The organism is Bradyrhizobium sp. Kon58, assembly GCF_055807455.1.
Genome location: NZ_JBVVOT010000008.1, coordinates 220,001 through 274,326, shown reverse-complemented (window position 1 = coordinate 274,326; position 54,326 = coordinate 220,001). Strand labels below are relative to the sequence as shown.

Here is a 54,326-nt window from a genome sequence, read left to right as displayed (position 1 = left end):
GAACATCATGCCGAAATTGGAATTCTCGCCGTTCATGAACGTCTGCTCGTTGAGCTTCTGCGCGGTCGCGGTGCCGTCGCTCGGCCGCTCAAGTTTCATCTGGCAGCCGGCGGGTGCGCCGACCAGCTTGACCGGATTATCCTTGGCCATCTGGAAGTCGATGAAGAAGGAGCGGTCGAACACTTCGAGCACCAATTGCTTGGGCTTGACCGGGTTCTTCAGGGGCAGCGTGAAGTGCAGGGTCAGGACCGTATCCTTGTAGTCGAGAAAGTAGTCGACCGGCTCCTGGAATCGCTCCTTCTTGCCGTCGGCTCGCGCGAAGGTGAAGTAGGCGTATTCCTTCAGCGACTCGACATTGGTCTGCGCCAGCGGCCCCAGCTCCTCGCGCGTATAGGCGCCCTTGGCCTTGCTCTCGAGCCCCTGCACCGCATAGGCCGAGAACATGTCGTCAAAGATCCAGGCGTGGCGCACGCCGGTGATGGTGCCGTCCTCGGCGTAGAGCAGCTCGCTGGTCGCGGTGATCCAGACATGTGGATGCGCCCGCGCCGCGCCTGATGCGAGCGACATGGCGATAGCAAGCAGCAGCCCGAACAGGGCGCGCATGCCCATCAGGCCGCCTTCGGAGCGTCGAGCAGGCCGCGGCGGCGCAGCAGCGCGTCGGGCTCCGGCGGCCGGCCGCGGAAGGCCTCATAGGCGGCTTCCGGATCAAGCGATCCGCCGCTCGAGTAGATGTCGTCGTGCAGGCGCTTGGCGACGGCGGGATCGAAGATGTCGCCGGCTTCCTCGAACGCGCCGAAGGCGTCGGCGTCCATCACCTCCGACCACATGTAGCTGTAATAGCCGGCCGCATAATGATCGCCGGTGAAGATGTGACCGAATTGCGTCGGACGGTGACGCAGCGAGATCTCCTCGGGCATGCCGATCTTTTCCAGCTCGCGTCTCTCGAAGGCGCGGACATCCTGCGCGGCGGAGGCCGGCTGGGTGTGGAATTCGAGATCGATCAGCGCCGAGGAGACGAACTCGACGGTGGCAAAACCCTGGTTGAATTTTCGCGCGGCCAAGAACCGTTGCAGCAGATCGTCCGGCAGCGGCTCGCCGGTCTGGTAATGGCGTGCGAACTGCTGCAGCACCTCGGGCCGCTCCTGCCAGTGCTCGTAGAGCTGCGAGGGCAATTCGACGAAGTCGGTGAACACGGAGGTGCCCGACAGCGACGGATAGGTCACGTTGGAGAGCATGCCGTGCAGGCCGTGGCCGAACTCGTGGAACAGGGTGCGGGCGTCGTCGGGCGACAGCAGCGAGGGTTCCCCATCCGCGCCCTTGGAGAAGTTGCAGATGTTGAGGATCAGCGGCGCGACCTCGCCGTCGAGCTTCTGCTGGTCGCGCAACGAGGTCATCCAGGCGCCGGAGCGCTTCGAGGGCCGGGCGAAGTAGTCGCCATAGAACAGCGCCCTGTGCTTGCCGTCCCGCCCCTTCATCTCCCAAACCCGGACGTCCGGATGCCAGACCGGCACATCCTTGCGCTCGGCGAAGGTGACGCCGAACAGGCGCGTGGCGCAGTCGAAGGCGGCCGCGATCATGTGGTCGAGCGCGAGATACGGCTTGATCGCGGCGTCGTCGAAATTGGCGCGCTGAAGGCGCAGCTTTTCGGCATAGAAGCGCCAGTCCCAGGGGGCGAGCTTGAAATTGCCGCCCTCCTCGGTGATCAGCGCCTGCATGTCGTCGCGGTCGGCGAGGGCCCGCGCCCGCGCCGGCTTCCAGACCCGCTCCAGAAGGCCGCGCACCGCTTCGGGCGTCTTGGCCATGGAATCCTCGAGCCGGTAGGCCGCGAAGGTCGGGTAGCCCAGGAGATTGGCGCTCTCCTCACGCAGCTTCAGGACCTCGACGATGGTCGCGTTGTTGTCGTTGGAATTGCCGTTGTCGCCCCGCGCGGTGAAGGCCTTGTAGACCTTCTCGCGCAGGTCACGCCGGGCCGAGCTCTTCAGGAACTGTTCGACCGAGGAGCGCGACAGGGTGACGATGGCCTTGCCAGCCATGCCGCGTTCTTCTGCCGCAGCCTTGGCGCTGGCGACAAAACTCTCCGGCAGGCCCTGGCGGTCGGCTTCGCCGAGCTCCATGAACCATTCCTGCTCGTCGCCGAGCAGATGATGACTGAAGCTGGTCCCGAGCTGGGCGAGTCTCTCGTTGATCTCCGCCATCCGCGTCTTGGCCTCTTCGGAGAGGCCGGCGCCGGAGCGGTGGAAGCGGGTGTAGGTGCGCTCGAGCAGGCGGAGCTGTTCCGGTGTCAGACCGAGATTGGCGCGGTTCTCGTGCAGCTGGGCGATGCGGCCAAACAGCACGGCGTTCATCATGATCGGATTCCAGTGCCGCGCCATCCGCAAGGAAACCTCCTTGTCGATCTCCAGAATGGCCGGGTTGGAATGCGCCGAGACGAGGTCGTAGAAGACCGACGCGACCTTGCTGAGCAGCTTGCCCGAGCGCTCCAGCGCCGTGATGGTGTTGGCGAAGTCGGCCGCGGTCGGGTCGTTGGTGATCGCTGCGATCTCGGCGGAGTGGTCGGCGAAGGCCTGCTCGAACGCCGGGAGGAAGTGCTCCGGCTTGATCTCGTCGAAGGGCGGGGTCGCAAACGGCGTCACCCACGCCTTCAGCAGCGGGTTGGTCTCGGAGTCCGTAGTTTGGCGGGGTTCTGACATTACAAGTCCCGATTTGTGGCTCGATTGTTGCGGCCAGCTATAGCACGCGATGGGGCTTTTTTGGGCCATTTGCCCTTGCTCCCGGCTGCCTTTTCGGGGAGATTGCGGCCCTCCAAGCCTAGGACCCCTGAGCTCATGAACGCGACCTCCTCGTCTTCCCGTCGGATCGTCTGGCCAAGCGTCATCACCGTCATCAGCGCCGCCATCCTGATCGGCGCCGAGGTGTTTGGCGCGGCGTTTGCCGGCGGCTGGGCGCTCGCGATCCTGTTCGGGCTGGGCGAGCAGGGCACGCACATCCTTCAGGCCGCGCTGTTTGCGCTCGGCGTGCTCGTGATGACTGCCTTCATCCGCGCCGCTCAGCGCGTCGAGCCGTTCACGAAGCGCGGCTGAAGCGCGTAGGCGTGCGAGAGACACGCGCGCAGAAAACTTAACGCGCGTTCATCTTCCGCGTCGCTCGCGCAACACTGCGCAAGCAGATGTTAGGCAATTCTGTTCGCAGTCTAAAAAATCTCTTGCGAAGCAGAGTCAAAACACTTATGTGCGGATTGCCCAATTTCGCACGTGCCTGTGGTCGTGTGTCAGTCGGTAGGTATCCGGACAAGAGGCCGGACAGCCGCCAAGGGGTGAAGAAGCCGAGGGGCTCTTCGGAAGTGTGGAAGTCGGAAGGCTGATAGCCGGAAGACGAAAGCAAACCCGGAGCGTCCAGCATCTCTCTCAAAGAGATGCCTTGTCGAAGGTGACTTTGCTCTTTGCAACCGTGACTGGCAGCCGGAGGCGAACCGGCGCACCCCGCTCTCAACGGGGGACGCGACTTAAAGCAACGACGGATCGGGCTTTTTTGGTCTCTACCGGCAGTCCAACGCCGGCGCGGGCTACTGAAAAGGCTTGTCCTTCATTGCCAGGTGTGCGGGCGGGAACATTCCCAACCAATCCACGGCAGCACAGTCTGATGTGAGTCTTTGGCTCGTCGCGCCTCCATCGCGCGATCTGGCCGGAGCGCTCTTATCCGACGTCATTTTTTGAACGGATCCCCGTCGCTGGGCCGTTTGGGAGAGTGCTATGACTGACCGTATCCAGGAATTCCTGCGCAACCGCCGCAGCGAGGGCCTCGACACCGAACCGTGCCTCGTCGTCGACCTCGAAGTCGTGCGCGACAATTACCAGACCTTTGCCAAGGCGCTGCCCGACAGCCGCGTGTTCTATGCCGTCAAGGCGAACCCGGCGCCGGAAGTGCTGGCTTTGCTCGCCTCCATGGGCTCCTGCTTCGACACCGCGACGGTCGCCGAGATCGAGATGGCCCTGGCCGCCGGTGCGACGCCCGACCGCATCTCCTTCGGCAACACGATCAAGAAGGAGCGCGACATCGCGCGCGCCTTCGCGCTCGGCATTCGGCTGTTCGCGGTCGATTGCGCCGCGGAGGTCGAGAAGGTCGCCCGTGCCGCGCCCGGCGCAAAGGTGTTCTGCCGCATCCTCTATGACTGCGCCGGCGCCGAATGGCCGCTGTCGCGCAAGTTCGGCTGCGATCCGGAGATGGCCGTCGACGTGCTCGACGTTGCCAAGCGTCTGGGCCTGGAGCCGTGCGGCATCTCCTTCCATGTCGGCTCGCAGCAGCGCAAGGTGAAGGCGTGGGACCGTGCGCTGGCGATGGCCTCGCAGGTGTTCCGCGACTGCGCCGAGCGCGGCATCAACCTGACCATGGTCAACATGGGCGGCGGTTTCCCGACCAAGTACCTGAAGGACGTGCCGCCGGTCGTCACCTACGGCCGATCGATCTTCCGCGCGCTGCGCAAGCACTTCGGCAACCAGATTCCGGAGACCATCATCGAGCCGGGCCGCGGCATGGTGGGCAACGCCGGCATCATCGAGTCCGAGGTCGTGCTCATCTCGAAGAAGAGCGACGAGGACGAGGTGCGCTGGGTCTATCTGGACATCGGCAAGTTCGGCGGTCTCGCCGAGACCATGGACGAGTCGATCCGTTACGCCATCCGCACCCCGCATGACGGCGCGGACATGACGCCGTGCGTGCTCGCGGGCCCGACCTGCGACAGCGCCGACGTGCTGTACGAGAAGAACCCGTATCCGCTTCCGGTGACGCTTGAGATCGGCGACAAGCTGCTGATCGAAGGCACGGGGGCCTATACGTCGACCTACTCGGCGGTGGCTTTCAACGGCATCCCGCCGCTGAAGACCTATCACATCTGATCCGCCTCTCGTCTGAGGCCTGACGAACCCGGGAGCCGGCTTGCCGGCTCCCTCCCTGACATTTCGATTTCTGACGACGCCTTGGACCGGCGTGCTTTGCGCACGTCCGTTTCAAGCGGGGACTGACGCGCCATGACTGCTCTTCGGAAGACACAGGTTGACCCCACCTCGAAAGCCGCTCCGTTCGCGATCCGTGCGGAGCGTGCGGCCGACGTTGCGATGCGTGAAGCGCTGCTCGATGCGTCCTTTGGCGATAACCGCCATGGCCGCACCTGTCAGCGCCTTCGTGACGGACGCGCACCCGCTGCCGGCCTTGCGCTGGCCGCGATGCGCGAGGGGAAGCTCGTGGGAACCGTGCGGCTGTGGCACGTCAGCGCCGGAGGCAGGCCCGCTCTGGTCCTCGGACCGCTGGCGGTGGACCCTGCCTGCCGCGAGCTCGGGATCGGCGCCGCGCTGATGCAACAAGCGCTGGCTGCCGCCCGGGCGCGCGGGCATTCCGCCGTGATCCTGCTCGGCGATGCCCCTTATTACGCCCGCTTCGGCTTCTCGCCTGAGAAGACCGGCGAGCTGTCGCTGCCCGGCCCGTTCGAGCGCGACCGCCTGCTGGCGATCGAATTCCATGCCGGTGCGCTGGATGGCGCCGAGGGGATGATCGTCCCGACTGGCGCGGTCCTACCCAAACGGAGGGTAGTTCGCGGCCTCGAGGCGCGCGCGGCGTAAGGGATTGCCATGACGGCGATACCAAAGCCGCGCCGAGCGGAGATGCTCGCGCGTGCCCTTTGCTTTAGGGTTGCGCGGGCCTGAGAAACGCCCTTTAACCCGCCAAACGCCCCCTTCAGTCGAGGCCCACGACCATGTCCCGCCGCCTGATTTCCACCGGCTCCCCGTTCGAGAAGACCGCCGGCTACAGCCGCGCCGTGATCGACGGCGAGTTCGCCTTCGTCGCGGGGACCACCGGTTACGACTACGCCACGATGACAATGCCGGCCGATGTCACGAGCCAGTCACGCAACTGCTTCAAGACCATCGAAGCTGCCCTGAAGGAGGGCGGCTTCGAGATGGCCGACATCGCCCGCGTGACCTACTACCTCACCGACATCAAGGATGCGGACGCGCATTTCGCGGTCTGCGGCGAAGTCCTCGGCGAGATCCGCCCGGCCGCCACGCTTCTCGTCGTCTCGGCGCTCTACAAGCCCGAGATGAAGGTTGAGATCGAAGCCACTGCCAAGCGCCGCAGCGCCTGAGCCATCCCTCACCATTTTCGCCAGCACGTTCCGGAGAAACCATCCCATGAGCCCCGCCTCGCAGATCTACGCGAAGATCACCGGTCCCATCGTCATGGTCGGCTTCGGCTCCATCGGCAAAGGCACTCTGCCGCTGATCGAGCGGCATCTCGATTACGACAAGTCGCGCGTCACCGTGATCGATCCGAAGGACGAGGGGCGCAAGGCGCATTGCGAGAAGCAGAATGTGCGCTTCATCCAGAAGGGCGTGACCAAGGACAATTATCGGGAGTTGCTGACCCCGCTGCTCACTGAGGGCGGCGGCCAGGGCTTTTGCGTCAATCTCTCGGTCGACACCGGCTCCACCGACATCATGGAGCTCTGCAACGAGCTCGGCGCTCTCTATATCGACACCGTCAACGAACCCTGGCTCGGCTTCTATTTCGATTCGTCGAAGGGCCCGGAGGCGCGCTCCAACTACGCCCTTCGCGAAGCGACGCTGGCCGCCAAGATGGCGCGCCCCGCAGGCTCGACGACGGCCGTCTCCTGCTGTGGCGCCAATCCCGGCATGGTCTCGTTTTTCGTCAAGCAAGCGCTGCTCAACGTCGCCGCCGATCTGAAGCTCAATGCCCCCAAGCCGAAGACCAAAGCCGAATGGGCGGACTTGATGCGGCAGGCCGGCATCAAGGGCATCCACATCGCTGAACGCGACACGCAGCGCTCCAAGAAGCCGAAAGAGCCAGATGTCTTCGTCAACACCTGGTCGGTGGAAGGTTTCCTATCGGAAGGCGTGCAGCCGTCAGAGCTCGGCTGGGGCACCCATGAAAAATGGATGCCCGAGAATGCGCGGACTCATGAAGCCGGCTGCGGCGCTGCCATCTATCTGATGCAGCCCGGCGCCAACACGCGCGTGCGCACCTGGTGCCCGACCCGCGGCGCGCAGTATGGCTTCCTCGTCACCCACAACGAGTCGATCTCGATCGCGGACTATTTCACCGTGCGCGACGCATCGGGCACGGCGGTGTACCGTCCGACCTGCCACTATGCTTATCATCCGGCGGACGATGCCGTGCTGTCACTGCATGAAATGTTCGGCCGCGCCGCGAAGATGCAGGAAAAGCACCACATCCTCGACGAGAACGAAATCGTCGACGGCATCGACGAGCTCGGCGTGCTGCTGTTCGGCCATGACAACAATGCCTATTGGTACGGCTCGCAGCTCTCCATCGAAGAGACCCGCAAGCTCGCGCCCTATCAGAACGCCACCGGTCTGCAAGTGACCTCCGCCGTGCTCGGCGGCATGGTGTGGGCGCTGGAAAACCCGAAGGAAGGCATCGTCGAAGCCGACGAGATGGATTTCGATCGTCTGCTGGAAATCCAGCTGCCGTATCTCGGCCCGGTGAAGGGTTTCTACACCGACTGGACGCCGCTGACGGATCGTCCGGGACTGTTTCCGGAAGATATCGACACCAGCGATCCCTGGCAGTTCCGGAATGTTCTGGTGCGGTGATTGTGCCGTCATGCCAGGACTTGTCCCGGGCATACACGCAATTTCTTTCTCGCGACTCCAAGAACGTGGATGGCCGGGACAAGCCCGGCCATGACGCCACAACTGGCAGCTAGCTACTTCCTCTCGATCGGCGGCGCGATCTTCTCGGCTGGCGCCGGCGGCAATGCGGGTTTGGCCGCGCCCGCAGCGCCTTGCGTCTGCGGGTCGGGCCGCGCGGGCTCTGGGGCCGGCGTGGTCGGCCGGTCGCCGCCGGGCTTGGCTTCTGCAGGCTTGTTCTGATCGTCGGACGGGGTCCCCTGAAGGGGTTGCGTTGCCTGGGCCGTCTGCATCCGGGTCTCGGCGCGGATTTGCGCCAGCGACATGCCTGACACCACGACGCCTGCCGCGAACAGCGAGCAGGCAACCATCAGGTCGAGTTTCAGTCTGCGCTTGTCATATTGGCCGGGCATGTCGATCACCGCCTTTGTCCGTGGGATCAACGAAATCGTCGGTCCGCGGTTCCCTGCCCGCAATGGCGGGAACTCGACGGCTGCGCGCCCAATCGCCGCGCTCAGTCCGTGGTGCTGACTTCCCAGGTGGCGTGGCGGACGCCGGGCAGGTGCTGGAGATCGGTCGCCACTGCATTCAGCTCGTTTGGATCGACGGCGCTCGCGACCAGCTTTGCCACGATCTCGATCAGATCATCCCCGGTTTCGACCATTTCGATATCGGCCACCAGATATTTTGCGCTCTCGAGCTTCTCGACCAGCCGGTCACGCATGTCGGGCAAGGCGTCCGATGCGACCGCGAGCTTGAAATAATAGGTCGCCTCGGAGGTCTTCTCGTTCAGCGGAATCCGGTTGATGGCGTTGACCAGCGGCCGCAGCATGGTGTTGCCGGCAATCACGAACACCGTCAGCGCCGCCGCTTGCGCGATCATGTCAGCGCCGGCGCAGGAGCCGACCGCGGCCGAAGCCCACAGCGTCGCCGCGGTATTGAGCCCGCGCACGTCCATGCCCTGCTTCATGATGACGCCGGCGCCGAGGAAGCCGATGCCCGAGACGACGTAGGAGATCACCCGCACCGCGCCGTCGGCGCCGGTCAGGTGCATGGCGAGATCGACGAAGGCGGCGGCGCCGACCGCGACCAGCACGTTGGTACGCAGGCCCGCGGTGCGCTGCCGGTACTGCCGCTCAGCCCCGATCAGCGTGCCCAGCACGAAGGCCGTGAACAGGCTGACCAGCGTGTCCGCGAAATCAGCGATCTGGAAGGTCGTCAGAAACCGCATGGCCCCCTATACGGTCGGAACGATGACAGATTAAAGCTCGAGCAGGCCGCCGTCGCCATTTTCGTCGGCGAACGCCAGCAGCGTCCCCTTGGCGTTCCAGGCGAGCGCGGCCACCGGCGGGGTGCCGTTGCGGCGGACGAGGATCTCGGCGCCGTCCTCCAGACGCACCATCAGCACGGTGCCGTCGCTGTAGCCGGCGGCGAAGATGTCGTTCTTGGGATGGCAGGCAACGACCGACACGCGCGCCTGCAGCGGCGCGAGCATCGCAGGCTCCTTGCCCATCGGTCCGTCCTTGCTGGCGAACGGCCATATGATGACGGTGTCGGCGCCCGACGTCGCGAGCCCCTTGCCGCCCGCGCTCCACGACATCGAGCGGACGCGGCCGGGATAGCCGGTCATGCGCATGTGCCTGTTGTCGGCAAGCCGCCAGCCGTGCAGCGCCGATTCGTGCATCGTGGTGACCAGGAATTTGTTGTCCGGGCTGAAGGTGACGCCGAGATGCGAGCCGGCCCAGGGCAGGAATTCGGCCGATCCCGCCATGTTGGGAAACCACAGCGTCGCGCCGTTGTAATGGGCGATCGCGAGACGCTGGCCCTTCGGCGCAAACGCAAGGCCGCCGACGGTCGAGGGCACCTCGAGCGACTTCTCCTCGCTCTTGCCGCTCTTGAAGAAGGCGGTCTTGCCGGCCGACCATGCATAGGCACCGTCCGGATGCAGCGCCACCGCATCGATCCAGCGCCGCTTCGGGTCGGTCGCAAGCAGCGTCACCTCGCCCTTGGCGTCGAGCGATACGACTTTTCCATCGTCGCCGCCCATCACGAGGCGCTTGCCATCGGAGGCGGCCGAGAGAATGCCGCCGCTGTGCGCGGCGACCTTGCTGATCTCACCCTGGCCATCCACGAACGCAACGTTCTCCTCGCCGCCGACGAAGGCGGCGCGGGGCCCAAGGAAATGCACGGAGGTCACGACCATCCCGAGCGCAAGCGGTTTGACGCGCTCGGTGACGGAGACGATCGAGGCGGAATCGGCGGGCGGCGTAAACTCTTTCATCACGAGACGATGCAGCTCTCAAAACCCTGGCGAATGAGGTCTTGCGGCAATTCACGGCCGATGAAGACGAGACGACTTTCGCGCGGCTCGCCCTCCTTCCACTTCCGCTGGTGGTTGCCCTCCAGCATCATGTGCACGCCCTGGAAGACGTAGCGGTCGTCGTCGTCGTGGAAGGCGAGGATGCCCTTGGAGCGGAGGATCTTGCCGCCCTCCACCTGCACCAGGTTCTGGAGCCAGGGCATGAACACGTTCGGATCAAGCGGCTTGTCGGTCTTGAGCGACAGCGATTGCATGTCCTCGTCGTGATAGTGCTTCAGGCCGTGGCCGTGATCATGATCGTGATGATGGTCGTGACCGTGGTGATGATGATCGTGGTCGTGGTCATGATCCTCGGCATTCAGGAAGTCCGGCTCGATGTCGAGGATGCGGTCGAGGTCGAAGGCGCCGCGGTCGAGCACGTCGGCCAAAGCCACCGAGCATCGCTCGGTGCGGTGCAGCTTCGCATAGGGATTGATGGCGCGGATGCGGGCCTCGACCTCGGCAAGCTCGCCCTTGGTGACGAGATCGGTCTTGTTCAGCACGATGACGTCGGCAAAGGCGATCTGGTTCTTGGCCTCGGGCGCGTCCTTCAGACGATCGGACAGCCATTTGGCATCCGCAACCGTGACGACCGCATCGAGGCGCGCGTTCTTCTGCACGTCCTCGTCGACGAAGAAGGTCTGTGCCACCGGTGCCGGATCGGCAAGGCCGGTGGTCTCGACGATGATGGCGTCGAACTTGCCCTTGCGCTTCATCAGGCCTTCCATGATGCGCACGAGGTCGCCGCGCACGGTGCAGCAGATGCAGCCGTTGTTCATCTCGAACACTTCCTCATCGGCGCCGATGATCAGGTCGTTGTCGATGCCGATCTCGCCGAATTCGTTGACGATGACGGCGTATTTCTTGCCGTGGTTTTCCGACAGGATGCGGTTCAACAGCGTGGTCTTGCCGGCACCGAGATAGCCGGTCAGGACGGTCACGGGAATTTTTGGGGCGGTCGCTTCAGACATAACAACTCCGGACTTCGGGCTTTTCGCGCGACGCGAGGCGGGGTGGCCCCTGCCCTAGTGGTCAAGCGCGCTGGTCAGGGCCTTTATATTGTGCCTGACCATATCAATGTAAGTGGGTGCAGGCCCCTTTTCGCCGGTCAAACCGTCCGAAATCAGGGTCCCGCCGACTTTTGAGCCGGTCTCCGCCGCGATCCGCCGGATCAGCCGGTCGTCGCTGATATTTTCCAGGAACACGGCCGGGATTTTCTGGGCCTTGATCTGGCCGATGATGGTGGCGATGTCCCGCGCGCTGGGCTCGGTTTCCGTGGAGACGCCGAGCGGCGCGATGAACTGGACGCCATATTCGGCGGCGAAATAGCCGAAGGCATCATGGGTCGAGATCACCTTGCGCCGCTCTTGCGGGATTTTGGCCATGGCGTCGCGGACCTCGCGGTCGAGCGTTTCGAGCTTTTCCAGATAGGCCTTGGCCTGGGCCCGGAAGAACTCCGCATCGTCTGGGTCGGCCGCGGCCAGCGCATCGGCGATGTCGGTGACGTAGATTTTGGCGTTGGGGACGGACTGCCAGCCATGCGGGTCGGCGGCCGAGCCGAGCTTGAGCGGCGCGATGCCGGCGCTCGCGGTGACCACCTGCGCCTTGCTGCCCGAGGACTGCACGAGGCGCGGCAGCCAGCCCTCGAGACCAAGCCCGTTGACGATGACGAGCTTTGCGTCCGCGATCCGCTTCGCATCGCTTGGCGCGGGCGTGTAGACATGGACGTCACTGTCGGCACCGACCAGCGTCGTCAGATTGACCCGGTCGCCGCCGACATTGCGGACGAAATCGGCCAGGATCGAGAAGCTCGCGACGACCTTCAGTTGCTCCGCGGCGTGCAGCGGCGAGGCGATCAGCACAAGCACACAAAGCAGGATGCGCCGCATCGCTGTCACGCTTCCAGATGCCGGCCGGGAAACAGTTGCCTGACGACACCGCCGACCCGACCGAACAGGACGGAGACGGTGTAGAGCGCGCTCGCCACCAGAATGATCGCAGGGCCCGAGGGCACACGGGTCTGGAACGACAGCACGAGGCCTGCATAGCCGGAGACGGCGGCAGCGACGACCGCGATGCAGATCATGACGGTGAGATCGCGCGACCAGAACCGCGCGATGCCGGCCGGCAGGATCATCAGGCCGACCGCGAGCAGCGTGCCGAGCGCCTGAAAGCCGTTGACGAGGTTGATCACGACCAGCGCGAGGAAAGCGAGATGCGCAGGCCCGCCAGCCCGGCTCACGGTGCGCAAGAACAAGGGGTCGACACTCTCGATCACCAGCGGACGATAGATCACCGCGAGCACCAGCAGCGTCACGGTGGCGTTGAAGGCGACGACCAGCAGCGTCTGGTCGTCCATCGCGAGAATATTGCCGAACAGCACGTGCAGCAGGTCGATATTGGTGCCCTTGATCGAGACGATGGTCACGCCCAGCGCCAGCGATGCCAGATAGAAGGTCGCGAGCGAGGCGTCCTCCTTCAACCCGGTCGAGCGCGCGACGAGGCCTGCGAGGATCGCGACGGCAAAACCTGCGATCAGGCCTCCGGCCGTCATCGCGAACAGATTGAGACCTGAGAGCAGAAAACCGACAGCGGCGCCGGGAAGGATTGCATGTGCCATGGCGTCGCCGACCAGGCTCATCCGCCGCAACATCAGGAACACGCCGATCGGCGCCCCCGCGAGCGACAGCGCGATGACGGCCGCGAGTGCACGTCGCATGAACTCGAATTCGGTGAACGGGCCGATCAGCGCGTCATAGAGCATCGGATATCAAGCCGCCCGTGAGCGGGCATCATCGGCCGAGCAGGCGGCGGCGCTGTCGTCGAAGGCTTCGCACATCCGCATTGCGACCATCAGATTTTCCGGCGTCAGCACCTGCGCCGTCGGCCCCCACGCCACGGGACCGCGCGCCAGCACCAGCGTCTCGCTGAAATGGGTGCGCACCATCTCCATGTCGTGCAGTGCGGCGAGCACGGTGCGGCCCTCGCCATGCCAGTGCTTCACCAGTGACAGCAGATCGGCCGTGGTCTTGCTGTCGATGGCGTTGAAGGGCTCGTCCAGCACGATCAGCCGCGCGTCCTGGAGCAGTACGCGGGCGAACAGCACGCGCTGCATCTGGCCGCCCGAGAGTGTGCCGATCGGGCGGTTTTCGAAGCCGTTGAGGCCGACGGAAGCGATCGCGCGGAGGATCTTTTCGCGCGCCGCCTTGCCGATGCCGCCGAACAGGCCGGTCCCGCGCCACAGTCCGGTGGCAACGAAGTCCAGCACCGAGATCGGGAAGCTGCGGTCGATCTCCGCACTCTGCGGCAGATAGGCGATATCGCGGCTGTCGAGCCCGCCGAGATGGATGCTGCCGTCGAGCGGCCTGAGGATGCCGACGATGCCCCGCAGCAGCGTCGACTTGCCGGCGCCGTTCGGGCCGATCACGGCCAGCAACGCACCCGGCGCGACCTCACCATTGAGATGGTGCACTGCCGGATGACGGTCATAGCCGAGCGTGACGTTGTGAAAATGCAGCGCCGCCATGGTCACCTCATCGCCAGAAAGACCACGCCCCAAAGCACGGCGCAGACCGCGAGCGCGGCCGCGAGGCGGGCGGCCATCGTCATGCGCAGGATCGACCAGTGCGCCGCCTGAGCCGGATGCGGAGAGGCCGCATCGTGGACGTGTGCGTGGGTGTGATCGTGTCCGTGCGAATGCCCGTGATCATGGGAATGGCCATGAGCATGGTCGTGTTGATGGGCTGGGGACGCGGCGGGAACCATGCCGAAACGTTATATTATAACATTACCCCTGTCCACGCCGGGCTCAGGGCTTGCCGATCACCATGGCGATGGCGGCGGCGACGAACGGGAACGGCACCGAAACCGCACAGCGGAACCAGACGAAACGGGCCGGCATGAACGGAATCTCCCACAAAATCACCCGCTGGAAGGCAAACAGCGCCCAGGCGACGACATAGGCCACCACCTGCGGCACCCCACCGCCCGATTTCAGCGCCACCGTACCGATGGAGAACCCGATCACCGGGCCGCCGGGGGTCGCGGCCCCGGCGACCACGGCAGTCGCGACCCCAAGCCAGCCGCTATCCGGGCCGAGCCAGCCGCTGATCACCTCCTGCGGGATGATGGCAGCGATGTAGCCGGAGCCGATCACCCCCAGCGCGATCCGCGGCACGATGTTGATGAAGTCCATCGAGCCTTCGCGCAGCGAGGCCTTGAACACCGGTGGGCCGCGGCGAAAGGCGATCAGGCCAACGCCGAACACCGAGCCCCACAACAGGATGTCGATCAGAAGCGCGGCGCTCAATTCTCGTCGTCCTTGATGGCCGGCTTCGGATAAAGCCGGACGTAGACGAAGCGGCCGAGCGCGCCTGCGAGCACCGGCAACGGCAGCGAGATGACGATGCGCCACAGCGTGAAGTCGGTGCCCATGATCGGGATCTCCCAGGCCACGGCCCGGCCATAGCCGATCAAGGTCCAGCTCACGACCATGGCGATGGTGGCACCGAAATCGGCGCCGACCGCGAGCAGCGCACTCGCCACGGGATAGGCGGTGAAGGGACCGCCGGGCAGGATCGCGCCGAATGCGGTGCCGATCAGAAGGCCTTTCAGGCCCGATTTCGGCCCGAGCGCACGCGAGACTTTTTCGTGCGGCAGGATCTCGGAGATGAACGCGCCGAGCAGGCAACACGCGCGGCAGGATGCCGCCGAACAGCGAGAGATCGTGAGTCAGTATGTCGAGAACACCGTCGGTGCCGTCACGCCGCCAGACCAGACCCGCGCTCACCGCCACCAGCGCTGCGATGATGATGGTCGACCAGCCGATCGGCTTGCGCACGCGACCCGGCCGCGGCTCGGAGTCCGCGTCCTCGGCGGGCGCCGGGTCTTTCGGGGAAGGTTCTGACAACGGGCGCGTTCGGCTCGAGGGTGATGCCCGTCCTGATTAAGGGCGCCGCGGATGCGATGCAAACAGTACGATGACGGGAGCGATGCGCACCTCGCGCAGGGCCATGCGAGGTGAAGTGCGAATTCCGCACAGCAAAAAGGCGGCCGCGCCTGCGACCGCCTTTCGCTATTCCGATGAGGCTTAACTCAGGCCTTGTCGAACAGGGACTCGACGTATTCCCAGTTCACGAGGTTCTCGACAAACGCCTTCAGATAGTCGGGACGGCGGTTGCGATAGTCGATGTAGTAGGAGTGCTCCCAGACGTCGCAGCCGAGGATCGGGGTGGCGCCGTGCACCAGCGGATTCTCGCCGTTCGGGGTCTTGGCAATCTCGAGCTTGCCGTTCTTGACCTGGAGCCAGCACCAGCCGGAGCCGAACTGGCCGACGCCGGCCGCCTGGAAGTCCGTCTTGAACTTCTCGAAGCCGCCGAGGTCCTCGTTGATCTTCTTCTCGATCTTGCCCGGCAGCTTGGTGCCGCCGCCATTGGGCTTCATCCAGCTCCAGAAATGGATGTGGTTGTAGTGCTGGCCGGCATTGTTGAACACCGCGGGGTTCTTGCCGAACGAGCCCTTGACGATCTCCTCAAGGGACTTGCCTTCCCATTCGGTGCCCTTGAGCGCGTTGTTGCCGTTGGTGACATAGGCCTGATGATGCTTGTCGTGGTGGAATTCGAGCGTTTCCTTCGACATGAATTGTCCGAGGGCGTCATAGGCGTAGGGGAGTGGGGGCAGCGTAAAGGTCATGGGTGTTGTCCGCGACTGATGGGGGAACGAGACTTAACGGTCACCCCTTATAGAAGGTTCCGTGGCCGTTAAATACCGCGAATTTTTCCAAAAGGGCGTGGTGCGGCGGCTTGGCCGGATTGCATAAAATCGTCGCAAGGATGTCGGCGTTTCAACCAGGCCGTAAAATATCATTGCCTTTGAGGTGCTTATGGCAGAACGAAACGCACCGAGGCCGCGGAGATGCGAAAGAGAGAGCGATGAGCATCGAGATCGACATTTTGAACGGCGACGCCTCGTGGCGGATGGCGGAGCCGCTGCATCGGGCGGTCTTCGGACCTGATATCGTCGGGAAGCAGCCCTGGGCTCACGTCAAATGGGCCAATGCCGACTTGCGCGTGCTGATCGAGACGCCCGAGGATGGTCTCGTCTGCCACGTCGGCATCTACTTCCGCACCGTCACCTGGAACGGGCAGAAGGTTCACATCGGCGGCATCGGCGGCGTCTGCACGCGGGAGGACCGGCGCGGCCGCGGCTATGCGACGATGGCAATCGATGCCGCGGTGCATACCATGCGCGCCAACGAGGCGGTCCGCTTCGCGCTGCTGTTCTGCGAGCCGCACAACTTTGCGTTCTACGAGGCCCGCAGCTGGCTCCCCTTCAAGGGCGAGGTCTATTGCGAGCAGCCGGAGGGGCGGATCCGCTTCACCCACATGGCGCCCTATGTCTGCAACATCGTCAGCGCGCCGACGCTGGGCACTATCGACCTCTGCGGCCTGCCCTGGTGAGCCCTGCGTGAGGCGCGGCTGGTGCCGGGGCCGCACGCCATATAATATGTCGATCATCATCCAATATTCCGCGCGGTGACACATGACGATCGACGCCTCCCTGGACGCCGTGCCGCCGCCTGCCCCGGTCGCCTCCCCCATCGCCAGCTTGCTGACGGCACCGATCCTGCCGACACTGCTGCGGCTTGCGATCCCCAACATGATCGCGATGGTCGGCAGCACGCTGGTTGCGATCGCCGAGACCTCCTATATCGGCCGGCTCGGCACCATCCCGCTGGCAGCGATCGCGCTGGTGTTTCCGTTCGCCATGCTGACGCAGATGATGAGCGCGGGCGCGATGGGCGGCGGCGTCTCGTCTGCGATCAGCCGCGCGCTGGGCGCAGGCGACCGGACCCGAGCGGCGACGCTGGCGCTGCATGCCGCCATCATCGGCCTCTGCGGCGGGCTTTTTTTCACGGTGACGATGCTCGTCTTCGGCCGCTCGTTCTTCGCGCTGCTTGGCGGGCGCGAGCGTGTGCTCGAGGAAGCCAGCGGCTATTCGCAAATGCTGTTCTCCGGCGCGGTCGCGATCTGGCTCGTCAACACGCTGGCCTCGGTGATCCGCGGCACCGGCGACATGCGTCTGCCCTCGATGGCGCTGATCGGCACGAGCGTGCTCCAGATCGCGCTCGGCGGCACGCTCGGGCTCGGCCTGTTCGGTGTGCCGCAATTCGGCATGCCCGGTGTCGCCGCCGGTCAGTTGATCGCGTTCACCTGTGCCGCGATCTTCTTCCTCTGGTATCTCTGGTCCGGCCGCAGCCGGCTGCCGCTGGATTTCCGCGCCTTCCATTTCGATCGCGCGTTGTTCTTCGACATCCTCAAGGTCGGCGCGGTGGCCTGCCTGTCGCCGCTCCAGACGGTACTCACCATTTTGATCTTCACCAAGATCCTGGCGACCTTCGGCACCGAGATGCTGGCCGGTTATGGCATCGGCTCGCGGCTGGAATTCTTGCTGATCCCGATCACCTTCGCCTTCGGCATCGCCTCGGTGCCGATGGTCGGCATGGCGATGGGCGCCGGACAGGTGAAGCGCGCGCGGCGCGTGGCCTGGACCGCGGCCGCGGCCTCGGGAATCACGGTGGGCCTGATCGGCGTCGTCATCGCGCTCGATCCGTCACTGTGGGTTTCGCTCTTCACCAGGGATCCCGGCGTTGCCGCCGCCGCCCACAGCTATTTCCATTGGGCCGGCCCGACCTTCGTGTTCTTCGGCATGGGCGTGTCGCTGTATTTTTCCTCGCAAGGCGCGGCGCGTGTCGGCGGTCCCGTGCTCGCCTCCACCGCGCGGCTTCTGATCGTCGCGATCGGTGGCGGCGGCCTCATGATGGCGCAGGCTCCGGCCTGGACCCTGTTCGCGCTGGTTGGCGGCGCCATGGCGGTGTTCGGGCTATCGACCGCGGCCTCGGTCGCCTTGGTGCGCTGGGGCAAATGAGCACAGGTCAATGCACGCAGGCAAATAAACGCGGGAATGTGATTCCATCCAGCGTTGCACTATCCTGCTAGGCTGCTATGGAGGCGCTCCACTTCGGGGCTCTCTCCATGACTTCCAGATTCGCTGCTCTCATCGTCCTTCTGGCTGCGCTCCTTGGCGCGACTGCCGCCCATGCGCAGAGCGCCGACGGGACCTGGCTGACCCAGGCCGGCGATGCCCGCGTCAAGATCAGCAAATGCGGCGGCGGCATCTGCGGCAACGTCGTCTGGCTGCGTGAACCCCACGACACCGCGACCGGCCAGCCCGCCACCGACAGCAAAAATCCCAATCCCGCCCTCGCCAGGCGCCCGATGATCGGCTTGCCGTTGTTCAGCGGCATGCAGCCTTCCGGGCCGAACAAATGGTCGGGCCAGATCTACAATGCCGACGACGGCAGCACCTACGCGAGCAGCGTTACGGTGACATCAGCGGATTCGCTGCGGGTCGAAGGCTGCGTCGGCGCGCTCTGCGGCGGCGAAACGTGGACCCGGGCGGGGCGCTAGCGCTTCACGCCATCATCGTCTTCAGCGCCGTCGCCGCCGAGGCGTAGCCGCCCCGCGCGCCGTCGATGAAATGAACGTGGTCGCTGCGCAGCGCCGACGGGGTGAAGCAGGTCATCATCGCGGCGTCCTGCTGGTGGAGGCCATAACGCACGATGCCGTCGCGCGCGGCAGTCGCGAGGCGATCGCTGAGGGCACGCTCGAGCTCCGGCGTACAGTCGAGGATCATGCGCAGGCCGTCGTCGTATTTTCGGAAGTCGGAGTTCTCCACGACCTGCTGCTTATAAAGCTTCGGCACGAAGCCGCCGACCTTGAGATCGAAGCGCATGATCAGATAGACGAAAAGCGTATAGGCCAGCACGCTGGCGCGGCGTGCGAGCAACGGACCTCCGCGCTTGGTGCGCGCCTCATAGTCCAGCCCCTGCGGCGGCCATGTCAGCGGCGGACCTTGCGGCGGCACGGGCCGACCGGCATCCGGACTGCGCTCGACGAGATGGATGATGTCCTCGATCACCTTGCGGAATGCCGAGGGATCGGCGCCATGGGTCGGCATCACCAGCACGGACAGGATCAGGCCGCGCGCCGCCGGAATGACCTCGAAGCGGCAGGACAGGCCGGAGAGATCGGGCTGCGTGCCCGCGGGCGCTTCGGTGATCGCAAACTCGCCGCGCTTCATCGCGGCGTCGGCCCAGGCGAGCCCGCCGCCAGAAAACATCGCATAAGACAAATTGGCCGACGGACCGAAGCGCGCGACGCGCACGTCGAGGCCCTGCGCGCGGATGGCGCTCACCGGCACCAGCGCGACGCGCATCCCCAAATCGAGATCTTCCCGCACCCATATCGCGGTCGCAGCCAAAGCCTCGCGGGCCGGCTCGAGATCGCGGGGCGCGACCGCAAAACTCGCGCCGTCACCGCCGAACACGAAGGGGAATTCGCGTCCCTCCAATGCGTTCGTCACGGCCGCGATCACGGCGGCACCGGCCATGTTCACCGCCTTGTAGCGCTGCGCCGCGATGGCCTTAGTCGAATCCACGATGTCGGCAACGCCGATGCTCCAATCGTCCGGCAGCGGCGAATACAAAGCTGGGTCCATCAGGCTGGTGAAGCCGCGAAAGACCGGAATGCCGCTATAGAACGCTGATGTCATCGGATGATGCCGGATGGTTGGGATGCACGTCCAAAGAGACATACGTGGAAGAATCGATTCGGGTTCGCCGGGAGCGCGCTCTTGCAACCATTGGCCGAAATGGACCCGGACAACAAGACGAGGGCGCGCTGCAATGCCACAGAAGGTCATTGATCGGCATCAAACAGCGGGCCGCAAATGGCGTCTAGTCTCGATGATCTCACATGGTTGCGCGGGAACATCGACGTGTCCGACTTCGACAGGAAGGACTCCACCGCTCCGGTAAGCCGGCGCACTGGCCGTGATCCGATCAGCGCGGTGAAGATGCCGGAAAGCCTGACCGCGGCCGTCGATAGCTGGGCCGAAACCCATCACCTCTCGCGCTCCGATGCCATTCGTACGCTGGTCGAGCTGGGCCTGAAGGTCGCGCCCCCGACACTCCTGCCAGGGCACCCGCTCGCTTCGGATGCCACCAGGATCGAAGAGCTTGCGGTGCATGAACTCGAGGGGCTGCTCGATCCCGCCCTGTCTGAAGACGAACGCGAGCGCCGGATCCGCCGCCTGACCGACGGCCCGCCGGAGTTCTCGCACGAACGGATTGATCTGCCGAAGCACCGGACCTGAATGTCTAGTGCAGCTTCTCGCCCTCGCGCTTGCGCAGCGCAGATGAAGGTACGTCGTGGCAGCCGACCAGACGCACGAGTTTCTGCGGATACATTTCGTAACCGTGATCACCGGAATTTTGATGAGACATCGGTTGGCAGTGAACGGACTGGCTGTGAACGTCGCTTTGCTGTGCGCAAGATGGCTTTGCCGACGCCTTGATCTGGCTCGAAGCGGTCATGGACTGCTCCCTATCGATTAGGGCAGATCGATTGACGTAACCCAATCGATTGCGGGGCATCTTACGACCAAATCCGGATGATGTCATTGCGCCGGATCAATGCAATTGTGGCGATGGAGTTCCGCTTACGCCGTGTTGCCCGCGTCGACCGTGAACACGGTACCCGTCACATTGCGACCGCCCTCGCCCAGCAGATATTCCACCATGCGAGCGACGTCGTCGGTCTCCGGCAGGCGGCGCAGCGCGCTGCGGCCGGCGATGCGCTTGCGGCTGTCGTCGGAGAGATTGTGCGTCAGCTCGGTGTCGATGAAACCGGGCGCAATCGCGTTCACGGTGATGCCGAGCTTGCCGACCTCGCGCGCGAACGAACGGGTGAAGCCTGTGGCGGCGGCCTTGGTCGCACCGTAAACCGAGAGGCCGTTATAGCCGGTAGTCGCGATGATCGAGGAGATGTTGATGATGCGGCCGGCACCGTCGGCCATCATCTGGCGTGCGACATATTTGGTGAGAATGATCGGCGACAGCACGTTGAGCTGTACCAGCGCCTCGATCTCGGAATTGTGCATGGTCGCGAGCAGGCCTTCGGTGCCGAGGCCGGCATTGTTGACGAGGCCGTAGATCGGGCCGAATTCATCGCGCACGAGTTTGGCATAGGCCGGGATCGCGTCGATCACGGCGAGGTCACAGGCGCGGAAATGCAGGCGCCCCTCCGACCCGGCAATCGCCGCCGTGAGCTCGTCGCTCTCGCGCCGCGCCGCCGCGATCACGTTGTAGCCGGCATCGACAAGCCGCCTGCCGATCGCAAGGCCGATGCCGCGGCTACCACCCGTGACGAGAACATTATGCATCGGTGCGCGCCAGTTTGCCGGCCGGGGTGACGTCGAGCGCCTCGACGAAGCGGATCACCGCCGGCACCTTGTGGGACGCGAGCTGTGCGCGGCACTGATCCAGGATCTGGTCGCGGATCTCCTTCGCGCGCGCCGGATCGGTGCCATCGGCGAGGATCACGTCGGCGACGACGATGCCGCCGGTGATCGGGCTCTTGCGTGACTTCGCCCGCGACATCCGCACGTCGGGATGACGGTTGATCACCGCCTCGATCTCTTCGGGGTGAACCTTCAGCCCGCCGATATTGATGATACCGCCGCGGCGGCCGACGAAATAGTAGCGGTCGCCGCGCAATTCGACGATATCGCCGCTGTCGACATACCCGTCTGCATCGGTGAGCGCAGCCGCGTCGCGGCCGATATAGGCGTGCGCCGTGCGCGTCGAACGGATACGTAGCGAGCCGTCGACGACCTTCATCTCGACGCCGTTGCGGTTGCCGAGATAGTCCGCCGGAAAGCCTTCCAGCCCGTCATTGACGGCAAAGCCGACGCCGGCCTCGGTCGATGCATAGGCATGGCCGACGGAGGAATTCGGGAACGACGCCTTCAGGCCGTCCAGCACCGCCTGATCGGCGATCTCGCCGGAGAGGCGGACGTAGCGTGGCGCGAACTGCGCGGCCGATCCGCTCATCAACAGCTTGCGCCAGTGCGAAGGCGTGCCGGAGATGTGGGAGACACCGCGCGCGTTCAGCCGCGTGACGTGATCGCCGAGCGCCTCATGGGGATCGGACAGTACCATCGAACCGCCGGAGAGAACGGCGCGGAGGAATATCTGCAGGCCGCCATAGCGGCGGATGTCGTAGAAGGTCGCCCATACCGGCGCGGGTCCACGCGCCGGGCCTTCGGCGACGATGGCGCCGGTGAGCGCTTCCAGCGTATGGCCAACGATCTTCGGCACGCCCGACGTGCCCGAAGTGAGCATCAGCCATTCCGTGGCGCGTTCGGTCTTGGCCGGTACCGTGGCCTGAAGCGGCAGTTGTGCGGTGACGACCAGCGGCACGCCGGTCGCGGCCCAGCGATCGGGCTCGTCGGTGACGACGGCATCGATCCCGGCATCCGCCATCAGCGCGTCGAGATGCGCCGGGTTGAGATCCGGCGGGCACAGCAGCATGCGGCGGGCAATACCGTCGAGCTCGATCATGGCAAGGCCCGATCGGAGCTGGTCGGACAATTTCAGCAGCACCGCGCGGCCGGACAGCTCGCCCAGGCGGCCACCCAGGACCGTCTGCGACAGGATATCCGTCAGCGACACGACATCGTGCGCGTCCGACAGCGTGCGGCCGGTCAGCTCCGCGCCAAGATGGTCGCGGAGCGCAAAGATCTCACGCGGGGACATTTTCGTAGGCCCGCACGAAATCGCCCACGGTGGCGGGGAACGCTGCGTCCTCGGAGATGGTGAAGGGGTCGACGCCGGTCTCGTCCTCGAGGCGCGCCACCAGGATGGCGAAGGCGAGCGAGTCGAAGCCCGTCTCGTGCAGAGACAGATCGTCAGAGAGTGCGGGAAGCGCGACGTGCTGCTCCTTGGCGATCTGCTGGATCGCTTCGATGACCTTAGACCGTACCGACATGGCTGGCTCGCTTCTGTTGTCGTTCGTGTTGCGGCGGTTCTTGATGACCGCCTTCCTGGGCCGCTTGTTTACCCGATAGAAGTAAATGGCTTCTTGGACAATTCGGATAAAATTGGACCTATCTCCGAATTTTCGTGCGACTAGAGCCGGATCGTGCCCTCGTTGATTTGCGCGTATGTCTTCGCGTCCAGCGCGACATAGGTGCCGGCCTTCGGGTCCAGCATGAACAGCGGATCGGAGACTACGGCCGGATCAAATCCCTCGCGCGCGAGCTCGCCCTTTTTCTGCTTGAACGTCTCGGTTGCATCGAGCTCGCGCGAGATGCGTATGAAGACGGGATGAGCATAGGCCGGCAGGCGCTGAGCAAGATGGGCGGGCAGCGCCTCTAGGACGAAGCCCTCGTTTACCACGATCGCGCTCATGCCGGCGCGGCCGTCGGTACCGGGGATGCTGACGCCGTAGGTGGTGGCGTCGATCACGCCGGTGAAATCGCGCACGGCGTCGTTGACCTCCGAGGTCGCGACGTTCTCACCCTTCCAGCGAAAGGTGTCGCCGATGCGGTCGACGAAGTGGAAGAAGCCCTTCTCGTCGAGCCGCATCAGATCGCCGGTGCGGAACCAGGAATCGCCCTTGGCAAAGACATCGCGCAGGATCTTCTTCTCGGTCTCGCTCGCCTCGGTGTAGCCCTCGAAGCGACCGCCGCCCTCATCCGCCGTGCCGATGCGGCCTATGGCTTCGCCGGCTTCGCCGCGCGCGCAGGCGATGCAAAACCCCTCTGCATTGCGCAGCGGCGCACCATTATCTGGATCGAGCTTGACGAGACCGGCAGGGAAACGGTGCGCGAGCAGCGGCGGAACGCGGCCGATCGCGCCGGGCTGGCCCTCGACGTTGAACAGCGAGAAATTGCCTTCCGTCGCCGCGTAGAATTCGAGGATGCGCGGAATGGCGAAACGCGTCTGAAAATCGTCCCAGATGTCACCACGCAGGCCGTTGCCGCAGACGAGCCGCAGGCGATGCCGGTTCTCGTATTCCGACGGCGGCGCCTTGAGCATATAGCGGCAGAGCTCGCCGATATACTGAAACAACGTGCAGTCGTGGCGCACGATGTCGGGCCAGAAATTCGAGGCTGAGAATTTTTCCGCGATCACGACCGAGCCCCCGGCGGCGAGCATGCTGCATGGCGCGACGATGCCGCCGACCGAGTGGAACAGCGGCAGGCAATCGTAGAGCCGATCCTGCGGCGTCGCGCCGGTAAGGCCGGCGAACCAAAAGCCCCAGTTGAGGATGCGGCGGTGGCTGATGCTGGCGGCTTTCGGCAGGCCGGTCGTCCCGGACGTGTAGATCAGCAGGGCCCGGTCGTCGATGGTGACGTCGCCACGCTCGTCCGGCGAAAGCGGCCCGTCATCAAGCGCGGCAAGCGCGACATCGATCGCGCGCTCGCAGCGAGCATCGCCATGGGTCCAGACCTTTGCTTCCGTCTTCAGGTGCGGCGACGCGTCGTCCAGCGCATCCTTCAGTTCGTGCGCGACGATGATGTGAGCGGGCCTTGCGACACCGATGCAATGCGCGAGCGACCGGCCGACGAGCTTGGTATTGATCAGCGCGACCACGCCGCCGACCCGACTGATGCCGAGCCAGGCCGCCACATAGTCGATGCCGTTCGGCATGATCAGCGCGACAGTATCGCCCTTGGCCACACCGGCCGAGCGCGCCCACCGCGCATAACGATTGATGCGTCTTGAAAGCCCCTCATAGTCGAGGCTCGCGTCATCGGAGGCCAGCGCGATGCGATCGGGCTGGCGCTGCGCCCAATCGTCAACGACATCGGCGAACAGCCGGCCCGGCAACGTCTCGATCCGTGCGGTGAGCTCGATCGCCTTCAGCCAGATTTTCGAAGCCGAAGGTGCGCGCGCGGCTTTCGGTTGCTCGATGACGCCGGTTGTCATGCCGTTCATTCTTTCGGAACGTGTCTGCTGGTTCCCGGCAGCTTAGCTCGCACGCCCTGCCCAGGTGTTAAGAGACAAGGTAAAACCGGGTTAGTGCGCGATTAACTCTAGTCATCCTTTACCAAACCGGTGGGATGGGCGTGCGCAGTCTCGCAATCCTTGCGATAGCAAAGCCAGTTGTCGGGGCGCGCTACGCGTGTCCCCTTGCCCCGCTTGCAGCGCGAGGTGAACTGGAGAGCATGATGATCACCAAGCGACATTTCATTCAGGCTGCGGCCGCTGCGGCAACCGTGCTCGCCACGCCACGCGCCTTTGCGATCGGGAATCCCTCCTATCCCTCGCATAGCGTGAAATGGGTGGTGCCCTATGCGCCGGGCGGGGCCACCGACGTGCTGTCGCGACTGCTCTGCCAGCGCCTCTCCGACCGGCTCGGCCAGACCTTCGTCGTCGAGAACAAGCCTGGCGCCGGCAGCAATATCGGGACACAGGCAGTGATCGCGTCCGCCCCGGATGGTCACACCCTGCTGTTGACCTCGACCGCGAACGCCATCAACGCCTCGTTCGATCCGGCGCTGCCGTATGATTTCGCCAGGGGGATCGCGCCGGTCGCCGGCGTCGCGCGAATTCCGCTGGTGCTGGTCGTCAACAACGACCTGCCGGTGGCCAGCGTCGCCGACTTCATTGCCTACGCCAAGGCCAATCCCGGCAAGATGTCGATCGCCTCTTCCGGCATCGGCACCTCGCTGCATCTCTCCGGCGAGCTGTTCAAGTCGCTGGCCGGCGTGCAGTTCACCCACGTGCCCTATCGCGGCTCGGCACCCGGATTGACCGACGTGATGAGCGGGCAGATCCAGGGCATGTTCGACAACGTCACTTCATCCTTCGAGCTCGTGCGCGCCGGCAAATTGCGCGCGCTCGGCGTCACCACGCGCGAGCGTTCGGAGATTTTGCCGGACGTACCGTCGATCGCGGACATGCTCAGCGGCTACGAGACGAGTTCATTCTACGGTGTCGGCGCTCCGCACGAGACGCCGCGCGAGATCGTCGACCTGCTCAATCGCGAAATCGACGCCGCGCTGTCCGATGCGGAGATCAAGTCCCGCATCGCCGGGCTCGGCGCAATCCCGCTGCATGGCAATGCCGGCGAATTCGGCGGCATGCTGACGGCGGAGACCGACCGCTGGCGCAAGGTGGTGGAGCTGTCGGGCATTCGGAAGGAATAGCGACCGCGCCTGCACGCGAAGCGGGAGCGTAGGATTCGCCAAGCGCTAGCCGCCCCGCTGATGGCGCGAGCGCTGCGGCGGTGCGTTGAACGGATAATATGGATTGAGATCGCAGCTGGCGGAGCGGCCTGAAGCGGTAGCTCGGCACTGCGGCACTGAGGTGAAGGAGCAATCGTACCACTCCCCGCCACCGCCGTTCGCACCGGAATAGACGTGCATGCAGACGGGATAGCGCGGATCGAAAGTCTGCGCATGCGACGGCGCGGCCATGAGCAAGGCACCGACGGTCATGATCAGGCCGAATAAGCGACGCATAAGAATTCCCCCTCAAAGCCGCATTGCGGATCGCTAGTGCACGTTCTTGTGGCGCCGGCGCGGCGCCGGCGGGGGTTGGTCGAACGCATAGTAGGGATTGACGTCGCAGCTTGCCGAGCGACCCGAAGCCGTTGCGCGACATTGCGGCAGCGAGGTGAAGGAGCAATCGAAATAATCGCCGCCGCCCCCGCCGAAGCCGCCGGGCGTATAGACGTGCATGCACACCGGATAACGTGGATCATAGGTCTGGGCGCTGGCATCTGCCGCCACGAACAGCGAGACAATTGCGGTGAGGGTCAGGATCGGCAAACGCATGGAGAAATCCTCGAATCTGTCATGTCGGCAGCCCGGATGCCGGCCACCTCGTATGGCATAACACCACGGCAGAGGCGACCGTTCCTGCGCGCAAATGACGGCAAGGTGAGTGCGGTGCACTGCGCCCGCTACGCGCCGAGCCCTTGCAACACCAGCCGGTTCAATCTTGCCGCAAACGCCGCAGGGTCTTCCGGCAGTTCGCCGTCCAGGATCTGCGCCTGTTCGAGCAGGAGCAGGCTGAGATCGCCGACCGCCTTCGAGCCGGCCTGAGCCTTCGTGATCGCCGTGACCATCGGATGGCGCAGATTGATCTCGAGGATCGGCTTGGTGCGCATGCCGCGGTTCTGCTGGGCCAGGATGCGCTCGAGCTCGCGGCTCGGGCCCTGGCTGTCGGCAACGAGGCAGGACGCGGAACTGGTGAGGCGCGTCGATGCCTTGACGTCGCTGACGCGCTCTCCGAGCGCGGCCTTGATCACCGCGATGGTGGCGCCCTCGTCGGCGGCCGGCTCGTCCTTCTTCGCTTCGTCCACCTCGTCGACGCGCGGGATCAGGTCGAGATTGAGATCGCCCTGGCTCAGCGACTTCAGCGGCTTGCCGTCGAACTCCGATGGCATCGAGGTCCAGAAGGCGTCCACGGGATCGGACAGCAGCAGCACTTCGATGCCACGCGCAGTCGCCGCCTCGAGCCGGGGACTCGACTTCAGGCGCTCGATGCTGTCGCCGACGAGATAGTAGATCTCGGTCTGGTTCGGCTTGAAATCGGCGATGACGTCCTTGAGCGAGCGCTTCTCGCCCGAGGTCGTGGTGAAACGCGACAGCGCGAGCAGCTTTTCGCGGCGCTCGAAATCCTCGTAGATGCCTTCCTTCAGCACCGCGCCGAAGGCCTCCCAGATCTTCGCGAAGTTCTCCGGATCCTTCTCCGCAAGGCTTTCGAGTTCGGACAATACGCGGGTCGCCACGGCCTTGCGGATCTGTGCGAGCTGCGGATTGTTCTGAAGCATCTCGCGGGAGATGTTGAGCGGGAGATCCTCGCTGTCGACGACGCCGCGGATGAAGCGGAGGTAGCCCGGCAGCAGATCGGCATCGTCGGTGATGAAGACGCGGCGGACATAGAGCTTGACGCGTCCCTTGCGGTTCGGCTCGAACAGGTCGAACGGCTTGGTCGAGGGCGCGAACAGCAGCACGGCGTAGGAGTAACGCCCCTCCGCGCGATAATGCAGCGTCATCGCGGGATCGTCGAAAGCGGAGGCGATCTGCTGATAGGCCTTCTTGTAGTCTTCCGGCGTGAGCTCGGACTTCGAGCGTTGCCACAGTGCGCTTGCAGAATTGATCTGGCGCGGTTCGCCCTCTTCAGGCACGAGCTCGATGGGGAAGAGGATGTTGTCGGAATACGCGCCGACGATGCGCTCGATCTCGTAGGCTTCGAGATATTTCTTCGCATCGTCCTTGAGGTGCAGAACGATCTCGGTGCCGCGCTGCACGCGGCCCGCATCCTCCTCGCTGGCACGCGCGATCTCGAAGCCCGAGCCGCCCGAGGACGTCCAGGTCCAGACGTCGCTCTCGCCGGCGCGGCGGCTCACCACGACGATCTTGTCGGCGACCATGAAGGCGGAATAGAAGCCGACGCCGAACTGGCCGATCAGGCCGAGACCATCCTTGGCCTCCTTGAGCTTCGAGACGAAGGCCTTGGTGCCGGAGCGGGCGATGGTGCCGAGGTGATCGATTAGCTCCTGCCGCTCCATGCCGATGCCGTTGTCGGCGATCGCAAGCGTTCCGGCCGTCTTGTTCGGAATGATCCGGATCTTGAGCGCGTCACCCTCGCCAAGCAGCGCCGGATTCGCGATGGCCTCATAGCGCAGCTTGTCGCAGGCGTCCGATGCGTTGGAGACGAGCTCGCGCAGGAAGATATCGGTCTCGGAATAGACGGAGTGCACCATCAGGTGCAGAAGCTCGGAAACCTCGGCCTGGAAGGGCTGCGTATGCACAGCCGTGTCTGACGTCGTCATGCGTTTACCCGGTCAATCGAAAGGGGAAGAAACCCGGGATATAACGCGAGGGGGCAGGGGATCAAGTAGACGTCAGCAATCGCCCTCCGGGCGGAGGGCGACTTGTCCGTGGCGAATGCCGATCAGGTCACGCAGCGGCCGGGCTGGAGCAGTTTTGCGACCTCGGTCAGGGAGCTGACCATCGGCTCGCAGGCGATCGTCGGCTTTTTGCGGCTCTGCTTCTGGTCCGGGAGCAACACCGGTGGCTTGGCGTTGCCCGTCTCGATCACCGCAGGGACCCGCAGCAGCACTGACGTATCGGCCAGATCGTTCAGCCGCATCGACACGGTGCGGGTCGGAACCTCGGCCTGCTTGATGTCGGACAGCCGGTCGGTTTTGCTGGAGCGATTGACGTTGTGGCCCGGCTTTTCGGCGACCGCCTGCCAGCGGTCGGCGAGATCATGGCCGGAGGCCAGCTGCACGGCGCCCACCTGGACGGCGCCAAGCGTCGCGGCGATCGCGACGGCGCCTAAAAATACCTTTTGAATCTGTGACATGGCTGTCGACCCCTCGCCCCATGGCGATCACGGGAGCAACGCGAGGAGAGGACCGGGAGTTCTCAGTCGTTAAGATCACTTAACCGTGTGCGAAAAAGACACGGCTCTCTTGAAAAAATCGCGGACGCCCTGGAACGACTTTCGCCGACGGGAGTCGTCTCAACAGCCGGCTATTCCCCCCTGCCCCATAAGCCGGCGACGTAGGGCGCGACTGTGGTGATGCCAGTCGCGCCCTGCTTTTTTTGGGCTTTAGTTCGCCTTCCCCGCGAGCCACTTCCGCCCTTCCTCGTAGAGCTTCTCGACCTCGGGCCCCGTCAGGCCGGGCATGTCGCGCTTGACCTTGTAGCCGATCAGCTCCTGCATGTAGGCGAGGTGGCGGTAGCCTTCCGGGAGCGAGGCAAGGGCTTTCTGGTCTAGCTGAAGTGTCGCCGCCGGGTCGACCGGGTCGATCCGGTCCTTCTCGTAGATCGGCTGGCGGCGGACGATGCCCCATCTTCCCTGCCGCTTCTCCAGGAAATCGTAGAAGCGTCCGGTGCAGACGACGTCGCAGGGCACGTCGTGCACCGGCGCACGCTGCGAGATGGTCATCTTGGTCTGTGCGATGGCGCGCGCCCCTTCAAGGTTGATACTGGTGCCGCCGAGGAAATGCAGGATGCGCACGCCCTTGGCGAACCCCTCCTGGCTGACCCGCATGAAATCCCGCGCCGGCCCCTGAAACCAGGTGGCGGACATCCAGCCTTCCTCGTGCCAGACGGTGGCAAAGCGCTCCCAGTCGCCGGCATCCCGCCACACCGCCCAGTTCTCGACGAGGTCGCGGATGGCGAGGCGATCGAGGAGTTGCTGGTCCATGAACACGTCTCCGATGGCACCGCGGCTGCAACGCCGCCGCTGCACGAGGTATGAGCGGCGAATTCGATGGCCGTCAAGCGCGGCAACCGGATCAACGAAAATCCGGCGCACCTTGCGGCACGCCGGATCGGATTTCGTCAAATGCCGGCGCTGGCGCCTTCGTTACGCCGCCGGCACCTTAGGCGCGCGGTTGCGGGAATTGCGCTGGAAGAACAGGGCCTGGCTCGCCACCGCCGACACCATCGCCGGCTGGAACGGTTTTGAGATCAGGAACGCCGGCTCGGGGCGTTCGCCGGTGAGGAAGCGCTCAGGGTATGCCGTGATGAACACCACCGGCACTTCGAAGGTGCGGAGCAGCTCGTTGACGGCGTCGAGGCCCGACGAGCCGTCGGCGAGCTGGATGTCGGCGAGGATCAGGCCGGGCCGCTTGTTCTTTGCCAGCGCGACCGCATCGGCGTGGGTGCGGGCGACGCCGACGACATTGTGGCCGAGATTCTTCACCAGGCTCTCGAGATCCATGGCGATGAAGGTCTCGTCCTCGATGATCAGCACGTCGGTGGCGATCTCGGCCGCCATCTCACGGCCCGCGGCATCCGCGAGCCGGCGCGTCTCGCCAACGTCGGTGCCGAGAATGTAGCCGACCTCTTCTTCCGAAAACCCCTCGAGGGAGAGCAGCAGGAAGGCTTGCCGCGGCAACGGCGTGATGTTGGACAGCCGTCGCTCCGGCGGCATCGGCAGGTTCGTCACCTCGGAATCGTCGTTGACGGAAACGGAATTCCAGATCTGGGTGAATAGCCGGAACAGACCGACGCGCGGCCCGTGGCTCTCGTCGAGCACCGACGGATCCCCCAGCATGGCTTCCAACATGGCTGCGACATAGGCGTCACCGGAGGACTGGCTGCCCGTCAGGGCGCGCGCGTACCGGCGCAACAACGGCAAGTGTTCAGCAACAAGCTGTGAACGGGACATCCCCACTCCATATCATCTTCGGGCCGACCTTGACGTGCAGGCGTTAGGCGGGGGGCCCGGGTTCCCCTGCTGGGCTGATTACGCCTCAGACTAACAAAAGTTCCGTATGGGGGCGGAACTTTTTCTCGCAGCTCGCATTGAGCCTATCCAGGGAACGGCTCCCGATTGAGAGAACTTCTCGATTTTACAGTTACTTAACTCGGGGAAACGTGGAACAGGTCATGAAAGATCTCAAGTCTCAAGCCAGCAAAAGCACGACCCCCGGCAAGGGAGGCCTCACTCCGGAAATTCAGTCCCGGATTGGCCACCAGCTGCGCGCCATGTACGACGACGTGGTGCGGCAGGGGGTTCCGGACCGGTTCGCGGAACTGATCAAGAAACTTGATGCGCCGGGAGCGACACCCCAAGTGGAAAATGGTGGCGGCTCTAACGACAACAACAATGGGAGGGATTGATGCCTCTCACGGACTCCCTGCGTAACGACATCCTGGCGGCCGTGCCCAGTCTGCGCGCGTTCGCCATCTCGCTCAGCGGCAATGCCGATCGCGCCGACGATCTGGTCCAGGAGACGCTGTTGCGCGCGCTCGCCAACATCGACTCGTTCCAGCCCGGCTCCAATCTGCCGGCGTGGCTGTTTACGATCCTGCGCAACCTGTTCCGCTCCGACTATCGCAAGCGGCGGCGGGAAGTCGAGGATGCCGAAGGCAACTATGCCAAGACGCTGAAGACGCAGCCCTCGCAGAACGCCCATCTCGAGTTCGAGGAATTCCGCACGGCGCTCGACAAGCTTCCGCAGGACCAGCGTGAAGCGCTGATCCTCGTCGGCGCCTCCGGCTTCTCCTACGAGGATGCGGCTTCGATCTGCGGCTGCGCAGTCGGTACGATCAAGAGCCGCGTCAACCGTGCGCGCTCCAAGCTCGCGGCGCTGCTCTATGTCGATGGCGCCGAGGATTTCGGGCCCGACGAGACCATTCGCGCCGTGATCGGCGGCAGCGGCGGCTGACCGCCGGCGTCAATCGGACTGAGACCGGCATGAAGGCGGCCGCTTCCGCGGCCGTCTTCGTATGTCTGAAGCGTGAAACTTGATGCGTGCCTGCGCCGCCTCGATCACCGGTCCACGCTTGATCACTCGTCCACGAAGGTCACGGTCTCGGCCACGCTCGCACGCGACGTGCGATAGCTGTTGACCTTGTGGGCATTGTCGGCGTAGCCGAACGAGATACCGCAAACGATGCGGCGATCATCAGGCAGATTGAAATGGCGGCGGATCAGGCCGGAGTGGCGCGCGAGCGCCGCCTGCGGAATCGTGCCGAGCCCGAGCGCCTGCGCGGCCAGCATGAAGTTCGAGACATAGGCGCCGCAATCGATCGCACCGTAGATGCCGAGCGGCTCGTCGGTGTGGATGATGGCCACGTGCGGCGCGCCGAAGAAATTGTAGTTCTGCAGCGCCTGCTTCGCGTACGCCGCCTTGTCTCCGCGCGCGATGCCGAGCGTGTTGTAGAGCTGAAAACCGCTCTCGCGACGGCGATCAAGATAGGCGCCGAGATATTCGCGCGGGGGCGTGAAATCATAGTCGTCGCCGAGCCCGCTCGATGCTTCTGCGTAAATCAGCTTGCGGAAACGCTCCTTGGCCTCGCCGCTGGCGATGACGACCTGCCAGGGCTGGCTGTTGCACCAGGACGCCGTGCGCTGCGCGGTCGTCAGCAAATGTTCGATCGTCGCGCGATCGACCTCCTTGGCCAGGAAGGCGCGCACCGAGTAGCGCTCGTTGAGTAGCTCTTCGAGCACGCCAACGCGGTTATTCTGATTGACTGCAGCGTCCATTGCTTAAGCTCGCTTTCGTGCCCCGGATGCGACGCCGCGCGAAGTGATGCAGCGCTGAGCCGGGGCCCATTATGGCCTGTCCATTGTGGCTCCTGGGTCCCTGCTCGCGCTTCGCGCGTCCGGGACACGAGATATCAACGTCCCTTGGTCGGGATCCTGTTATACGGCACGTCCTTGTCGACGCGGATGTCGCCCGGCAATCCCAGCACGCGCTCGGCGATGATGTTGCGCAAAATTTCGTCGGTGCCGCCCGCGATGCGCATCGAGGGCGAGGACAGCAGCATCTGCTGAAACTGGCCCTGAACGGTTTCCTCGTCGCTGCCTGTGAGAACGCCGGTCGCGCCCTGGAGGTCCATGGCATAGGTTGCGATGTCCTGCAGCATCATGCCGGAGACGAGCTTGCCGATCGAATTCTCCGGCCCCGGCCGCTCACCCTTGGACAGCGCCGAGATCGCCCGGTAGCTGGTGTATTTCAGCCCGCTCGACTTCACCGCCCAGCTCGCAAGTTTTGAGCGCACGGCGGGATCGTCGATGGCGAGGCCATCCTCCAGCATCAGATTGGAGCAGAACTCAAACATCTCGGGGACGCCGGTCGCGAGCCGCGAGCCGATCGACATCCGCTCGTTCATCAGCGTGGTCAGCGACACGCTCCAGCCCTCGCCGATCGCGCCAAGACGCTGGCTGTCGGGAATGACGACGTCGGTGAAATAGACCTCGTTGAACTCCTGCATGCCGTTGGCCTGCTTGATCGGGCGCACCTCGACGCCGGGGCTCTTCATGTCCAGGAAGAACATGGTGAGACCCTTGTGCTTGGGCACATTGGGGTCGGTACGCGCGATCAAAAGACCGTAGTCGGAATAGTGCGCACCCGAAGTCCAGATCTTCTGGCCGTTGACGACCCAATTGTCACCTTTCTTCTCCGCGCGCGTGCGCAAGCCCGCGACGTCAGAGCCCGCCGACGGCTCGGAGAATAGCTGACACCAGATCTCCTCGCCCGCGGCCAGCTTCGGCAAATGGCGCCGCTTGGCGTCCTCGCTGCCAAAGGCCATCACCGTCGGGCCGCACATGCCCTCGCCTATCTGGAACGGCTGCGTCAGCTTGCCATAGACGCCTTCCTCCTGCTGCCAGATCACCCGCTCGATCGGCGTTGCACCCCGGCCGCCATATTCCTTGGGCCAATGCAAGCAGGCCCAATTGCCCTCGGCCTTCTTCTTCTGCCAGGCCTTGCCGACATCGACGATGTCGTGGTTGGCGAGCCGGATGCGGCCGAGCGAGGATTTTGACAGCTCAGCCAAAAATTCCTTCGGCGCGTTGGCCTCGACCCATTTGCGCGCGGTCTCGCGGAATGCGGCTTCCTGCGGGGTGTCGTCGAAATTCATGGCGGACCTCTCAATCCTTGTTCGGTGCGTAGGGTGGGCAAAGCGAAGCGTGCCCACCGCCTTCCCTCGTGCTCGACAGATTGGTGGGCACGGCGCTGTGCGCCTTTGCCCACCCTACGATTCATCTTCCCTTCGTCGGGATCTTGTTGAACGGCACGTCCTTGTCGACCCGGATGTCGCCGGGCAGGCCCAACACCCGCTCGGCGATGATGTTGCGCATGATCTCGTCGGTGCCGCCTTCGACACGGGTGCCCGGCGCGCGCAGCAGCATCGCCTGGAAGCGGCCGGCGAGTTCGGCATCCTCGCCGCTGACCACTCCGCCCGCGCCCTGCAAGTCCAGGGCATACGTCGCGACATCCTGGATCATCGAGCCCGCCACCAGCTTGCCGATGGAATTTTCCGGTCCCGGCCGCTCGCCCTTCGACAGCGCGGAGATCGCGCGCATGCTGGTGTATTTCAGCCCGCTCGCCTTCACCGCCCAGTTCGCCAGCTTCGCGCGCACGGCACGATCCTCGATGGCAGGGCCGTCGTCCAGCATCAGGTCCGAGCAATAATCGAACAGCTCGGGGAAGCCGGTCGAGACGGCCGCGCCGATCGCGCTGCGTTCGTTCATCAGCGTCGTCAACGAAACGTTCCAGCCATCGCCAACTTCGCCAAGGCGGTGGTGGTCGGGAATGCGGACGTTGGTGAAATAGACCTCGTTGAAATCGGACGCGCCGCTCGCCTGCTTGATCGGCCGCACCTCGACGCCCGGGCTCTTCATGTCCAGGAAGAACATGGTCAGGCCTTTGTGTTTGGGCACGGTCGGATCGGTGCGGGTGAGCAAAATGCCGTAATCGGAATAGTGCGCGCCCGACGTCCAGATCTTCTGGCCGTTGATGACCCACTCGTCGCCGTCCTTTTCCGCGCGCGTGCGCAGGCCCGCAACGTCGGAGCCGCCGGCGGGCTCGGAGAACAGCTGGCACCAGACCTTTTCGCCGGAGGCGAGTGGCGGCAGATAAGCACGCTTATGCTCCTCGCGTGCGAACGCCATCATAGTCGGCCCGCACATGCCATGGCCGATGATGAACATGCGGGAGAGCTGGCCGAACGGCCCCTCTTCCTGCTGCCAGATCACACGTTCGATCGGCGACGAGCCGCGACCACCATACTCCTTCGGCCAGTGCAGACAGGCCCAGCCGGCATCCGCCTTCTTCTTCTGCCAGGCCTTTGCAACGTCGAGGATGTTGGCGTTCTTCAATTGCGTGCGGCCGAGCGAGGACTTGCGAAGCTCGTCCTCGTACTGCTTGGGCGCATTCGCCGCGATCCAGGCGCGAGCAGTGGCGCGAAATTCGGCTTCCTGCGGGGTGTCGTCGAAGTTCATGACGTTGCCCTTTGCCTACGCCGCGTTCTTCTTGCGCATGCGGTCGATCAATTGGTCTTCCCAATAGGACAGGCTGCCGAGCCCGAGCGCCATGGCGTTGGCGCGGCGGTAGTACATGTGGCAGTCGAACTCCCAGGTGAAGCCCATGCCGCCGTGGACCTGGATGTTGTTCTTGGCGCAGTGCTGGAACGCCTGCGTCGCACTGATGCGCGCGGCTGCAGCCGCTTCCGGCAATTCGCCCGCATTGGTCGAGAGCGCCCAGGCGCCGTAATAGCTGTTGGAACGGGCCAGCGTCGCCGACACGTACATGTCCGCCAGCATGTGCTTGACGGCCTGGAACGAGCCGATCTGGCGGCCGAACGCGATGCGGTCGAGCGCATAGTCGCGGCCCATCTCCAGCGCGCGGTCGGAGCCGCCAACCTGCTCGAACGCGCAGAGCACCGCGGCGCGATCGAGCACTTGAGTCAAGATGCTCCAGCCTTCGCCGGCCGCGCCCAGCGGCTCGGCCTTGCAATCCCTGAAAGTGATCTCGGCCTGCCCGCGGGTGGGATCGAGATTGGAAAGGCTTTTCACCTCGACGCCGCCGTCCTTGAGGTCGACAATGAACAAGGAGACGTCGCCGTCGCGTCCGCTCGATCCCGTGCGCGCCGCGACCACCGCGAAATCGGCAATCGCGCCGTCGGCGACCGGCTTCTTGACACCGTTGAGCATGCCATTGGCAGCCGTGAGCTTGACGTTCTTCGGTGACGGATTGCCCTTGCCCTCGAACAGCGCCAGCGTGCCGATCGCCTCGCCCGAGGCAATCGCCGGCAACCATTTCTTTTTCTGCGCGTCGCTGCCCGCGATCAGCAGCGCTTCGGCAGCAAGATAGACGGTGGAGGAAAACGGCACCGGTGCGTTCGCACGGCCCATTTCTTCGGCGATCACGCAAAGTTCGAGATGACCCGCGCCCGCGCCGCCAAAGTCCTCTGGGATTGCAACACCGAGAAAGCCCATCTCGGCAAGGCCTTTCCACAGCTCCTTGTCATAGGGCGCCTTGCCGTCGAGAACTGCGCGCACCGCCTTCGGCGGGCACTTCTCGGTGAGGAATTTGCGCGCCTGGTCGCGGAGCTGCTTCTGGTCGTCGGAGAAATCGAAGTTCATGGCGCGTACCCGTGTTGATGATGTCGATTACTTGAGAACGATGACGTCCTGGTCGGGCTTGTCGGCATAGAGCCGCTCCACCAGCGCGGCACGGCGCTCCAGGCCGGCGCGCTGGTTGATGTAGCCCTTGTCGGTGAGCTCGTTACCGTCGATCGAGGGCGGTTCCGCCATCAGCATGGCGCGGGCGATGATGCGGCTGCTGGCGCCTTCGCACTCCTTGTTGTGAGCCTCCAACCCGCGCCTGAAGCAAGCGATCACCTCGGGATGCTTCACTGCATCATCGAAGCTGAGATCGGGCTTGCCGACGAGTTGGCGGCAGGCATGCAGGTTCGGCCAGGCCAGCAGGGCGATGAAGGCGCGATCCTGCCCTGCGACCAGCGCATCATGCACGACGGGCGTCGCGGCGGCGATCGCATCGGTGCGCAACGAGCCGACATGGACGAAGGTGCCGGTGGTCAGCTTGAAATCCTCGACCACGCGCCCGGCAAAGATGATGCCCTTCACCGGATCGGAATCGTCGACGAAGATTCCGGCGTCACCGATGCAATAAAAACCTTCCTCGTCGAACATCTTCTTCGTCAGGTCAGGCTGGCCGAAATAGCCCGGCGTGACGTTGACGCCGCGCAGACGGAGCTCGTATTTCGAGCCGCAGGGCACCATCTTCAACTCGACGCCGGGGAACGGCAGGCCGATGAGGCCGACGCGCTCGGTGTCCCAATAGGTGCCGGTCGAGGTCGGCGCGGTCTCGGTCGAGCCCCAGCCGGTGTAGAACACGATACGCTCGCCGGTGGTCTTCACGGCGAGGGCCTGCATGCGATCGTAGAGATCATCCGGCAATCGCGCGCCGCCATAGGCCATGATCGAGAGGTTCTTGAAGAAGGATCGGCACAGCGCGTCGTCCTTTTCCATGGCGGCGGCGAGCGCGGCATAGCCCGCGGGGACGTTGGCGTAATAGGTCGGCGAGATCTCGCGCAGATTGCGCAGCGTCTCATCGAATTGGCCCGGCATCGGCCGACCATCATCGATGTAGAGCGTGCCGCCATCGACCAGGATCGGGTGGAACGCCGCATTACCGCCCATAGTGTGGTTCCAGGGCATCCAGTCCAGCATGGTCGAGATCGGACCGCCGGGATCGCGCGGCCGCACTTGCATCATCATCGCCGCGTTGGCGCACATCATCGCTTGCGTGTTGATGACGGCCTTGGGCATGCCGGTCGAGCCTGACGTGAACAGCAGCTTGCCGACGGTCTCAGGCGTGATCTTTGCGATCGACGCTTCGACATCGGCAGTCACGGCTGTCGCCGCGAGCTCGGCAAAGCTGACGCTCGCGATATCCTCGCAAGGCCGCAAGACGTGAACCACGGTGACGCCGGTGAGATCGAGCGCTTTCAGCGCCTTCTCGAAGGTCCGTCCGTCCTGCACCATCACCACGCCCGGCTTGATCAGGTCGAACAAATATTTCAGCTTGACGTGATCATGGCTCATCAAGGAGTAGGCCGGCGAGACCGGCGCGGCCGGGACGCGCGCCTGCATCGCCGCCTGCGTCATCAGCGCGTGCTCGATCGAATTGCCGGAGAGGATCGTGACCGGGCGGCCGTCAAGCGCGAGATTGAGCAGGCCTTGCGTCAGCGCATCCACGGTGCGCTTGGCCTCCCCATAGGACACCTTACGCCATTCGCGGTTAGAGCCGCCGCGCTGGGCAAGCCAGATCCGCTCGGGCGCTTCCCTCGCCCATTTTGCCAGCGATGCCGGGATATGCTTCTCGTAGGTCTGCAGCGGGATGCGCGACTTCAGCACCACCGTGCCGTCGTCGCGGCGCTCGACATCGATGTCGCGCGCAAGCCATTTGACCTTGCGAAAGGCGGGCTTCGTCATTACCGCCGCCGCGCTTCCACTCATTTTGCGTCTCCCGGAATTTCTCGTCCTTTACGGATCTTCATTGTCAGCGCCTGATATAGACAGGCTTTCGCTTCTCAAGGAAGGCCCTGATGCCTTCCGAAAATTCCTCGGAGCGGCTGCACAGGACCTGGTTGCGATCCTCCATCGCGATCACGGCTTCCAGCGATCCGGCATCGACGCTCATGTTGAGGCATTCCTTGGACAGGCGTAGGCCCACGGGCGAGGCCGTGATCATCGCGTCGACATAGGGTTCGGCGGCCTCATCGAGCTTGTCCTCGTCGACGACCTCGGAGACCAGCCCGACCGCGAGCGCCCGCTCGGCGCCGATGAAGCGTCCCGTGAGGATCAGCTCCGAGGCAACGGAGACACCGACAAGGCGTGGCAGGAAATAACTGGTGCCGATGTCGCAGCCGCCAAGGCCGAGCTTGATGAAGGCGCAGTTCATCCGCGCCGATCTCGTCGCAATGCGGATGTCGGAGGCGAGCGCCAGCGCAAAGCCGCCGCCGGCCGCCGCGCCCTGTACCAGCGCGAGGATCGGCTGCGGACAGCGTCGCATCAGCATCACGATGTCGGCGATGCGCCGCTGCGAATCCAGCGACTCGGTCACATCAGGCGGCTCCTGCTGGCCGGCACGACGCGCCATCGCAGCCTTGAGATCGAGTCCCGCGCAAAAATTCTTTCCGGCGCCCTTCAGCACCACGACGCGCGTGTCGCGGTTGCGCTGAAGGTCCTGGAAATAGACGTTGAGCGCGTCGATCAGCGCAGGGTCGAGTGCGTTGAGGTGTTCGGGACGATTGAGCGTCACGGTGTCGACGCCGTCATTGTGCTCGATCAGCAGCGGTTGGGACATGAGGCGCCTCGTGCTTGCCGCCATTCGCGGTGCCGATTGCTGCGCCCTCTCCCCTTGTGGGAGAGGGCATGTACGCTGCGAACCCGGAATTCGCTTGGGTGAGGGGTCTGTTCTCCGCGGATAGAGACCCCTCATCCGGCGCGCTCAAGAGCGCGCCACCTTCTCCCACAAGGGAGAAGGGAGGAAGAGCTACCGCGGCGCCATGCGGATGGCGCCGTCGAGACGGATGGTCTCGCCATTGAGCATCGGGTTCTCGACGATGTGCACGGCCAGCGAGCCGTATTCATTGGCGTCGCCGAGACGCGCGGGATGCGGCACCTGGGCGCCTAAGCTCTTGCGCGCCTCTTCGTTCAAGCCCATCAGCAGCGGCGTCAGAAACAGGCCGGGTGCGATGGTGTTAACGCGGATCTTCTGGCTCGCGAGGTCGCGCGCGGCCGGCAGCGTGAGACCGACGACGCCGCCCTTCGACGCCGCATACGCGATCTGGCCGATCTGCCCTTCGTAAGCCGCGACCGACGCCGTGTTGACGATGACGCCGCGCTCTTCACCGACCGGCTCGATCGTGACGAGGCGCGCGGCGAACAGACGCAGGCAGTTGAAGGTGCCGATCAAATTGACATTGATGATGCGCGCGAACTTTTCCAGCGGGTAGACCCCGTCGCGGCCGACGATACGCTGCGAGCCGCCGATGCCGGCGCAGTTCATCAGCACGCGCGCGACGCCGTGCGCGGCTTCCGCCTTGGCGATCGCCGCCTTGATCTGCTCCTCGCTGGTGACATCGGCATGAAGCGCGATGCCCTTCACTTCGGCGGCGACCTTCTCGGCGTTTTCCTTGCTCTGGTCGATCACGCCGATCCTGGCGCCCTTGGCGGCCATGGCGCGGGCGGTCGCGGCGCCAAGGCCCGACCCGCCGCCGGTGATGAGAACTGCAACATCTTTCAACTGCATCGCAAATACCTTTCCTCGAACCTTTTCCTTGGGCGTTTCTTCTCTAGACTTCTGCGTTCTGGCCGGATCATCCGGCCGCGGCAGCTTCCTCGATATTCGTGAGGATGCCGCCGCAGATCAGCGTTTCCATATGCTTGATGTATTGCCGGCAAACGTCGTCGGTGACCGGGCCGACGCCGGTCGCGCGTGACATCGCGTGCCGGCCGAAGAACAGATGATCGCAGGCGCCGATCAGGCTGGTGTAGAACAGCACCGGATCGGTGGCGCGGAATTCGCCGCGGCTGACGCCTTCGGCGAGCAGGCGGCGATGGAAATCAAGCAGCGGCGCGACGAAAAATTTCGAGACTTCGTCCGCGGAGCCCGCGACGCTCTCGTGCAGCAGATAGTGGATCAGCCGGTTCATATACGGAAACCGGTGATAGGCGCGGATGATGCCGCCGATATGCAGCTTCAGCTTCGCGGTCGGCGTGATCGGCTGCGCCAGCAAATATTCGAGATTGGACAGTTCCGTCCCCGCGTCGCGCTCGAGCAGCGCCAACAGCAGGCCGTCCTTGTTGCCGAAGTGATATTTGACCAGCGCGGCGTTGGCGCCGGATTTCTGGGCGATGTCGCTCAGCGAAATCTCGATCGAGGAGCGTTCGATCATCAGCTCGCTCGCGGCCACGAGCAATTTCTCTGCCGTGGAATTCTTTCCGCTGGGGAGCCTGTTCGGTACGCTGGTAGTCACGGAGATCCCTGATTTTGGCGCGAGAGCGGCCGCAGATAAGCCCAAGCAGCGCCTCCCCACAAGAGTTAATTGATCGATTGACTAAACAACCCGTCGCCCCTTAAATCCGCCCCGACAACCAACCGTTCAAAACAATCCAGGGAGAAACCGACATGGCCGAGGCTTACATCGTCGCCGCTGCGCGTACCGCCGGTGGGCGCAAGGGGGGCCGCCTCGCCGGATGGCATCCGGCCGATCTCGCCGCGAAGGTGCTGGACGAGCTGGTCGATCGCACCAAGGTCGATCCCGCGCTGGTCGAGGACGTGATCATGGGCTGCGTCATGCAGGTCGGCGAGCAATCCAACAACGTCGCGCGCAACGCCATCATGGCCTCGAAACTGCCGGAGAGCGTGCCGGGCACCTCGATCGACCGCCAATGCGGCTCCTCGCAGCAGGCACTGCACTTCGCAGCCCAGGCCGTGATGTCCGGCGCGATGGACGTGGTGATCGCCGCCGGCGTGGAATCGATGACGCGCGTGCCGATGGGCCTGTCGTCACAGCTTCCCGCCAAGAACGGGTTTGGCAACTACAAGAGCCCGGGTATCGAGCACCGCTATCCGAACATCGTGTTCAGCCAGTTCACCGGCGCCGAGATGATGGCCGAGAAGTACGGCCTCTCCAAGGACGAGCTCGACGAGTACTCCTACAACAGCCATCAGCGCGCGATCGCGGCAACGCAGGCCGGCCACTTCAAGAAGGAGATCGTGCCGCTCGAGATCACCCGCGCCGACGGCTCCAAGGACACCCATCACATCGACGAGGGCATCCGCTTCGACGCCACGCTCGACGGCATCAAGGGCGTCAAGCTGATCGCCGAGAACGGCAAGCTCTCCGCGGCCAGCGCGAGCCAGATCTGCGACGGCGCCTCCGGCGTGATGGTGGTGAACGAGCGCGGCCTGAAGCAGCTCGGCGTGAAGCCGCTGGCGCGCGTCCACCACATGACCATGATGGGCGGCGATCCCGTGATCATGCTCGACGCACCGCTGCACGCCACCAAGCGCGCGCTGGAAAAGGCCGGCATGACGATCGACGACATCGACCTGTTCGAGGTCAACGAGGCCTTTGCCTCGGTGCCGACGGGGTGGCTCAAGACCACCGGCGCCGATCCGGAACGTCTCAACGTCAATGGCGGCGCCATCGCGCTCGGCCATCCGCTCGGTGGCTCCGGCACCAAGCTGATGACGACGCTGGTGCATGCCCTGCATCAGCGCGGCAAGCGCTATGGTCTCCAGACCATGTGCGAAGGTGGCGGCATGGCCAACGTGACGATCGTGGAGCGGCTGTAAGCCGTCGCCTCATTGGTCACCACATTAACGGTGTCGTCCCGGCGTAGGCCGGGACCCATAACCGCAGGAGTTTGTGGTTAGGGCGAGCTGTGGCGACATCGCGCTTCAACAATTTGCAGCAGTGGGTATGGGTCCCGGCCTTCGCCGGGACAACACCATTTTTGCCTTGGGACCGCGTATGACTCACCCCTCCATCCACGCCCGCGCCACGCCCGACAAGATCGCCTATCAGATGGCCGGGACCGGCAAGGCGATCACCTATCGTGAGCTCGACGAGCTTTCGAACCAGGGCGCGCACCTGTTCCGCTCGCTCGGGCTGAAGGCCGGCGACCACATCGCGCTGCTGATGGAGAACCGCCTCGCCTTCATGGAGATCTGCTGGGCTGCGCAACGCAGCGGGCTCTATTACACCGCGATCAGCCGTTATTTGAAGCAGGACGAGATCGACTACATCATCGCCGATTGCGGCGCCAAGGTCGTGATCACGGCTCCGAAATGCGCCGACCAGATCAAGGCCCTGATCAAGGGTGCGGCCGGCGAGCCGGTCTTCTACATGATGGACGAGCCGCAAGCCGGCTTCCGCTCCTACGACAAGGAAGCGGCCGCCCAGCCGACAACGCCGATCGCCGACGAGGTCGCCGGCTACGACATGCTGTATTCGTCCGGCACCACCGGCCGGCCCAAGGGCATCAAGAAAGCATTCGAGGGCAAGCCGATCGACGAGCCGAACGCGTTTCTGCGCGTGCTCTGCGCCAGCATGTGCGGCATGAACGCCGAGACTATTTATCTCTCACCGGCACCGCTCTATCACGCCGCTCCCTTGCGCTTCAACATAATGGCGATCCTGCTCGGCGGCACCTCCATCATCATGGAGCACTTTGATGCCGAAGATTTCCTGAGGCTGGTCGAAAAATACAAGGTGACCCACGCGCAGCTCGTGCCGACCATGTTCGTGCGCATGCTCAAGCTGCCGGACGAGGTCCGCAACCGCTACGACGTCTCGACGCTGAAGGGCGCGATCCACGCCGCCGCGCCCTGCCCGGTCGAGGTCAAGGCCAAGATGATCGAATGGTGGGGGCCGATCCTGATCGAGTATTACGCGGGCTCAGAAGGCAACGGCGTCACCGTCTGCAACTCGAAAGAATGGCTGGAGCACCGCGGCAGCGTCGGCCGCGCCGTGGTCGGCAAGATCAGGATTCTGGACGAGAACGACGAGGAGCAGCCGACTGGCGAGATCGGCACCGTCTATTTCGCCGATGCGCCTGTTTTCACCTATCACAACGATCCCGAGAAGACGAAGAAGGCCTACAACGCAAAAGGCTGGTCGACACTCGGCGACGTCGGCTATCTCGACAGTGACGGCTTTCTCTTTCTCACCGACCGCAAGTCCTACATGATCATCTCCGGCGGCGTAAACATCTACCCGCAGGAGACCGAGGACGTGCTTATCACCCACCCTGAAGTCGCCGACGTCGCCGTGTTCGGCGTGCCGAACGAGGAGATGGGCGAAGAGGTCAAGGCCGTGGTGCAGCCGCAGGATCCCAAGCGCGCCGGCAAGGAGCTCGAGGCCGACCTGATCGCCTACTGCAAGAGCCGCCTCTCGACGATCAAGTGCCCGCGCTCGATCGATTTCGAAGCCGAGCTGCCGCGCACGCCGACCGGCAAGCTGGTGAAGCGGCATTTGCGCGACAAATATTGGCCGAAGGCGGCGGCGAAGATTTAGCCCGCCTCATCGCCTCAATCGAACAAGCTCGGCGTGTGGTTCACCAGCGCGCCTTCGATCTCCAGCATCTTCAGCTTCGTCACCACACCGCCATTGGCGGAGAAACCGCCGGGCTTGTTGCCGGCCGCCAGCACGCGATGGCAGGGCACGACGATCGGGCACGGATTGCGGCCAAGCGCCTGGCCGACGTCGCGCGACAGCTCGACACCGCCGAGCTGCTTGGCGATGTCGCCATAGGTGACGGTCTTGCCCGGCGGAATGGTGCGGGCGATCGCGTAGACCCCGCGGTTGAAATCGGGCACGCCGTCGAGATCGAGCGGGATGTCGGTGAGGTCATCCGGCTCGCCCGCGAGCAGTTTTGTGATGCGGTCGATCGCCTGCTGCACGTCGGCGGTCGGTTCGGCCTCGCGCGCGTCGGCATGGCGCTGGCTGATGCGGGTGCGGATTTTCTGCTCGCCGCCCATCGGCAGTTGCGTGCCGTTGATGCCGCGCGGACCCCAGGCAATGGCGCACAGGCCGATCTTGCTATCGAACAGGGCAAAATGCTGGTCGGTCATGGTTTGGTCCCTGGCTTGCGTTCCCTTGCATGCCCCCAATGTGAACTGAGCTCAAATCTAGGCTTGGAAATAGTTGCGATCCACCCGGTTTCCGGGAATCTTGCACAGGAGTTCCGCCTCCCCTTTTCGCGAGCCCCGAATGCAAAGCCTCCACGTCAACGGATACGACATGCCCTATCTCGACGTGGGCGAAGACCGGGACCGGCCGCCGCTGGTCTGCGTGCACGGCTCGCTCAACGACTTCCGTGTCTGGGGCTGCGTGCTCGGCCCGCTGTCGCAGCGGCACCGGCTGATCTGCGTCAGCCTGCGGCACTTCTTCCCGGCGCGATGGGATGGCGTCGGCGACACCTATTCGATCGCCCAGCATGTCGACGACGTCATCGCCTTCATCGAGGAACTCGACCTTGGTCCGGTCGATTTGATGGGCCATTCCCGCGGCGGGCACATCTGCTTCCGCGTGGCGCAGCGGCGGCCGGATCTGCTCCGGCGGCTGGTGCTGGCCGAGCCCGGCGGCGAGCTCGAAGCGAGCCTCGATCCCGACTATGCCGGCGGTCCCTCACCGCTGCTGGCGCGGTTCACGGCCTCGGCCGAGAAGATCGCGGCCGGCGACGTCGACGGCGGCCTTGCCGTCTTCGTCGACACGCTTGAAGGCGCCGGCACCTGGCCGCGGCTGCCGGCACTGGTGAAGCAGAATCTGCGTGACAACGCTTTCACGCTGATCGGCCAAGTCCGCGACAATCGCCCGCCATTCTCGAAGACGGACGCGGGGTCCATCAAGATGCCGACGTTGTTCGTCCTGGGCGCGCGGACCAAGGGCCTGCTACCGAAAGTGCTGCATGCGCTCGCCGCGCATGTGCCGTATTCCAAAACGGCGGTCATCCCGAACGCAACGCACCCGATGTTCGAGCAGGCGCCGCAGAAATACTCCGAAGTGGTGCTGGATTTTCTGGCGGGCTGATCATGCAGACATTTCGCGTCAATGGTTACGACATGGCCTATCTCGAAGTCGGACGAGGCCCGCCGCTGGTCTGCGTGCACGGCACGCTCGGCGATTTCCGCACCTGGTATTCCGTGCTCGGCCCGCTGTCGAAATCGCATCGCGTGATCTCGGTGAGCCTGCGGCATTTCTTTCCCGAACACTGGGACGCCGTCGGCGACGATTACAAGATGGCCCAGCACGTCGCCGACGTGATCGCTTTCATCGAGCAGGTCGACCCCGCGCCGGTCGATCTGATGGGCCATTCGCGCGGCGGCCACATCGCGTTTCGCGTGGCGCAGTCGCGGCCCGATCTGTTGCGCAAGCTGGTGCTGGCCGAGCCCGGCGGCGATCTCGATGCCAGCCTGCCGGTGCCCGCAGGCACGCCCGTGCATCCGCCGCTGGCCGCGCGCACGGCGCGCTCGGTCGAGATGATCCGCGCCGGCGACATCGAGGGCGCGCTGCAGAACTTCTACGAAGGCATCGAAGGCGACGGCTCGTGGCGGCGCGTGCCGGCGGCGGCGAAGCAGCAATTGCGCGACAACGCGATCACCTTCCTCGGCCAGATCAACGAGCAGCGCAGGCCCTACACGCTCGCGGACGCGCAGGCGATCAGGACCCCGACGCTGCTGATCGGCGGCGGGGCGACTGCGGGGAGCCTGTCGGTGATGTGGCGCGTGCTGGCCGCGCACATCGCGGGCGCCAAAACGGCCGTGATCCCCAATGCCGGGCACTGGATGTTCGAGCAGGCGCCGCTGGAGTTCGGCGAGGCGGTCAGCGCGTTTTTGGCGGAGTAAGCGGCCTCACGCTCTCTTATTTTGAAAACAACCCCATGCACAGTAGCCGAGCCTAGCAATATCAATGGCTTGGCCGAGCGCAAAAATGGGGTCGGACGCCCCGTTGGTCCGCGCTTGACGCCCTTCCCCTCTCGGCCGTATCTTTGAATACGGAATTCCGTATTCGCTCTCATGCTCTCGGAGCTCCCGGCGTGATCCCTCTCGACCCGCTTCCGAACTTGATCGACCAGGTCTATGCGCGGATCCTGGAGGCGATCTCCGACCGCACGCTGCAGCCCGGCCAGCGCATCCGGCAGAACGAGCTCGCCGACAGGCTCGGGGTGTCGCGCCAGCCGGTGTCGCATGCGCTGCACCTGTTGCACCGGCAGGGACTGGTCGCCGAAAGCGGCCGACGCGGCTTTGAAGTCACCCAGCTCGATCCCGCACGCATCCGCCAGCTCTACGAGGTGCGCGGAGCAATCGATGCCCTGGCGGCGCGGCTTGCCGGCGAACGCGCCGGGACCGATGCAGCGGGACGCGCGCGGCTGGAGGCGGCGCTTGCCGCCGGACGCGGGATCGACGGCAAGACCACGCTCGCCGAGCTGATCGCGCTCGACGTCGCGTTTCATCGCGCGATCTATCGGCTCTCCGGCAATCCCGTGATCGAGGAGACGATTACGCCGCAATGGCCGCATATGCGCCGCTCGATGGCGACGGTGCTGTCCGAGCTGGATTATCGCGGCAGCGCCTGGGCCGAGCATGCCGACATTGCCGGACACATTCTCGCGGGCGACGCGAAGGCGGCCGAACGTGCGGCGCTTGCGCATGCGCAGACGGCGGGACGGATGACCGAGGAGAGACTGAGGGCGACGGAAGAGGCCGCGGCGTAGATCACGATCTCCGTCGCCGTCATGGCCGGGCTTGACCCGGCCATCCACGACTTTGTTCGACGCTGGAAGAACGTGGATGCCCGGGACAAGCCCGGGCATGACGAGAGAGAAAAAATGACAAAACAGGAGGACGCGCCATGAAACTGTCCCAGGAGCAATTGGAGTTCTTCCACCGCGAGGGCTGGCTGTTCCTGCCCGAATTGTTCAGCCCGGAGGAGGTCGATCTCCTCGCGCGCGAGGCGGTTGCCATCTATGACGCGAACCGGCCGGAAGTCTGGCGCGAGAAGAGCGGTGCACCGCGCACCGCCTTTGCCGCGCATCTCTACAACGAAGCGTTCAGAATCCTCGGCGCGCATCCGCGCATGATCGACCCGGTCGAGCAATTATTCGGCGAGCAGGTCTACATGCACCAGTTCAAGATCAACGCAAAATCCGCCTTCACCGGCGACGTTTGGCAATGGCACCAGGATTACGGCACCTGGAAGCGCGACGACGGCATGCCCGAGCCGCGCGCGATGAACATCGCGATCTTCCTCGACGAGGTGATGCCGATCAACGGCCCGCTGATGCTGGTGCCGCAGAGCCAGAACGCCGGCGACCTCAAGGCCTCGCACGACCTCGCGACGACCTCCTATCCGCTCTGGACGCTGGACGAGGAGACCGTGACGCGGCTGGTCAAGCAGGGCGGCATCGTCGCGCCAACCGGCAAACCCGGCGGCATGCTGATGTTCCACGGCAATCTCGTGCACGGCTCGGCCGGCAACATCACGCCCTATCCGCGCAAGATCGTGTACCTGACGCTGAACGCGGTTTCGAACTACATCCGCACCCCGACGCGGCCGGAGTACATCGCGCATCGCGATTTTGCGCCAATCAAGATGGTGGACGACGACGCGCTGGTCCGGCTCGCCCGTGCGCCGCGGCAGGCGGCGGAGTAACCGTCATTCCGGGGCGGCGCGTAGCGTCGAGCCCGGAATCCATCAGGCCGCAGAAGTCGCGGATGGATGGATTCCGGGCTCGCGCTTCGCGCGCCCCGGAATGACGAGTTTCAATCGTTGCGCTTAGGACAAGCCCCATGAACCTCTTCCGCCTCCTCCAAGCCCGCGCTGCCGCCGGCAAGCCCGTCCGTGTCGCGCTGATCGGCGCCGGAAAATTCGGCTCGATGTTTTTGGCGCAGGTGCCGCACACGCCGGGGCTCGTGGTCCCCATCATCGTCGACATCGATCGCGACCGCGCGCGCGAGGCCTGCCGCACGGTCGGCTGGGACGAGACCCGCATCGCCGCCACCGTCTTCACCGACGACGGCGCGCGCGCCATCGCCGGCGGCGCGATGGACGTGGTGGTGGAGGCGACCGGCAATCCGGCCGTCGGCATCAAGCATGCGCGCGCGGCGATCGCGGCCGGCAAGCATATCGTGATGGTCAATGTCGAGGCCGACGTGCTGGCGGGTCCGCTGCTCGCCGAGGAAGCCCGCAAGGCGGGCGTGGTCTATTCGCTCGCCTATGGCGATCAGCCGGCGCTGACCGCGGAGATGGTGGATTGGGCCCGCGCCACCGGTTTTCACGTGGTTGCCGCAGGCAAGGGAACAAAATATCTGCCGGCCTATCACGACGTGACGCCCGATGGCGTCTGGCAGCATTACGGGCTGAGCGCGAGCGAGGCGCAATCGGCCGGGATGAATCCGCAGATGTTCAACTCCTTCCTCGACGGCACCAAATCGGCGATCGAGATGGCCGCGATCGCGAACGCCTGCGGGCTGGACGTGCCTACGGAGGGCCTGCTGTTTCCACCCTGCGGCGTCGACGACCTGCCGCACATCATGCGGCCTCGCAGCAAGGGCGGCGTGCTGGAGCGATCGGGCGTCGTGGAGGTGGTCTCCTCGCTCGAGCGCGACGGAAGGCCGGTGTTTCGCGATCTGCGCTGGGGCGTTTACGTTGTGCTGGAGGCGCCGAACGACTATGCCGCCGACTGCTTCAGGCAATATGGCCTCAAGACCGACGGCAGCGGACGGTACGCGGCGATGTACAAGCCCTATCATCTGATCGGGCTCGAGCTGAACATCTCGGTGTTGTCGGCAGCCCTGCGGGGCGAGCCGACCGGGCAGCCCCATGGTTTCCGCGGCGACGTCGCCGCCGTGGCAAAACGCAATCTGCGCGCCGGCGAGATGCTGGACGGCGAAGGCGGCTACACGGTGTGGGGCAAGCTGGTGCCGGCGGCCGCGAGCCTCAAGGCCGGCGCGCTGCCGATCGGGCTGGCGCACCGGCTGAAGCTGAAGCACAACGTCGCCCATGGCGAGATCGTGCGCTGGAGTGACGTCGAGTTTGACGCGGGCAACGAGACGATCAGGACGCGCAAGGCGATGGAAGCGGCGTTCGCAAGCGCAGAGCAGGCCGCGCACTCATGAATCGAGATCCATTGGTGCGCGCGATGTCCGCTGACCAACGCTTTGCGGACTCAAGCTGAAGATCGACTCAGGGAAGCTATGGGAAGAAGCAACATCCTGAGTTACGAATCGCTTTGCCAGCACACCGAGCTGTACAGCACTTCGACGGGACGGAAACGCACCAATTCCACGCGATCGAGAAAGCCGGTGGTTGGTTCCCAGCTTGATAGGAGAGCCATGAGAGCCGGCCCCGGGTCGGGCAAAGCTGCCGATAACGTCACGTGCGGCACCCAAGCTCCCGGTCGATAATGCGCATCAACTTTAAGATCGGGAAGTGCGGTTTGTATGGCCTGATGCCGCGCAAGCAACTCGCGCGTCACGATCGGCACGGCCCATAGAACGGTGCCGTTACCCGGGAAAGCCCCCAATCCGCTCAAGCTCATCGGGAGGGCCTCCCAATTTCGAGAGGTATCTTCTAGCGCGGTGTGTAGCCTCTTGAGGGGGGTCTCGTCCGGGTAGATCGCCAGGGTAATATGCGGCGCGTACCCAAGTTGGTAGCGATCGGCATCGATTCCGCTGGTCGCAAGCTTGCGCCACATTGCCTCGATAGGAACAGCGCTGATGGGGTCTAAGCAGAGTGTAATGGCGAACGGCATGGGCGCAATACTAACAGCGCCTAGGCGCGCACAGCAACTCGCTCAGTGCTCGCCCAATTCTGTATCCATCTGGCCGCTGCTTTCCCCACACGTCCCCAAGCACATCGGAGGGCCAATGACACCTACGGCCGCACTTCGAAGTAAGTCTTGCCGCCTCGTTCGAATCCTGCTCGCTCGTAGAAGCGCAGGGTCGTCTCACGCTTGGACCCCGTCGCCAAGTGGACCTTATAGCAGTCGGCCTGCGATGCGATCTCAAGCGCATAGGTGAGAACCCGTCGCCCGAGCCCTGATTTGCGATGGTCGGCGTGGGTGACTACATTCTCAATGACGCCATATGATCGGCCGCCCCGAGACAGATTGGGCACAATTGCAAGCGTGCACGACGATAGAAGCTGTTCACCTGCTTGCGCCACGATCACAGTCATAAACCTCGATGAAAGCAGGTTGGACCAGACGCGCTCAGCCGTAGCTGGCTCCAGTTGAGCTTCGTGCGGATGGAGATGCCGGTAAAGGTTCAAAACCTGATGCAGGTCGTGTTCTGTTGCGTGACGGACAATAGCCTCTTTCATGTAGTGATCTCTTGCAAAGCAAGTCGCAGTTGCGGAGCAAATTGCAACGACAATCTCATATCCGAGGCCGCGCTGTCTCCAGAAGTTTCATAGCCTCCACCACCGAATTGTAGATCAATTGGTCATCCGGTTTGCGGTTCTCTTTGAGCTTCTCCACGTTCGCGCGATCAACCCAGAGAGTTTCTGACACTTTGCCGGTTTCCAGAGTTGGTTTTGTGAGGTCCCCGTCGACGGTCACGATGAACTGTCGTTCTTCGTAGGGTGTCGGCCCATAGCTCCAATATTTAGGTGTTAGCTCAAGAACGATGTTTTTGAGGTGCCAGCCTGTCTCCTCATGTATTTCCCGGCGCAGAGCAGAAAGAACGTCCTCGTCGTCTTCGACGTGCCCGCCGATCAAGTCCCAACACCCGGGAAACAACTCACGCGTCGATGAGCGCCTTTGCACAAAGACGCGTCCTCGACCGTCAACGACCATCGCGTCCGCAATGAGCTGCCTTCTTGGTGACATTTTCGTCGGTCTCGGAGTGTGGTAGATTAGCCTTTGCGGCGCCCACTTGAGGCCGATGCCGTGGCCTCATGGTCCGATTTTGATCCAGCCGTACGAGCTCCGCAACGGGTCCACAATCTAACCTAGTAACGTCCCCGACATATCGGCTTTGGTTCTCGGTCAGGGAAGCAGCCGCTCTTGCTTTGCCTGCCTGAACCACTTCCGGAACATGTCTTCGGTGTCCATCATCTCGGTGAAGCCGGCGCGGTTGATCTTCACGGTCGAGACGATCGAGGGCGGACCGGATTCGGTGTGGCCGTAGCGCAGGCTGTAATCGGCGTATTGGAACGAGAGGCCGACGAATTCGGCCAACGCAGGCGATACGAGGTCGTGCTTGCGCCGCAGCCCATCCCAGGGGCCGACCCAGGATGGAAACGCTTTGGCGAGCGACAGCGGGACCGGCCTACCCGGCTTCATCTCCAGCGCATCGGCGACCGCAGGCCAGATGGTCTCCCAGGTAAAGACGTCGCCATTGGTCACGTTGAAGGCCTCGTTGCGCGCGGCCTCGGCCTCGCCCGACCAGGCGATGGCGCGGGCGAGGAGATCGACATCGACGGCCTGCCCCACCCGCGCGGCGCCGCCGGGGTAATCGAGCGGCCTGCCTTGTTCGCGCAGCATCGCGGCGTAGACGCCGAGCGGTGGAATCAAATCCATGGCGCCGCCCATGGCGAGGCCGACGATCAGCACCGGCCGCAGGATGCTCCAATGCCAGCTCTTGCCGGTGTGGAGGTCGCGCAAGAAGGTTTCCTGCGCCCAGTAGAAGTTGGGCTGCTCGTACATTTCGGAGCGGCCTTCGCGAGCCGGCACTGTCAGGGGGCGAACGTGGACACCGTAGGCCTTGGTGCCCTGCAACAGGGCGACATGCCTGAGGCCGGGTGCCACCGGCTCGAGCGCACCCATCAAATTGCGCAGCATCAAATCGTTGGTGTTGATCTGCTGCGGGTCGCGCCAGCCGTCGACGAGCTGCGGCGCCTCGTAGAGCGCGGCGTAGATCAGATGCGTCGCGCCGCTCAATTCCGAGGCGGCACGTCGGCAATCCGCTGCGCTGGTCAGGTCGATCGGGACATGGCGAGCGCCGTAGAGATCGCGCGGCTTCCGCCGGGACAGGGCAATGACATCGCACCCGCCCGACTTGCCGAAGTGTCGCAACGCGGCATTGCCGACGAGACCGCTCGCTCCGGCAACCACGACCTTTTTGCCTGTCATGCGCGAGCCTCCCTGGTTTTGGCGCGACTGAATAGCAGATCGCGTGCAGGCCCGACTTGCGTCAGGTCGGTGTTCGCAGCTGCGAGGTGCCCATGAGGCTTGATTCCGGCGAAGCGCCCGGTCATCCTCGCGCGCGGAACCGCAACGATCGGAATTCCATCTACCAGTGCCCGCAAGGGCCGTTCGGAAACGCCACAACGTCTCAACAGAAAACGTCGAGCGTCGACGAAGACAAGACGACACCAAGATCGTTCCCCAGGTCGAAGCATCGACTTAACGGAGGGAAGCGCATGGAACGTCGTAAATTCCTGACGGCAGGCGGATTGGGCCTGGCCGCAAGTGCCGTCGCTGCGCCGGCGATCGCGCAATCGATGCCCGAGATCAAATGGCGCTACGCCGCGAGCTGGCCGAAGGCGCTCGATACGCTCTACGGCGGCTGCGAGTATTTCGCCAAGCGGGTCGCCGAGATCACCGACAATCGTTTCCAGATCCAGCCATTCGCCGCCGGCGAGATCGTGCCGGGCCTGCAAGTGCTCGACGCCGTCGCCAACGGCACGGTCGAGATGGGCAACACCGCGCTGTATTATTACTGGGGCAAGAACCCCGCCTTCACGTTCGGTACGTCGCTGCCGTTCGGGTTGAACACGCGCCAGCACATTTCGTGGCTGCAGTGGGGCGGCGGCCAGGACCTGATCAACAATCTGCTGAAGGAATACAACACCATCGGCATTCCGACCGGGTCGACCGGCGCGCAGATGGGCGGCTGGTTCCGGAAGGAGATCAAGTCGATCGACGATCTCAAGGGACTGAAATTCCGGGTCGGCGGCTTTGCCGGTACGATCATCGCCAAGGTCGGCGGTGTGCCGCAGCAGATCGCGGCGGGCGACATCTATCCCGCGCTGGAGAAGGGCACGCTCGATGCCGCCGAATGGGTCGGGCCCTATGACGACGAGAAGCTCGGCTTCGTGAAGGTCGCGAAGTACTATTACTATCCCGGTTGGTGGGAAGGCACCGGCCAGGGTCACAACATCATCAATCTCGACAAATGGAACACGCTGCCGAAGCACTATCAGGCCGCGGTCGATGCCGCGTCGCGCGATACCTTCACCTGGGTGACCGGCAAGTACGACTACGTCAATCCGCCGGCACTGAAGCGTCTGCTGGTGGCCGGCGCGATCCTGAAGCCGTTCCCGCAGGAAGTTCTCGAAAGCTGCTATGGCGCGGCCAACGAGATCTACGCCGATCTCGCCAAGACCAACCCGCATTTCGGCAAGATGTATACGAGCCTCACGGCTTTCCGCAGCGAATCGCTGGCCTGGATGCAGGTCGCTGAGTTGAGCTTCGACAGCTTCATGATGCGGATGCGGACACGGACGTGAGGCGCTGAGCGACGCGTGAGGGTCGGCAACGACGAAAGCCCCGGAGATGTCTCCGGGGCTTTTGGTTGCGGCGGTGTCGGTGGGGTTAAGCGAAAGCTCGCGTCACCATAGGTGTCATCGCCCGGCTTGACCGGGCG

At 64.3% G+C, this 54,326-nt stretch carries 57 protein-coding genes and 1 pseudogene (1 of these 58 cut by a window edge); 20 read left to right on the top strand and 38 right to left on the bottom strand.

The window, feature by feature from the left end:
• Positions 1-609, bottom strand: the 5' portion of a protein-coding gene (locus tag AC0L20_RS17270; protein ID WP_473289966.1) for a DUF1007 family protein. 30 nt of this gene lie to the left of the window's left edge; only the first 609 of its 639 coding nucleotides appear in the window; its start codon is at positions 607-609; its stop codon lies beyond the left edge, outside the window.
• Positions 609-2,690, bottom strand: coding sequence for a M3 family metallopeptidase (locus tag AC0L20_RS17265; RefSeq protein WP_473289964.1), 2,082 nt, complete (start codon positions 2,688-2,690; stop codon positions 609-611). The genes AC0L20_RS17270 and AC0L20_RS17265 overlap by 1 nt, the downstream gene beginning before the upstream one ends.
• A gap of 135 nt (positions 2,691-2,825) precedes the next feature.
• Here AC0L20_RS17265 and AC0L20_RS17260 point away from each other — a divergent pair, with 135 nt between their 5' ends.
• The 5 genes from AC0L20_RS17260 (at position 2,826) to AC0L20_RS17240 (ending at position 7,625) form a co-directional block, all read left to right on the top strand.
• On the top strand, positions 2,826-3,080 hold the full coding sequence (locus AC0L20_RS17260) for a hypothetical protein (protein WP_007597166.1): 255 nt from the start codon (positions 2,826-2,828) through the stop codon (positions 3,078-3,080).
• A 669-nt stretch (positions 3,081-3,749) separates the two neighbouring features.
• On the top strand, positions 3,750-4,892 hold the full coding sequence (locus tag AC0L20_RS17255; RefSeq protein ID WP_018453321.1) for a type III PLP-dependent enzyme: 1,143 nt from the start codon (positions 3,750-3,752) through the stop codon (positions 4,890-4,892).
• Between the two features lie 132 nt (positions 4,893-5,024).
• A complete protein-coding gene (locus AC0L20_RS17250) occupies positions 5,025-5,612 on the top strand; it encodes a GNAT family N-acetyltransferase (RefSeq protein WP_473289962.1) in 588 nt (195 codons plus the stop codon).
• A 134-nt stretch (positions 5,613-5,746) separates the two neighbouring features.
• Positions 5,747-6,136, top strand: a complete 390-nt coding sequence (locus AC0L20_RS17245) for a RidA family protein (protein ID WP_473289960.1) — start codon at positions 5,747-5,749, stop codon at positions 6,134-6,136.
• A 46-nt stretch (positions 6,137-6,182) separates the two neighbouring features.
• Positions 6,183-7,625 carry a homospermidine synthase gene (locus tag AC0L20_RS17240; RefSeq protein ID WP_473289958.1) on the top strand — a complete coding sequence of 481 codons (1,443 nt, stop codon included), beginning with the start codon at positions 6,183-6,185 and terminating at the stop codon, positions 7,623-7,625.
• Positions 7,626-7,738: 113 nt separating this feature from the next.
• On the opposite strand, the gene AC0L20_RS17235 is transcribed toward AC0L20_RS17240, so the two are convergent.
• The 11 genes and pseudogenes from AC0L20_RS17235 to AC0L20_RS17185 form a co-directional block, all read right to left on the bottom strand.
• Positions 7,739-8,074, bottom strand: a complete 336-nt coding sequence (locus tag AC0L20_RS17235; protein ID WP_007597175.1) for a hypothetical protein — start codon at positions 8,072-8,074, stop codon at positions 7,739-7,741.
• A 101-nt stretch (positions 8,075-8,175) separates the two neighbouring features.
• Positions 8,176-8,892 (bottom strand): MgtC/SapB family protein, encoded by a 717-nt coding sequence (locus AC0L20_RS17230; RefSeq protein ID WP_473289956.1) that lies wholly within the window; start codon positions 8,890-8,892, stop codon positions 8,176-8,178.
• Between the two features lie 30 nt (positions 8,893-8,922).
• Positions 8,923-9,942, bottom strand: a complete 1,020-nt coding sequence (locus tag AC0L20_RS17225; protein WP_473290006.1) for a WD40 repeat domain-containing protein — start codon at positions 9,940-9,942, stop codon at positions 8,923-8,925.
• Positions 9,942-10,991 (bottom strand): CobW family GTP-binding protein, encoded by a 1,050-nt coding sequence (locus AC0L20_RS17220; protein WP_473289954.1) that lies wholly within the window; start codon positions 10,989-10,991, stop codon positions 9,942-9,944. Before AC0L20_RS17220 ends, AC0L20_RS17225 begins: the two co-directional genes overlap by 1 nt.
• A gap of 54 nt (positions 10,992-11,045) precedes the next feature.
• The gene (locus AC0L20_RS17215) at positions 11,046-11,909 is read right to left on the bottom strand and encodes a metal ABC transporter solute-binding protein, Zn/Mn family (RefSeq protein WP_473289952.1); all 864 of its coding nucleotides are present in this window, start codon (positions 11,907-11,909) and stop codon (positions 11,046-11,048) included.
• 5 nt (positions 11,910-11,914) lie between these two features.
• Positions 11,915-12,784 (bottom strand): metal ABC transporter permease, encoded by an 870-nt coding sequence (locus AC0L20_RS17210; protein ID WP_007597190.1) that lies wholly within the window; start codon positions 12,782-12,784, stop codon positions 11,915-11,917.
• Positions 12,785-12,790: 6 nt separating this feature from the next.
• Positions 12,791-13,546, bottom strand: a complete 756-nt coding sequence (locus AC0L20_RS17205; protein ID WP_473289949.1) for a metal ABC transporter ATP-binding protein — start codon at positions 13,544-13,546, stop codon at positions 12,791-12,793.
• A gap of 2 nt (positions 13,547-13,548) precedes the next feature.
• Positions 13,549-13,785 (bottom strand): hypothetical protein, encoded by a 237-nt coding sequence (locus tag AC0L20_RS17200; RefSeq protein WP_473289947.1) that lies wholly within the window; start codon positions 13,783-13,785, stop codon positions 13,549-13,551.
• A gap of 43 nt (positions 13,786-13,828) precedes the next feature.
• Complete coding sequence (locus AC0L20_RS17195; RefSeq protein ID WP_148775145.1) at positions 13,829-14,329, bottom strand: hypothetical protein; 501 nt, start codon at positions 14,327-14,329, stop codon at positions 13,829-13,831.
• Positions 14,326-14,929, bottom strand: a pseudogene (locus tag AC0L20_RS17190) (permease). The gene AC0L20_RS17195 and the pseudogene AC0L20_RS17190 overlap by 4 nt, the downstream one beginning before the upstream one ends.
• Before the next feature lie 185 nt (positions 14,930-15,114).
• On the bottom strand, positions 15,115-15,711 hold the full coding sequence (locus AC0L20_RS17185; RefSeq protein WP_007615200.1) for a superoxide dismutase: 597 nt from the start codon (positions 15,709-15,711) through the stop codon (positions 15,115-15,117).
• A 239-nt stretch (positions 15,712-15,950) separates the two neighbouring features.
• Between AC0L20_RS17185 and AC0L20_RS17180 the strand changes: the two genes are divergently transcribed.
• The 3 genes from AC0L20_RS17180 to AC0L20_RS17170 all read left to right on the top strand — a co-directional run bounded on the left by AC0L20_RS17180 (position 15,951) and on the right by AC0L20_RS17170 (position 18,488).
• Positions 15,951-16,478 carry a GNAT family N-acetyltransferase gene (locus AC0L20_RS17180; RefSeq protein WP_473289945.1) on the top strand — a complete coding sequence of 176 codons (528 nt, stop codon included), beginning with the start codon at positions 15,951-15,953 and terminating at the stop codon, positions 16,476-16,478.
• 82 nt (positions 16,479-16,560) lie between these two features.
• Positions 16,561-17,946, top strand: a complete 1,386-nt coding sequence (locus tag AC0L20_RS17175) for an MATE family efflux transporter (protein ID WP_473289943.1) — start codon at positions 16,561-16,563, stop codon at positions 17,944-17,946.
• Positions 17,947-18,053: 107 nt separating this feature from the next.
• The gene (locus AC0L20_RS17170) at positions 18,054-18,488 is read left to right on the top strand and encodes a DUF2147 domain-containing protein (protein WP_247462933.1); all 435 of its coding nucleotides are present in this window, start codon (positions 18,054-18,056) and stop codon (positions 18,486-18,488) included.
• Positions 18,489-18,492: 4 nt separating this feature from the next.
• On the opposite strand, the gene AC0L20_RS17165 is transcribed toward AC0L20_RS17170, so the two are convergent.
• Positions 18,493-19,632, bottom strand: coding sequence for a DUF3095 domain-containing protein (locus AC0L20_RS17165; RefSeq protein WP_473289941.1), 1,140 nt, complete (start codon positions 19,630-19,632; stop codon positions 18,493-18,495).
• Positions 19,633-19,809: 177 nt separating this feature from the next.
• Here AC0L20_RS17165 and AC0L20_RS17160 point away from each other — a divergent pair, with 177 nt between their 5' ends.
• Positions 19,810-20,235, top strand: a complete 426-nt coding sequence (locus tag AC0L20_RS17160) for a ribbon-helix-helix domain-containing protein (RefSeq protein ID WP_473289940.1) — start codon at positions 19,810-19,812, stop codon at positions 20,233-20,235.
• A 4-nt stretch (positions 20,236-20,239) separates the two neighbouring features.
• Here AC0L20_RS17160 and AC0L20_RS17155 read toward each other — a convergent pair whose 3' ends face one another.
• From AC0L20_RS17155 to AC0L20_RS17135, 5 genes are all read right to left on the bottom strand, one after another.
• Positions 20,240-20,455: a hypothetical protein gene (locus tag AC0L20_RS17155; RefSeq protein WP_473289936.1), complete on the bottom strand. Its 216-nt coding sequence runs from the start codon at positions 20,453-20,455 to the stop codon at positions 20,240-20,242.
• Positions 20,456-20,580: 125 nt separating this feature from the next.
• A complete protein-coding gene (locus tag AC0L20_RS17150; RefSeq protein WP_473289934.1) occupies positions 20,581-21,303 on the bottom strand; it encodes an SDR family NAD(P)-dependent oxidoreductase in 723 nt (240 codons plus the stop codon).
• Positions 21,296-22,678, bottom strand: coding sequence for a class I adenylate-forming enzyme family protein (locus tag AC0L20_RS17145; protein ID WP_473289932.1), 1,383 nt, complete (start codon positions 22,676-22,678; stop codon positions 21,296-21,298). The genes AC0L20_RS17150 and AC0L20_RS17145 overlap by 8 nt, the downstream gene beginning before the upstream one ends.
• On the bottom strand, positions 22,665-22,910 hold the full coding sequence (locus tag AC0L20_RS17140) for an acyl carrier protein (RefSeq protein WP_007597226.1): 246 nt from the start codon (positions 22,908-22,910) through the stop codon (positions 22,665-22,667). Before AC0L20_RS17140 ends, AC0L20_RS17145 begins: the two co-directional genes overlap by 14 nt.
• 140 nt (positions 22,911-23,050) lie before the next feature.
• The gene (locus AC0L20_RS17135) at positions 23,051-24,865 is read right to left on the bottom strand and encodes a long-chain-acyl-CoA synthetase (protein ID WP_473289930.1); all 1,815 of its coding nucleotides are present in this window, start codon (positions 24,863-24,865) and stop codon (positions 23,051-23,053) included.
• A gap of 233 nt (positions 24,866-25,098) precedes the next feature.
• On the opposite strand from AC0L20_RS17135, the gene AC0L20_RS17130 reads away from it, so the two are divergent.
• Complete coding sequence (locus tag AC0L20_RS17130) at positions 25,099-26,079, top strand: Bug family tripartite tricarboxylate transporter substrate binding protein (RefSeq protein WP_473289928.1); 981 nt, start codon at positions 25,099-25,101, stop codon at positions 26,077-26,079.
• 45 nt (positions 26,080-26,124) lie between these two features.
• Here AC0L20_RS17130 and AC0L20_RS17125 read toward each other — a convergent pair whose 3' ends face one another.
• The 6 genes from AC0L20_RS17125 to AC0L20_RS17100 all read right to left on the bottom strand — a co-directional run bounded on the left by AC0L20_RS17125 (position 26,125) and on the right by AC0L20_RS17100 (position 31,069).
• On the bottom strand, positions 26,125-26,394 hold the full coding sequence (locus AC0L20_RS17125) for a DUF3551 domain-containing protein (protein WP_473289926.1): 270 nt from the start codon (positions 26,392-26,394) through the stop codon (positions 26,125-26,127).
• 33 nt (positions 26,395-26,427) lie between these two features.
• Positions 26,428-26,709, bottom strand: coding sequence for a DUF3551 domain-containing protein (locus tag AC0L20_RS17120; protein WP_473289924.1), 282 nt, complete (start codon positions 26,707-26,709; stop codon positions 26,428-26,430).
• 128 nt (positions 26,710-26,837) lie between these two features.
• The gene (htpG, locus tag AC0L20_RS17115; protein ID WP_473289922.1) at positions 26,838-28,715 is read right to left on the bottom strand and encodes a molecular chaperone HtpG; all 1,878 of its coding nucleotides are present in this window, start codon (positions 28,713-28,715) and stop codon (positions 26,838-26,840) included.
• Positions 28,716-28,837: 122 nt separating this feature from the next.
• The gene (locus AC0L20_RS17110; protein ID WP_473289920.1) at positions 28,838-29,251 is read right to left on the bottom strand and encodes a hypothetical protein; all 414 of its coding nucleotides are present in this window, start codon (positions 29,249-29,251) and stop codon (positions 28,838-28,840) included.
• 249 nt (positions 29,252-29,500) lie between these two features.
• A complete protein-coding gene (locus tag AC0L20_RS17105) occupies positions 29,501-30,100 on the bottom strand; it encodes a nuclear transport factor 2 family protein (RefSeq protein ID WP_473289918.1) in 600 nt (199 codons plus the stop codon).
• A 162-nt stretch (positions 30,101-30,262) separates the two neighbouring features.
• The gene (locus AC0L20_RS17100) at positions 30,263-31,069 is read right to left on the bottom strand and encodes a response regulator (protein ID WP_473289916.1); all 807 of its coding nucleotides are present in this window, start codon (positions 31,067-31,069) and stop codon (positions 30,263-30,265) included.
• A 221-nt stretch (positions 31,070-31,290) separates the two neighbouring features.
• On the opposite strand from AC0L20_RS17100, the gene AC0L20_RS17095 reads away from it, so the two are divergent.
• On the top strand, positions 31,291-31,524 hold the full coding sequence (locus AC0L20_RS17095; protein ID WP_007597239.1) for a NepR family anti-sigma factor: 234 nt from the start codon (positions 31,291-31,293) through the stop codon (positions 31,522-31,524).
• Entirely contained in the window at positions 31,524-32,072 is a 549-nt protein-coding gene (locus AC0L20_RS17090; protein WP_007597240.1) for a sigma-70 family RNA polymerase sigma factor, read from the top strand. Before AC0L20_RS17095 ends, AC0L20_RS17090 begins: the two co-directional genes overlap by 1 nt.
• Positions 32,073-32,194: 122 nt before the next feature.
• On the opposite strand, the gene AC0L20_RS17085 is transcribed toward AC0L20_RS17090, so the two are convergent.
• From AC0L20_RS17085 to AC0L20_RS17050, 8 genes are all read right to left on the bottom strand, one after another.
• The gene (locus tag AC0L20_RS17085; RefSeq protein WP_473289913.1) at positions 32,195-32,893 is read right to left on the bottom strand and encodes a nitroreductase; all 699 of its coding nucleotides are present in this window, start codon (positions 32,891-32,893) and stop codon (positions 32,195-32,197) included.
• Between the two features lie 134 nt (positions 32,894-33,027).
• Positions 33,028-34,272, bottom strand: coding sequence for an acyl-CoA dehydrogenase (locus tag AC0L20_RS17080; protein ID WP_473289911.1), 1,245 nt, complete (start codon positions 34,270-34,272; stop codon positions 33,028-33,030).
• A 121-nt stretch (positions 34,273-34,393) separates the two neighbouring features.
• Positions 34,394-35,635 carry an acyl-CoA dehydrogenase gene (locus AC0L20_RS17075; RefSeq protein WP_473289907.1) on the bottom strand — a complete coding sequence of 414 codons (1,242 nt, stop codon included), beginning with the start codon at positions 35,633-35,635 and terminating at the stop codon, positions 34,394-34,396.
• Between the two features lie 15 nt (positions 35,636-35,650).
• Positions 35,651-36,778 carry an acyl-CoA dehydrogenase family protein gene (locus tag AC0L20_RS17070; protein WP_473289904.1) on the bottom strand — a complete coding sequence of 376 codons (1,128 nt, stop codon included), beginning with the start codon at positions 36,776-36,778 and terminating at the stop codon, positions 35,651-35,653.
• Positions 36,779-36,805: 27 nt separating this feature from the next.
• Positions 36,806-38,677: an AMP-binding protein gene (locus tag AC0L20_RS17065; RefSeq protein ID WP_473289902.1), complete on the bottom strand. Its 1,872-nt coding sequence runs from the start codon at positions 38,675-38,677 to the stop codon at positions 36,806-36,808.
• A 43-nt stretch (positions 38,678-38,720) separates the two neighbouring features.
• Positions 38,721-39,527, bottom strand: coding sequence for an enoyl-CoA hydratase/isomerase family protein (locus AC0L20_RS17060; protein WP_473289899.1), 807 nt, complete (start codon positions 39,525-39,527; stop codon positions 38,721-38,723).
• 189 nt (positions 39,528-39,716) lie between these two features.
• The gene (locus tag AC0L20_RS17055) at positions 39,717-40,475 is read right to left on the bottom strand and encodes an SDR family NAD(P)-dependent oxidoreductase (protein ID WP_473289896.1); all 759 of its coding nucleotides are present in this window, start codon (positions 40,473-40,475) and stop codon (positions 39,717-39,719) included.
• Positions 40,476-40,542: 67 nt separating this feature from the next.
• Entirely contained in the window at positions 40,543-41,145 is a 603-nt protein-coding gene (locus AC0L20_RS17050) for a TetR family transcriptional regulator (RefSeq protein ID WP_473290002.1), read from the bottom strand.
• A gap of 209 nt (positions 41,146-41,354) precedes the next feature.
• Between AC0L20_RS17050 and AC0L20_RS17045 the strand changes: the two genes are divergently transcribed.
• Positions 41,355-42,527: an acetyl-CoA C-acetyltransferase gene (locus AC0L20_RS17045; RefSeq protein WP_247290133.1), complete on the top strand. Its 1,173-nt coding sequence runs from the start codon at positions 41,355-41,357 to the stop codon at positions 42,525-42,527.
• Positions 42,528-42,705: 178 nt separating this feature from the next.
• Positions 42,706-44,250 (top strand): acyl-CoA synthetase, encoded by a 1,545-nt coding sequence (locus AC0L20_RS17040; protein ID WP_473289894.1) that lies wholly within the window; start codon positions 42,706-42,708, stop codon positions 44,248-44,250.
• A gap of 14 nt (positions 44,251-44,264) precedes the next feature.
• On the opposite strand, the gene AC0L20_RS17035 is transcribed toward AC0L20_RS17040, so the two are convergent.
• The gene (locus AC0L20_RS17035; RefSeq protein WP_473289891.1) at positions 44,265-44,807 is read right to left on the bottom strand and encodes a methylated-DNA--[protein]-cysteine S-methyltransferase; all 543 of its coding nucleotides are present in this window, start codon (positions 44,805-44,807) and stop codon (positions 44,265-44,267) included.
• Between the two features lie 139 nt (positions 44,808-44,946).
• Here AC0L20_RS17035 and AC0L20_RS17030 point away from each other — a divergent pair, with 139 nt between their 5' ends.
• The 5 genes from AC0L20_RS17030 to AC0L20_RS17010 all read left to right on the top strand — a co-directional run bounded on the left by AC0L20_RS17030 (position 44,947) and on the right by AC0L20_RS17010 (position 49,853).
• A complete protein-coding gene (locus AC0L20_RS17030; protein WP_473289889.1) occupies positions 44,947-45,765 on the top strand; it encodes an alpha/beta fold hydrolase in 819 nt (272 codons plus the stop codon).
• Positions 45,766-45,767: 2 nt separating this feature from the next.
• On the top strand, positions 45,768-46,580 hold the full coding sequence (locus tag AC0L20_RS17025; protein WP_473289886.1) for an alpha/beta fold hydrolase: 813 nt from the start codon (positions 45,768-45,770) through the stop codon (positions 46,578-46,580).
• A 191-nt stretch (positions 46,581-46,771) separates the two neighbouring features.
• Positions 46,772-47,449 (top strand): GntR family transcriptional regulator, encoded by a 678-nt coding sequence (locus AC0L20_RS17020; RefSeq protein ID WP_473289884.1) that lies wholly within the window; start codon positions 46,772-46,774, stop codon positions 47,447-47,449.
• A gap of 137 nt (positions 47,450-47,586) precedes the next feature.
• Positions 47,587-48,387, top strand: a complete 801-nt coding sequence (locus AC0L20_RS17015; RefSeq protein ID WP_473289882.1) for a phytanoyl-CoA dioxygenase family protein — start codon at positions 47,587-47,589, stop codon at positions 48,385-48,387.
• A 137-nt stretch (positions 48,388-48,524) separates the two neighbouring features.
• Positions 48,525-49,853 carry an NAD(P)H-dependent oxidoreductase gene (locus AC0L20_RS17010; protein WP_473289880.1) on the top strand — a complete coding sequence of 443 codons (1,329 nt, stop codon included), beginning with the start codon at positions 48,525-48,527 and terminating at the stop codon, positions 49,851-49,853.
• A 101-nt stretch (positions 49,854-49,954) separates the two neighbouring features.
• On the opposite strand, the gene AC0L20_RS17005 is transcribed toward AC0L20_RS17010, so the two are convergent.
• The 4 genes from AC0L20_RS17005 to AC0L20_RS16990 all read right to left on the bottom strand — a co-directional run bounded on the left by AC0L20_RS17005 (position 49,955) and on the right by AC0L20_RS16990 (position 52,810).
• Positions 49,955-50,488, bottom strand: coding sequence for a 2'-5' RNA ligase family protein (locus tag AC0L20_RS17005; protein WP_473289876.1), 534 nt, complete (start codon positions 50,486-50,488; stop codon positions 49,955-49,957).
• 122 nt (positions 50,489-50,610) lie between these two features.
• Positions 50,611-51,057, bottom strand: coding sequence for a GNAT family N-acetyltransferase (locus tag AC0L20_RS17000; RefSeq protein WP_473289873.1), 447 nt, complete (start codon positions 51,055-51,057; stop codon positions 50,611-50,613).
• Positions 51,058-51,112: 55 nt separating this feature from the next.
• Entirely contained in the window at positions 51,113-51,565 is a 453-nt protein-coding gene (locus AC0L20_RS16995) for an NUDIX hydrolase (RefSeq protein WP_473289869.1), read from the bottom strand.
• Positions 51,566-51,724: 159 nt separating this feature from the next.
• Positions 51,725-52,810: an NAD-dependent epimerase/dehydratase family protein gene (locus AC0L20_RS16990; protein WP_473289865.1), complete on the bottom strand. Its 1,086-nt coding sequence runs from the start codon at positions 52,808-52,810 to the stop codon at positions 51,725-51,727.
• 290 nt (positions 52,811-53,100) lie between these two features.
• On the opposite strand from AC0L20_RS16990, the gene AC0L20_RS16985 reads away from it, so the two are divergent.
• Entirely contained in the window at positions 53,101-54,189 is a 1,089-nt protein-coding gene (locus AC0L20_RS16985) for a TRAP transporter substrate-binding protein (RefSeq protein WP_473289861.1), read from the top strand.
• Positions 54,190-54,326 lie beyond the last annotated feature (137 nt).

What these genes read in the sequence shown, in the direction of transcription:
- AC0L20_RS17250 (WP_473289962.1), top strand. Translation starts at nt 5,025, where the DNA reads ATGACTGCTCTTCGGAAGACACAGGTTGACCCCACCTCGAAAGCCGCT.
- AC0L20_RS17245 (WP_473289960.1), top strand. Translation starts at nt 5,747, where the DNA reads ATGTCCCGCCGCCTGATTTCCACCGGCTCCCCGTTCGAGAAGACCGCC.
- AC0L20_RS16990 (WP_473289865.1), bottom strand. Translation starts at nt 52,810, where the DNA reads ATGACAGGCAAAAAGGTCGTGGTTGCCGGAGCGAGCGGTCTCGTCGGC.
- AC0L20_RS17070 (WP_473289904.1), bottom strand. Translation starts at nt 36,778, where the DNA reads ATGAACTTCGATTTCTCCGACGACCAGAAGCAGCTCCGCGACCAGGCG.
- AC0L20_RS17060 (WP_473289899.1), bottom strand. Translation starts at nt 39,527, where the DNA reads ATGTCCCAACCGCTGCTGATCGAGCACAATGACGGCGTCGACACCGTG.
- AC0L20_RS17120 (WP_473289924.1), bottom strand. Translation starts at nt 26,709, where the DNA reads ATGCGTTTGCCGATCCTGACCCTCACCGCAATTGTCTCGCTGTTCGTG.
- AC0L20_RS17085 (WP_473289913.1), bottom strand. Translation starts at nt 32,893, where the DNA reads ATGGACGCTGCAGTCAATCAGAATAACCGCGTTGGCGTGCTCGAAGAG.
- AC0L20_RS17135 (WP_473289930.1), bottom strand. Translation starts at nt 24,865, where the DNA reads ATGAACGGCATGACAACCGGCGTCATCGAGCAACCGAAAGCCGCGCGC.
- AC0L20_RS17215 (WP_473289952.1), bottom strand. Translation starts at nt 11,909, where the DNA reads ATGCGGCGCATCCTGCTTTGTGTGCTTGTGCTGATCGCCTCGCCGCTG.
- AC0L20_RS16985 (WP_473289861.1), top strand. Translation starts at nt 53,101, where the DNA reads ATGGAACGTCGTAAATTCCTGACGGCAGGCGGATTGGGCCTGGCCGCA.
- AC0L20_RS17040 (WP_473289894.1), top strand. Translation starts at nt 42,706, where the DNA reads ATGACTCACCCCTCCATCCACGCCCGCGCCACGCCCGACAAGATCGCC.
- AC0L20_RS17265 (WP_473289964.1), bottom strand. Translation starts at nt 2,690, where the DNA reads ATGTCAGAACCCCGCCAAACTACGGACTCCGAGACCAACCCGCTGCTG.
- AC0L20_RS17095 (WP_007597239.1), top strand. Translation starts at nt 31,291, where the DNA reads ATGAAAGATCTCAAGTCTCAAGCCAGCAAAAGCACGACCCCCGGCAAG.
- AC0L20_RS17010 (WP_473289880.1), top strand. Translation starts at nt 48,525, where the DNA reads ATGAACCTCTTCCGCCTCCTCCAAGCCCGCGCTGCCGCCGGCAAGCCC.
- AC0L20_RS17155 (WP_473289936.1), bottom strand. Translation starts at nt 20,455, where the DNA reads ATGACCGCTTCGAGCCAGATCAAGGCGTCGGCAAAGCCATCTTGCGCA.
- AC0L20_RS17185 (WP_007615200.1), bottom strand. Translation starts at nt 15,711, where the DNA reads ATGACCTTTACGCTGCCCCCACTCCCCTACGCCTATGACGCCCTCGGA.
- AC0L20_RS17030 (WP_473289889.1), top strand. Translation starts at nt 44,947, where the DNA reads ATGCAAAGCCTCCACGTCAACGGATACGACATGCCCTATCTCGACGTG.
- AC0L20_RS17255 (WP_018453321.1), top strand. Translation starts at nt 3,750, where the DNA reads ATGACTGACCGTATCCAGGAATTCCTGCGCAACCGCCGCAGCGAGGGC.
- htpG (WP_473289922.1), bottom strand. Translation starts at nt 28,715, where the DNA reads ATGACGACGTCAGACACGGCTGTGCATACGCAGCCCTTCCAGGCCGAG.
- AC0L20_RS17125 (WP_473289926.1), bottom strand. Translation starts at nt 26,394, where the DNA reads ATGCGTCGCTTATTCGGCCTGATCATGACCGTCGGTGCCTTGCTCATG.
- AC0L20_RS17105 (WP_473289918.1), bottom strand. Translation starts at nt 30,100, where the DNA reads ATGGACCAGCAACTCCTCGATCGCCTCGCCATCCGCGACCTCGTCGAG.
- AC0L20_RS17235 (WP_007597175.1), bottom strand. Translation starts at nt 8,074, where the DNA reads ATGCCCGGCCAATATGACAAGCGCAGACTGAAACTCGACCTGATGGTT.
- AC0L20_RS17145 (WP_473289932.1), bottom strand. Translation starts at nt 22,678, where the DNA reads ATGTCCCCGCGTGAGATCTTTGCGCTCCGCGACCATCTTGGCGCGGAG.
- AC0L20_RS17140 (WP_007597226.1), bottom strand. Translation starts at nt 22,910, where the DNA reads ATGTCGGTACGGTCTAAGGTCATCGAAGCGATCCAGCAGATCGCCAAG.
- AC0L20_RS17075 (WP_473289907.1), bottom strand. Translation starts at nt 35,635, where the DNA reads ATGAACTTCGACGACACCCCGCAGGAAGCCGAATTTCGCGCCACTGCT.
- AC0L20_RS17150 (WP_473289934.1), bottom strand. Translation starts at nt 21,303, where the DNA reads ATGCATAATGTTCTCGTCACGGGTGGTAGCCGCGGCATCGGCCTTGCG.
- AC0L20_RS17080 (WP_473289911.1), bottom strand. Translation starts at nt 34,272, where the DNA reads ATGAATTTCGACGACACCCCGCAGGAAGCCGCATTCCGCGAGACCGCG.
- AC0L20_RS17130 (WP_473289928.1), top strand. Translation starts at nt 25,099, where the DNA reads ATGATCACCAAGCGACATTTCATTCAGGCTGCGGCCGCTGCGGCAACC.
- AC0L20_RS17005 (WP_473289876.1), bottom strand. Translation starts at nt 50,488, where the DNA reads ATGCCGTTCGCCATTACACTCTGCTTAGACCCCATCAGCGCTGTTCCT.
- AC0L20_RS17205 (WP_473289949.1), bottom strand. Translation starts at nt 13,546, where the DNA reads ATGGCGGCGCTGCATTTTCACAACGTCACGCTCGGCTATGACCGTCAT.
- AC0L20_RS17220 (WP_473289954.1), bottom strand. Translation starts at nt 10,991, where the DNA reads ATGTCTGAAGCGACCGCCCCAAAAATTCCCGTGACCGTCCTGACCGGC.
- AC0L20_RS17260 (WP_007597166.1), top strand. Translation starts at nt 2,826, where the DNA reads ATGAACGCGACCTCCTCGTCTTCCCGTCGGATCGTCTGGCCAAGCGTC.
- AC0L20_RS17090 (WP_007597240.1), top strand. Translation starts at nt 31,524, where the DNA reads ATGCCTCTCACGGACTCCCTGCGTAACGACATCCTGGCGGCCGTGCCC.
- AC0L20_RS17210 (WP_007597190.1), bottom strand. Translation starts at nt 12,784, where the DNA reads ATGCTCTATGACGCGCTGATCGGCCCGTTCACCGAATTCGAGTTCATG.
- AC0L20_RS17175 (WP_473289943.1), top strand. Translation starts at nt 16,561, where the DNA reads ATGACGATCGACGCCTCCCTGGACGCCGTGCCGCCGCCTGCCCCGGTC.
- AC0L20_RS17035 (WP_473289891.1), bottom strand. Translation starts at nt 44,807, where the DNA reads ATGACCGACCAGCATTTTGCCCTGTTCGATAGCAAGATCGGCCTGTGC.
- AC0L20_RS17180 (WP_473289945.1), top strand. Translation starts at nt 15,951, where the DNA reads ATGAGCATCGAGATCGACATTTTGAACGGCGACGCCTCGTGGCGGATG.
- AC0L20_RS17160 (WP_473289940.1), top strand. Translation starts at nt 19,810, where the DNA reads ATGGCGTCTAGTCTCGATGATCTCACATGGTTGCGCGGGAACATCGAC.
- AC0L20_RS17055 (WP_473289896.1), bottom strand. Translation starts at nt 40,475, where the DNA reads ATGCAGTTGAAAGATGTTGCAGTTCTCATCACCGGCGGCGGGTCGGGC.
- AC0L20_RS17000 (WP_473289873.1), bottom strand. Translation starts at nt 51,057, where the DNA reads ATGAAAGAGGCTATTGTCCGTCACGCAACAGAACACGACCTGCATCAG.
- AC0L20_RS17170 (WP_247462933.1), top strand. Translation starts at nt 18,054, where the DNA reads ATGACTTCCAGATTCGCTGCTCTCATCGTCCTTCTGGCTGCGCTCCTT.
- AC0L20_RS17230 (WP_473289956.1), bottom strand. Translation starts at nt 8,892, where the DNA reads ATGCGGTTTCTGACGACCTTCCAGATCGCTGATTTCGCGGACACGCTG.
- AC0L20_RS17025 (WP_473289886.1), top strand. Translation starts at nt 45,768, where the DNA reads ATGCAGACATTTCGCGTCAATGGTTACGACATGGCCTATCTCGAAGTC.
- AC0L20_RS17045 (WP_247290133.1), top strand. Translation starts at nt 41,355, where the DNA reads ATGGCCGAGGCTTACATCGTCGCCGCTGCGCGTACCGCCGGTGGGCGC.
- AC0L20_RS17065 (WP_473289902.1), bottom strand. Translation starts at nt 38,677, where the DNA reads ATGAGTGGAAGCGCGGCGGCGGTAATGACGAAGCCCGCCTTTCGCAAG.
- AC0L20_RS17200 (WP_473289947.1), bottom strand. Translation starts at nt 13,785, where the DNA reads ATGGTTCCCGCCGCGTCCCCAGCCCATCAACACGACCATGCTCATGGC.
- AC0L20_RS16995 (WP_473289869.1), bottom strand. Translation starts at nt 51,565, where the DNA reads ATGTCACCAAGAAGGCAGCTCATTGCGGACGCGATGGTCGTTGACGGT.
- AC0L20_RS17225 (WP_473290006.1), bottom strand. Translation starts at nt 9,942, where the DNA reads ATGAAAGAGTTTACGCCGCCCGCCGATTCCGCCTCGATCGTCTCCGTC.
- AC0L20_RS17100 (WP_473289916.1), bottom strand. Translation starts at nt 31,069, where the DNA reads ATGTCCCGTTCACAGCTTGTTGCTGAACACTTGCCGTTGTTGCGCCGG.
- AC0L20_RS17110 (WP_473289920.1), bottom strand. Translation starts at nt 29,251, where the DNA reads ATGTCACAGATTCAAAAGGTATTTTTAGGCGCCGTCGCGATCGCCGCG.
- AC0L20_RS17165 (WP_473289941.1), bottom strand. Translation starts at nt 19,632, where the DNA reads ATGACATCAGCGTTCTATAGCGGCATTCCGGTCTTTCGCGGCTTCACC.
- AC0L20_RS17240 (WP_473289958.1), top strand. Translation starts at nt 6,183, where the DNA reads ATGAGCCCCGCCTCGCAGATCTACGCGAAGATCACCGGTCCCATCGTC.
- AC0L20_RS17015 (WP_473289882.1), top strand. Translation starts at nt 47,587, where the DNA reads ATGAAACTGTCCCAGGAGCAATTGGAGTTCTTCCACCGCGAGGGCTGG.